Genomic DNA, 55,978 nt, shown 5'->3' with positions numbered 1-55,978 from the left:
TGGTTCCTGGACACCGTCGCGCGCCACGGGCGCACCTACATCGCCGTCACCGGGCCCGAGGGCATTGCGGGCGACTCGGAGGTGGAACGGATCCTGGCCACCGCCGACGACATCGCCGCCCGGAAGATCCTGCAGATGGTGGGCCTCGGCACCGACAGCACGGAGCACTCACCCGAGCGCGCCGCGTTGCGGGCCTACTGCCTCATGGCGAAGGGCGCCGTCCGCGAGTGGCTGCGGTCGGACACGCTCACCCGCGCCCAGGCGCACCTGCTGCTCACGGAGTCGCTGATCGCGATCGTCGGCGACGTGTTGCCGGCGGTCACCGGCGACCACAGCGGCACCGAGGGGCATACCGTTCAACCATGACACGCCGTGTCCTCAGCATGGACGACCTGCCCGCACCCGAGCCCTACCGGCTGCTCACCGCGTTGGTTGTGCCTCGCCCGATCGCGTGGGTTTCCACCCTGGACGCGCAAGGCCGCGCCAACCTCGCGCCGCACTCGTTCTTCACCGTCGCCTCCGGGGCGCCGCCGATCGTCCAGTTCACCTCGGTCGGGCGCAAGGACTCGCTGCGCAACATCGAGGCCACGGGTGAGTTCGTGGTGAATCTCGCCTCCCGCGCGCTGCTGGAACCGATGAACGCCACGTCGGCGACCGCGCCGCCGGAGGTCGACGAGTTCGAGCTGGCCGGACTCGAGAAGGAACGGTCGACCAAGGTGGCACCGTGGCGGGTGGCCGCCTCGCCTGCGGCGCTGGAGTGCGAACTGCACCAGGTGGTTCCCGTGGGCGACTCGTTCGTGGTGATGGGCCGGGTCGTCGTGGCGGCCGTCGACGAGTCGGTGCTCGACGACGACGGCCGACCCATGGAATGGCTGCTCGACCCGCTCGCCAGGCTCTCCGGATCGCGCTACGTCACCTACGGCCGGACGGTGAACCTCCCCCGCCCGAAGTAGCCGGCCACTCGGATCCGACAACCGGGTCGGTTTCTCGGCCACACCCGGTGCGCGGCAACAGGATCAGCGCGTGGCGACGACGTCCTTGGCCGCCTGCAGTACGGCCGGGGTGGAATCGAGGCGCCAGTCACGTTCCTTGTCGGCGTGGAAGAAGGCGACGTGGGTGACCGCCGGGAACTGCCGGGGCAGGCTGTCCCGCAGTCCGGTGAGCCACTGCGCCTTGGAGCCGCCGGTCACCGGCTGTCCGGAGACTCGCGGGTGCGCGGTGTCGGCCGAACCGACCTCGCAGATCCAGACCGGTTTGTCGCCGGCCGCCTGCTGCAACCGTGCGTACTGCGGGGCGAAGATGTCGGCGAAGCTCGCCCAGCGGTGCCGTGCATCGCCTGCGGCGGTGCCCCAATTGTAACCGTCGAGACCGACCGCATCGACGACGTCGGCGCCGGGGTAGATGGAGCGGACGTCGGTCGACGCGGCGTACACGTCGGTCGTCGGGTTGAAGATCCAGGTGGCCTTCACACCGTGAGCCCGCATCAGGGTGACGACGTGCCGCCAAGCCTGCTTGAACTCCGCAGGCGTGCCACCACGTGGCTGCTTCCCGTCGACGGTCGGCTGGAAGGCCTGCCAGTCGGCGTTCATCTCGGCCCAAGGTCGGATGGCTAACGCGCCGTCGTAGTTCTTGAGCCGCGCGGCCTGTTGCTTCAGCACGGTGTCGCCCGCACCGGAGGACCACCAGCGGTAGTTGCCCCAATCCTCCAGCGACCACGACACGAGCAGCGTGCGTCCACGTCCGAGGGTGTGATCGACCGGGTAGGGCCAGGTATCGCCCTTCCCGCGGAAGATCGACGCCATCCCGAGTCGACCGGTCTGCTGTTCGAGTGCGGCGAACTTGGCGGGTTCCTTGTCGGCACCGTCGACGTACGCGCCCCAGGTCACCCGTCCGGGCGGCGCGGTCGTGCTCCGCGCGCCGCCGGTCAGCGGCGCGGCCGCGGTTTCGGCCCGACGGAACGGTGACGGGAAGACGCCGGTGGCGAACAGTGCACCGACGACGACGGCGATCACCAGCAGCGGCCCCCAGGACCGAGCCCGGCTCACCGCTGTGCCGCGGCTCGCTGTCGAGCGAGCCGCTCCACCGGCACCGGTTGCACCGATCGGTGCCGACTGGGCAAACGCACCGACGGCCCGCGCCGCACCGGCAGCATGCGACGCAGTGCAGAGAACGCCGCGACGAACGCGAACGCGGCCATCGCGATGTAGAGGTTGTGCCAGCCGACATAGACGAAGGCGCCGCCGGCGAGGGCGGGTGTCGGAGTGACGTACATCAGATCACCATTTCTTCTCGGTGCGGGTCAGGGAGTCGAGGTAGGCCTTCGCGTGGACGGCCTGGAGGAACAGGTCATAGGGCAGCTCGTACATCAGGAACGCGGGCGTTTGACGACGGATCCCCTTGTCCGACAACGTGATGAACCGTTCGAGACAGAAGATGAGCGTGACGGCGAGCCAGAGCGGTTGGAGTCTGAAGTCGCTGAACGCGACCGACATCGTCACGTCCATCAGGTACAGCGCCGTGACGACCACGCCGATCATGGTGAGCAGTTGGCGCCCCCAGTAGGGGCGGGTGAGCGGGGTCCAGCCGTACTGGAAGCAGTTCTCGACCGCGCCGCGCTTCCACCGGTGCCGCTGCCGCCACAACTCGCCCCAGGTGGGCATCGCCTCGGTCGTCAACCGGCACTCCGGCGGAGCGAGCAGTTGATAACCGAGGTGCATGATCGCGAAGCTGAGTTCATTGTCCTCGGTGAGCACGGTGGTGTCGTAGACACCGCCGCGGCCGTCCCCGGCCGGTAGGTCGCCGTCCAGCCGGGCGCGGGCGATGCCTTGCAGGGTCGCGGCCCGGAACATCGCAGCGGTGCCGGTGACAACGAGGCATTTACCGCGCAGCCGGCGTACGTCGCGGGCGTACCGGGCGTACTCGTTGTCCTGCAGGTGCCGTAGGAGCCGGGCGTTGCCGTTCCAGACGAGGTCGCGCAGGGCATGCACCGGGTCGGTCGCCCCTTCGCGCCGCTCGGCTTCCTGCGCGCGGAATGTGCCACCGACGGCGCCGAGCGCCGGGTTCTCGGTGAGGTACCGCGCCGCATGCTCGAGGAAGTCGACCGCAAGCACGCTGTCGGCGTCCTGTACGAACACGAGGTCCTGCGCCGCGAGTGTCGGCAGCAGATCTGCGAGCACCTGGTTGAGCGCGCCGGCCTTCTTGTCCCGGTTACCGACGGTCTCCACGACTTCGACGCCGTAGCTCTGGGCGATCGCCACCGTGTCGTCGGTGCAGTTGTCGGCCACGACGGTCACGCTGGCCGGCCGGAGCGTCTGTGCGGCAAGCGCGTTGAGCGTGGCGCCGATGCCGGCCTGCTCGTTGTGGGCGGGCACGACGACGTGCACGACGGGCTCGCGGGACATTCGACGTGCTCCTCTCGCGGTGATCGACCTGACCGAGCCGCATCCCGTGGGCTCGCGTCATGGAAACGGGGTGCGACGTCGCACCCCGAGTGATGACATCGGCCGATCTGCGTGATCCGTTACCCGAACTGGGCTGTGTCTCTGGTCACCTCGCTCGGGTGATGGGCCCCGGACGCGGCTCGGCCCCGCCCACCGAAGTGGACGGGGCCGAGCCGTGTCTCAGGCGTGTTCGCGTAGGTCAGGCCTTGTCGCGGAACACCTGGATGACCGACGGACGCGGCTGGCCGGTGCCGTCGTACGGGAACAGGCTGACCGGGTTTGCCGGGGTGGCGCCGGTGACCTCGCCCGGGTGCTGGATCGAGCAGAACACCGTCTTGTCGTCGACGATCAGCGGACCCGCCGACTCGGCGCCGTGGGGCACGGTGTGGAACTGCTTGAGGTGACCGGCCTCCTTGCCGGAGACCGGCGTCATGAAGAACGCGTCGGCGTTGCCGAGGGCGTTGCCGTCGGTCGAGATCCACAGGTTGCCCTTGGAGTCGAAGGCGACGTTGTCCGGGCAGGAGATCGGGCTGACCTCCGACTTGTCGTAGCCGTTGAAGTAGGTCGTCGGGTCGGACGGGTCACCGCAGATCAGCACGAGCTTCCAGGTGAACGTGGTGCTCGTGTGGTCGCCTCGGTCCTCGGTGATCTCCATGACCTGGCCGTGCTTGTTGCTCGGCCGCGGGTTGGCCTCGTCGACCTGAGCAGCGGTGCGGCTGGTGTTGTTCGTCAGAGCGACGTAGATCTTGCCGTTGACCGGGTTCGGCTCGACGTCCTCCGGGCGGTCCATCTTGGTGGCGCCGGCCTTGTCGGCGGCCAGCCGGGTCCAGACCAGCACCTCCTCGACCGACATGCCGGCGATCTTCGACTTGCCGTTGACGACCAGCGGGAGCCACTGGCCGGTGCCGTCGCTGACGCCGTCCTGCATGCCGTCGCCGGTGAACTTCGCGACGTAGAGGTCGCCCTCCTCCAGCAGCGTCATGTTGTGCCGGCGGTCGCCTTCACGGTACTTACGGCGCGAGACGAACTTGTAGAGATAGTCGAAGCGCTCGTCGTCACCGGTGTAGGCCACGACGTGGCCGTTCTTCGCGATCTGGATGTTCGCGCCCTCGTGCTTCACCCGTCCCAGCGCCGTGTGCTTGCGCGGGGTCGAGGTGGGGTCGGTCGGGTCGATCTCGACGATGTAGCCGAACCGGTTGACCTCGTTGGGCTCGTTCGCGGTGGCGAAGCGGGGATCGACCGACTCCCAGTTGCGACCGCCGCCGGTGACGCCGTAGCGCTTGTAGGCCGCTTGCTGGTCAGCCGGGATCTGGGCGGCGTTGAAGTAGCCGTTCCAGTTCTCCTCACCCGACAGGATCGTGCCCCACGGCGTCTGACCGCCGGCGCAGTTGGCGAAGGTGCCCTTCACCTTGCGGCCGGTCGGGTCTGCCTTGGTGCGCACCAGCTTCGAACCGGCCGCCGGGCCGGTGAGCGCGAAGTCGGTGTTCGGCGTGATGCGACGGTTCTTGCGCGCGCCCATCTGGGCTTCCCACAGGGCGCCCTTGGCCGAGACCTCGACCACGGACATGCCGTGCGCCGCCATGACGATCTTCACCTGCTCCTTGGTGAGCGAGGAGGCACCGGTGTATCCGCGGAACATGAGGTCTTCGTTGGTGTACTCGTTGTTGACCACGAGCAGGCCACGGCTCGACTTGCCGTTGCGCACAAGTCCGACGTAGTCGCAGTTGTAACCGAACTGCTTCTCCTGCGCCGCGGCGGTCTGGTTGTCGAAGTCGAAGGCCGGAGCACCGGCGATGATCGGGTCGCCCCACTTGACCAGGGTCTTCCAGGTGAAGCCTTTCGGAGTGACAACCTTGTCGGTGGCATAGGGCACGGGCGCGGTCGACTCGAAGTCGTAGACGGGGCGACCGAACGCGGTGCCCCTGCCATGACCCTTTCCGTTACCGGGGTTTCCCTTGCCGGGGTCGGCGGCGGCTGCACCGGCGGTGGCGAGCGTGGTGCCGGCGACGGCGGTGGTGACGCCGATCGCCTTGAGCAGGGTGCGGCGGGACGATCCGCGCTTGGCGTCGCGCAGGATGTCACCGAAGTATTCGTTGTCGCTCTCGTTCGGCACCGGCTGGAAACAGGCGTCGCCACAGCGGTAGTGACAGGTCATCAGGTCGCGGCTGCCGTTGTGGGGGCGCTGCGGGGCCACCGGGATGAGCCGGCGGTGCTCGGGCTGTGCAGGGGTCAAGGTCGTCGCCTTCCGTGCAATTCGGGGTGCGTGTCGGCGAGGGGACGGGTCCTGTCGACACCGGCCGCCGCGGGGAAGACGGCCGGTGTCGACGCTAAGGCCGCCGCCCACATCGGCCGGTAGCGATCGGGTGAACGTCAGGTGATCGTTGAGTCAAGGGCAGGTCAAGGACCCAGTGCTGACACGATGAGGGCGTGTTCACCTTCAGTTCGCTCGACCTGCCGATCATCGTCGCGCCCATGGCCGGCGGCCCGTCCACCCCCGAACTCGTCGCCGCGGTGGCGGACGTCGGTGGCACCGGTTTCGTCCCCGCCGGGTATCTCGACGCGACCGCGATGACCGACAAGATCCGTGCGACCCGCAAGCTCACCGATCGGCCGTTCGGGGTGAACCTGTTCGTGCCGAACGACGACGAGGTCGACGGCACGGCGTTGGACGCGTATCGCGCGACATTGCAACCGGTGGCCGACAGGTTCGGGGTCGAGCTGCCGCAGCACCGCCACGACGATGAGGACTTCGCGGCGAAAATTGCAGCACTGCAACGCGATCCGGTGGCCTTCGTGTCGTTCACCTTCGGACTGCCCGACAGGTCGGTGATCGAGCCGCTGCAGTCCGCCGCGATCGCGGTCGGAGCCACCGTCACCTCCCTGGACGAGGCACGCGCCGCCGCCGCGGTCGGCTACGACTTCCTCGTCGTGCAGGGTCCGGAAGCCGGCGGCCACCGTGGCACCCACCACGCGTCGACCACGCCGGACGACACGCCCCTGCTCCCCCTGCTCGCGCAGGTCGTCGCCGAGATCGACCTACCGGTGATCGCGGCGGGTGGACTCATCGAGGCACCAGCGATCGCCGACGCACTGTCGCTGGCGGACGCCGTCCAACTGGGCACCGCCTACCTGCTCGCCACCGAGGCCGGCACCTCGGCGATCCATCGTGCCGCGTTGCAGGACCAGCGCTTCACCGAAACGGTCACCACCCGCTGCTTCACCGGGCGGCCGGCCCGCGCCCTGCGCAACACCTTCACGACCGAGTTCACCGACGCCCCGGCGGCGTATCCCGCCGTCCACCAGATCACACAGCCGCTGCGCAAGGCGGCCGCTGCCGCCGGCGACGCGCATTATGTGCACCTGTGGGCCGGAACTGGCTGGCGCGCAACGGTTTCGGCACCGGCTGCCGACATCACCAAGGCACTGTGGGCGCGCGTCGCGCCGTTGGTCTCAGCCGACTGATCTCGCCGCGGCCATCGTCGGCAAGCTCGTCGGCAAGCTCGTGGGCATGGCGTGGTCATAGCGGGGTCGCGGCGTCCGCGCCACTGATCGACGGGTCGCGTCGCTCCGGAAGCGGCGCGCAGCACCGGCAACGCATTTCGGTGCAAGCTAGGTAGATGAGCCTGCTGCGCACTGCCCTCTTAGCCAGCCTCGCCGTCGGCGCAACGGGATGTTCGTCGGAGCCTGCGGCACCGCGGATTCGTCGTCCACTACCGAGTCGGCGGGCGAGCGCAGCAAGCACAAGCCCCCGTCAACATGGCTGCCTGCGCCGACCCCGATTCGGCTGAGTGTCAGTCGTTCCCGAGATCGATCGGGCTCGGCTGAGAGCCACGCAGCGGCGGGTTCATCAGCGGCCGTCGCTCTCCCGAGACACCGTCCCGCGCGACGCCGATGACACGCAGGTAGACCGCCGTCAGATCCTCCACGAGTTCTTCGAAGGCGCCCTCCTCGTCGGGCACCTTCGAGCCGAACCGGCGGAACATCGCCACCACGACCTCCGCCACCACCGCAGGGGCGGCCGGGGGGTCGGCCGCGCCCGCGGCGGCCATCCGACGGACATACCGAGCCACCCGCCGAGTGGGTCGCTGGTCGATCTCCTCCCAGATCGCGGCGATCCGGTTGTCGACGCGGGCCAGGCTCTCGATCACCGGCAGCAGGCGCTCGTTCGCGGCGTACGCGGCGAGGAACGCGGCGCTGGAAGCGCGCCCTAGCTCGTAAGGGTCGTCCTCGTCGACACCCGGGATCTCGTGCGCTGCGAGGAACTCGTCCCGCACCCGCTCGGCGAGCGCCGCGAAGATCTCGGCCTTCGCGGCGAAGTAGGCGTAGAACGCACCCCGCGACACCTTTGCCCGGGCGGTGATCAGCGCGACGGTCGCCGCCGCATAGCCGACATCGGCGAAGATCTGCGCCGCAGCGTCGAGCAGCAATCGCCTGGTTTCGTTCTCCGACTCCGCGCGGATCGCGCGGGCCCGGGCCCAGGCCGGTGCCGACTCAGCCATCGGTGCCCGGAGCCAGCAGTTCGCCGAAGATCTGCTGACGCAGCTTGTACTTCTCGATCTTGTTGGTCGGGGCGCGAGGAATCTGGTCGACGACACGAATGTGCTTGGGGTGCATGTACTTCGGCATCGTCTCGAGGAAGGGATTGACGACCCCCATCACGCCCTTGCGCGTGACCTCGGCGCCGGTGCGCACCAACGACCCGCCACTCACGGTGAGCTCGCGGATCTGCTCGCGCGAGTAGCCGCGGTAGAGGTCCGCCGGGGTGCCCTCACCCTCCGCCAACTCATCAATGGTCACCGACCGCGGGGCGCCGCTCTCGGTCTGGCCAAAGCCGGCGGTGACCACCTCGATGCCGAATCGCTCGGCCACCTCTTGGTGCTGCAACGGTAGCGGCTGCATGTACACCTTGTTGAGGCTGTTGCTCCGATCTTCCTCGCGCTCAGGCGCATTCATCACCATGGTGGTCTCCCTCTCGGGTCAGGGGCGGGTGCCGAAGCTGGGGCGACCGAGCAGTTCGGGCAGCAGGCGGTAGGCGTCGTGCACCCAGTCGCACAGCAGCGGCCGGGTCTCGCGCGGGTCGATGATGTCTTGGACGCCGAAGTGGGCGGCGGTCCGGAACGGTGACCCGACCGCTTCGACGAGTCCGGCGAGACGGTCGAGTTCGGCGGTGGGGTCGGGCGCTGCGGCGATCTGTGCGCGGAAGGCGGCTTCGACTCCGCCGCGCGAAGGCAACGACCCCCAGTCGCTCGAGGGCCATGCCCACGAGCGAACAGACCTGTGCCGGTTCACGATTCCCGCGCCGCCGACGCCGTAGATGCGCCGGACGATGATCTCGGCCTGCGGGATGCGTGCCTGGTAGACCGCGGTGATCGCGCGGGCACCGTGCCGGATGACCGCGGCCTTCTCGGCGGCCGAGCCGATCGTCATCCCGGCCTGGTCGGTGAGGCTGATCAACGGCAGGTGGAAGGTCTCGCACAGGTCGACGAGCCGGGTGGCCGCAAGGGCGCCCTCGACCCCCATCGTCGCGCCGACGTGCGGATCGGTGGCGAGCACCCCGACGGGGTGACCGTCGAGCCGGGCGAGCCCGGTGAACACGCCCCGGCCGTACTCGGCATAGGGGAAGACGGAGCCCTCGTCGAAGATGGCATCGAGCAGCGTCCGCAGTTCGTAGAGCCGGCGCGGGTTGCGTGGCACGGCGCCGAGCAGCGCCTCGTCGCGACGATCGACCGGGTCGTGCCCCTCACGCACGGGCGGCAGTTCGAACACGCTCGAGGGCAGATAGGACAGGAAGTCGCGGATCACGTCGAAGGCGTCCTGCTCGGTGGCGACGATGCGCTCGATCGCGCCGTTGTCGCGGTGCACGGCCGCACCGCCGAGTTGCTCCTTGGTGAGCTTCTCCCCCGTGCCGCCCTCGACCACCGGCGGGCCGGCCGTGAACAACTGACCGACGCCGTCGACCATCACGGCCAGGTGCGACATCACCATGCGGGCGGCGCCGAGGCCGACGGTCGGGCCGAGCGCGGCCGACACGACCGGCGCGATCGAGAGGTTGTCGACCACCGCATCCCATCCCGGATTGACAGGAATGTAGGTGTATCCGGCATCGATCGCCATCTTCACCGAACCGCCGCCGCTCGCGCCGTCGAGCAGACGCACCACCGGCAACCGCATCTCGCGGGCGTAACGCTCGGCGAAGATCTGCTTGTCGTGGATTGCCGCGTCACCCGACCCACCGCGCAGGGTGAAGTCGTCGACACCGAGGAGCACCTTGCGTCCGTCGAGCCGGGCGGTGCCGGCGACGAAGTTGGACGGCGTGAACTGCTGGTCCTCGTCACGCAGCGCGCCGTCGACGAAACCGGACAACACACCGATCTCACGGAACGACCCTTCGTCGGCGAGAGCGCAAATGCGTTGCCGCGCATCGAGTTTGCCCTCGCCGTGCTGACGTGCCAGCTTCTGCTCGCCGCCCATCCGGTGTGCCGCGTCGCGGCGGCGCTCGATCTCGGCCACCTCCGGCGCCCAGTCGGGGTCGTCGTCGATCGCGGTGTTGATGTCGGCGTGGACGTCGTCGTGCTCGCCGGGCACGCCGTGCAACAGCAGGTCGCCCCCGGCGACGACCGACCCGACCGGTGCGACGACCGCGCTCACCGTCATCGCCTGCGGCGCGCGCACGACGTGCTCCATCTTCATCGCCTCGACCAGTGCCACAGGTTGATTGGTAGCGACCACCTGGCCCGGCTCCACCGCAAGCTGCACCACCACACCGGGGTTGGGCGCCCGCACCGCGACAGCGCTTTCCGCGAGGTCGGGTTCGACTGCGACGCTTGCCGATTCGGCCGCGTCATCTGGCACCACCGACCGCGGACGGCGATGGGCGACCAACTCGCCGAGGTGGTCCGGGATGAAGGCGGTCGTCCAGGGACGTTCGGTGAAGTCGTCGGCGGTCACGATGCCGTGCAACAGGTCGGCGTTGGTCTCGACCCCAGCGATCTCGAGGTCTTCGAGTGCCTGGCGGACGCGCGCGGTCGCCTGACGCAGGTCGGCACCGTGCGCGATCACCTTGGCCAGCAGCGAGTCGTAGCGCGGGTTGATCTCGTAGCCGGTGTAGCCGTAGCTGTCGACGCGGATGCCCGGCGCGCTCGGCAACTCCAGGCGTTGCAGCGTGCCGGCGGCAGGGACGACCGAACCATCGTCCGTGAGGGTCTCGGTGTTGACCCGCACCTGGATCGCGACACCGCGCACGGCGGGCGGCTCGGTGAGGCCGAGATCGGCCAACGAGCGTCCGTCGGCGATCGCCAGCTGGGTGCCGACGAGGTCGACGCCGGTCACTTCCTCGGTCACCGTGTGTTCGACCTGCAGACGCGGGTTGGCCTCCATGAACCAGAACTCGTCGCCCTGCACCAGGAACTCGAACGTGCCGAGGCCGCGATAGTTCACCCCCGCGGCCAATGTCGTTGCTGCGGCGATGATCTCGGCTTGCTGTTCGTCGTCGAGCCAGGGGCTGGGCGCGACCTCGACGAGCTTCTGGTGCCGGCGCTGGATGCTGCAGTCACGCTCCCCCAGCGCGGCGACCGCACCGGTGCCGTCGCCGACGATCTGCACCTCGAGGTGCCGCGGCTCGGTCACCAGCTTCTCGACGTAGACGTCACCGCGCCCGAACGCCTTCTGTGCCTCGCCGGACGCCTGCGCGTAGGCCTCGGCCAGCGCCGATGGGTCGGTGACGGACCGCATCCCGCGTCCACCTCCACCGGCGAGCGCCTTGATCATCACGGCACCGTGCTGCGCCGCGAAGTCCTGCGCCTGGGCCACGGAGGTCGCCTGTTCGGTGCCGGGCACGACCGGCACACCCCGGGCGATGGCGTAGTCGCGGGCCCGCGCCTTGTCACCGAACAGGTCGAGGGTCTCGGCGTCGGGTCCGATGAACGTGGGGCCGAGTTCGGCGCAGCGCCTGGCGAATTCGGGGTTCTCGCTGAGGAAGCCGTAGCCCGGGTGCACCATCGTGCAGTTGCGGTCGACCGCGGCGCCGGTGACGGCCTCGATGTCGAGGTAGGCCGCCGTTCCGGCGCCGGGAAGCTGCACGGCGTCGTCGGCCAGCAGAACGTGCCGCGAGGTCGCATCGTCGGCCGGGTGCACCGCGATCGCGCGGCCCCCCGCCTCGTGCACCGCCCGGATGATCCGTACGGCGATCTCACCGCGATTGGCCACGAGTACCGACAACATGCCTGCGAGCTCCTTCGAGGTGGGTGATGCAACTCACGGTACGCCGATTGACACTAGTGTCAATCGACGTCACGTCTTTTGGACACCCGGCCTCGCAGGCATACGAAAAGGCCCGGAATCACGTGGATTCCGGGCCTTCGTTGCTCCCCCGGTTGGACTCGAACCAACAACCTGCCGGTTAACAGCCGGCTGCTCTGCCAATTGAGCTACAGGGGAATGTGTCCCTTGTGAGGCGCGACGGAAACTGTAGCAAACAGCCGCCCGAACCTCCGAATCGACCGCACGGGTCGACCGCGCGGGCTCGTTGAGTCAGGGCGGCGGCAGTCCCACCTGGTCGCGCAGGTTGGCGCTGGCGCGAGCAACCGCCTGGGCGACCGCCGGGTCGGACAGCGAGGTGCGGCGTCCGAGCACCACCTGCTCGAACAGCTCACCGGTGCGCAGGTCCTTGCGGATCACCACGCGTCCCGACTGTCCCGCGCCGGTCGTCGGCAGCGCCGTCGTAAGCACGACCGAAGCCTGCACCCGCTCGTGGAACACCTCCGGCAGGCGGGTCTCGACCTCCTTGAAGGTGTATTGCGAACCACGTCCGCGGTCGACCCAGGTGATGCTCAGCGTCCAGGTGTCGGGGTTCCACTGGCCGGTGTCGACGTCCGACCACGGACGCCGCGACGTCACCTGTCCCTCGGGGTCGACGATCGCCAGCTCGGTCGTGCACGCCGCGAGCGTGCTGCCGGTGTTGTCGTCGACCGCGAAGGCGAGCACCTTCTCCCCGCGTGGCAGGTCGAGCGCGGCCACCAGGTCGGCGGGGGCCTTGGGGTCGCGTCCGAGAAAACGCATCACTTCTCCAGGTGTTCAGTCGCCGGCGACGAGGCGGGCGTGCTCGGCCTGCAGTTGCAGCAGGCGTGCGGACAGTTGGCGGGCCATCTCGGCGTCGCCCGAATGCTGACGCAACTGGGCCATGACGTCGTCGATGCTGCGGCGCATCGAGGCGTCGCGCACCCGTGCGATGAGCGAGGCGGCGAACCGCGGCTCGGGCAGGCCGGTGTTGCGGTCGATGCGGGTGGGCAGTTCGGTGACGCTCAGCCGAGCGACATAGCCGGCGATCTCGGCCGGCGCCGCGTCGCGCACCGCGTCGCTCCACGCCTTGAGCGAACGCGATCCGGGGTCGCCGACCTGCATGACCGCTTCGAAGATGCGGCTGTGTGCGAGTGCACCGAAGTCGTCAACCGTGAGCTGCATCAGTTGCGGGCCCGGCACGGCCGCCGGGTACTGCAACATGCACGACAGCAGCTGCATCTCCGCGACGACGATCGGGTCGCGCAGATCGGGTGTCGGGATGCCGGGGCGTTCGGGTTGGGGCTCGGGTTCCTCGATGCGGGCGGGCCTGTCGTCGACCTTCACCGCGGTGGCCTTGTGAACCTCGAGTTCGAGCTGGTCGAGCGGCACACCGAGCCAGCCGGCCACCTCGCGGGTGTAGGCGGGGCGCAGCGCGGTGTCGCGAATGCCCTTGATGATCGGCGCCACCGCGCGCATGCCCCGCACCCGCCCCTCGACCGACGCCAGGTCGAACCGGTCGAGGGTGGTGCGCACCGCGAACTCGAACATCGGCATCGCCGAATCGATGAGCTTCTCGACACCGGGCGCACCCTCGGCGAGGCGCAGCTCACAGGGGTCCATGCCGTCGGGCGCGACGGCGACGTACGACTGGGCGGCCCACTGCTGCTCCATGTCGAACGCCTTCATCGCCGCCTTCTGCCCGGCGGCGTCGCCGTCGAAGGTGAACACCACGCGTCCCGGTGCTTGGCCCTGCTCGTCACGGATCAGCCGACGGATCGACTTGATGTGGTCGCTGCCGAACGCGGTGCCGCAGGTGGCGACCGCGTGCGGCACACCGGCCAGATGACACGCCATGACGTCGGTGTATCCCTCGACGATGACCGCCTTGCGGTCTGCCGAGATCGACTTCTTGGCCAGGTCGAGCCCGTAGAGCACGTGCGTCTTCTTGTAGATCGGTGTCTCGGCGGTGTTGAGGTACTTCGCCTCGATGCGGTCGTCGTCGAAGATGCGCCGTGCGCCGAAGCCGATCGTGTCGCCGGTGATGTCGCGGATCGGCCACATCAGCCGTCCGCGGAACCGGTCGTAGAGCCCGCGGCGGCCGCGTCCGGCAAGACCTGCGGTGACGATCTCGTCGTCGCTGAAACCCTTGCTGCGCAACAGTTTTGTGAGCGCTTCGCCGCTTCGGGGCGAGTAGCCGACGCCGAAGTGGCGGCAGTCGGCGCCGTTGAAGTCGCGGGCCCGCATGAAGTCGCGGGCCACGCGTGCCTGGGCGTCGCCGCGCACCAGGAGCGCCTGCTGGTAGAACTCGTCGGCCACGCGGTGTGCCTCGATGAGCCGGGTGCGGCGCCCGATCGACTCCGGACGGGGGCCGCTGCCCTGCTCGTAATGCAACTCGACCTGGTATTTGGCGGCGAGACGCTCGACGGTCTCGGCGAACGTGAGGTGGTCGACCTCCATGACGAAGCTGATGACATCACCGCCCTTGCCGCAGCCGAAGCAGTTGTAGGCGCCGACGGCCGGACGCACGTAGAACGACGGCGTCTTCTCGTCGTGGAACGGGCACAGTCCCTTGAGCGAACCCGGGCCGGAGCGGCGCAGCGTGACGTGCTCACCGACGACCTCCTCGATGGAGGCCCGCTCCTTGACGAGGGCGATGTCGTCCTCCTTGATCAGGCCCGCCATCGCATTCCTTCCGGTCCTCCTCGCAAAGCGGAAGTCTACGTCGACGGCGTGGGGACGCCGAGGCGCCCTCCACAGCTCCGTCCCGAACCGGCCGCGCCCCGACCGACGGCCGGACCACGCCTGCCTGGACCGCGCGCGCCGCCGGTGGTTCTCAGCCGGCCGTCACCTGCGACCCGATGGCCTCGAAGGCGCGCACGGCGCCGGGTCGGTCACGCAATGCTTCGCTCAGCGACCGCAGCCGCGTCCGCGCATCGTCGTCGAGGGCGAGGAGCCTTCTGGCCGCGGCACGCAGCTGGCCCGAGGTGGCCGAGTTGGGGTCGAGTGCCTCCCCGAACCCCGCCTCTTCCACCGCGGCAGCACCGGCGAACTGGTCGGTGGACAGGGGCAACAGGACGAGCGGCACGCCCGAGCTGAGGGCTTCCGTCACGCTGTTGTTCCCGCCGTGGGAGACGGCGAGAACCGCCTGCTGGAGCAACCGCACCTGCGGCAGCTGCGGCCGCACCAGCCAGTCCGAGGGCAGTTCGCCCAGTTCGCCGGGAGCGCTCGATCCGCTGGCCAGGGCGACACGCACCGGCAGGGGGCGCAGAGCCTCGACAATGCGAGTGAGCACATCCGACCGGACCGACAGGAAGCTGCCCAGGCTCACGTAGACCACCGGACGGGTACTCGCCGCGAGCCACCGTTCCACCTCCTGCTCGGGTGCCTCCGTGCGCACGGCCGAGCCGAGGAAGACGTGCGGCGGGAGCAGGGCCGTCCGCGCTGCCGGGTGGATCTCGGCGGGATAGTTCAGCAGCAGCACGTCTCCGGTCTCGGCGAAGGCGTCGTCACTCAGCCGGGCCCCCGGGTCGAGCACCTGCAGCGCCTGGTTCCACTCGGCGGTGAAGCTGTCCCGGACCCGGTGGCACAGCCGCCGCAGGGCGACCAGGCCGTCAGGATCCGGCCTGATCGCAGCCGGGAAGGCGGGTGGGCAGCCATAGACCTCATCGCCCACTACCAGCGCCGACGGGTGGCCCAGAACCACATCGGCGTGCCGGGCTCCGGACGCGGTCAGCGCCAGCCGGGCACCGAAGGCCAGATGGTCGACGAGGATCGTCTCAGGACGCACCCGGTCCAGCACGTCCTGCACGGCACGCGCGACGCCCACCGGGTTCCACAACAGGTCGGCGCCACGAGCGCGCGCCTGGAACTCAAGCGTGGCCAGCGCTCCGCGCCGGGTGGCCGCGAAGAAGCCGCGCAGCGCGTCGTCCTCGCCCCTTGGCTGTGCCTCCGCGCGGATGATGCCCGGGTTGGAGCCACGCCCGAGCTGCAAGCCGACCCGTTCGAAGCCGAAGGCGGTGACGATGGCGTCCGTGGCCGGGCCGGTCGCGACGACGACGCGCTCGCCCGCATCACGCCACGCCGTCGCCAGGGTTGCGAGCGGATACAGGTGCGAGGCGTAATCGGGACTGATCACCAGCAGCGTCATGATGCCAACACCGCCGCCCGCCCCTGGCCCGTACGGTCCGTGGCCACCTGCCGATAGATGCCGGTCAGGGCTGCGGCCATCGTCGCGATGCCGAACCGGTCACGGACCGTGGCCTGGGCGGCCGCGGCGCGCTCGGCGGCCCCCGGCGCGACGGCCAGGTCGAGCGCGCCGATCACAGCCTCACCGAGACGGTCGCGCGATCCCGTCTCGGTCAGGACGCCGGTCACCCCGTCGGTCACGTAGGTCGCCGGTCCACCACTGCGCGGAGCCACCACGACCAGGCCGGTCGCCATCGCTTCGAGGATGGCGATCCCGAACTCCTCCTTCAGGCTGGCCGAGACGTACACGCCGCTGGGTGCGGCCAGACCCGGTCGGCCGTCACGGACGGCGCGCAGCCAGGTCGCGACCGTCGCGTTGGGCCGGTGACCGGGCAGCAACAGGCCGTGCGTGGCAGCCTCGTCCATGGGCAGCACGGCGTCGATGGCGGAAAGCTGTTGTTGCTCGTCGGTCGTCGGAGTCGTGACATCGCCGCCGACGATCAGCAGGTTGCAGCGCGCGCGCAACTCGGGGCGCGTGGCCCAGGCTTCCACCAGCGTGGCCATCCCCTTGACGGCGTTGAGCCGACCCACCGAGACGGCGATCGGCAGGCCCCGACGCTCGGGCGGCAACTGGCCCAGCAGGTGGTCAAGGTCGGCGAGCGCCCGGGCGGCCGCCGGGCCGTCCGGCTCCCTCGCTGCATCGATGCTCGCCAGGCTCAGTCCTTCGGGCACCACGGACACCCGGTCGCCCTCCGCCTCGATGTCCAGATTCATCAAGGCACGCATGTCGCCGGCGATGTCGGGGCGGGGGAAGAGCACCAGATGCGATGCCCCCGCCTGCAACTCGGAGAGCAGACGCTCGCGGAAGAGAAGGTGTTCGACGGCGTCGACGGCGCCGAAGTTCTCACGTGTGAGCGTGCCCTCGGCGTCCCGGACGGCCACCAGCGCGTTGGGATCCGGTGCCAGGGTGAAGACGACGGGCAAGCCGCTCTCAGCAGCGGCCTCGGCCGCCACCATGGTGGCGACATCGGCCATCCGGAGGTGGATCACGTCGACCCCACCGGCCACCCGCAACAGGCGACGCAATCCACGTGCCACCTCGACTCGTAGCGGCCAGGCCTGTGCGGCAGGCACATTCGGGCCCCGGAGCGGAACCGACAGGTAGTGGTGACCCGGCTCCCCCAGGCGGCTCAGGTCACCGACCCCCTCGCTCGCCCGACCGCGGGAGATCGTCAACACCCGCCGCACCCCCGGCCCTTGCAGCAGGGCGTCCCCGAGTTGGACGAGCAGGGTGGCGATACCGCCCGTGTCGCCCCGCCCGGCGTTCGTCAGGTCGCCGTCGATGTCGGCGTGCAGGAAGAGTTGGGCGACCGTCAGGCCCCCGCCCGGATCAGCGGCGACGGCCGGGACGAGCTCGAGGTCGTCGAGGGCGAGCCGGGCCACCGACGCCAGCGGTTCGGCCCCCTCGGCCATTGCGACGAGCATCCGTCGTGTGGCGGAGTCACCGTCGACCGAACCGCGGTCGCCGAGGGCGGCAACCGCCGCCGCCCGCACCCCGGGATCCTGTGACTGGTCCGCGGCGACGCGGCGCAGGACCCGGCTTGTGCCAGCACCCGGCACCAGGCCGAGGGTCTCGACCAACACCGCCCGGGCGGCCGGATCGTCGTGCCGACCCAGGGCGAGCTCGAGCGCCGACCTCACAGCTGCCGGACGCTGCCTCGACCAGCGCTGCAGCGTGCGCTGTGCGAGCATCCCGGCGAAGCCTCCGGCTGCCACCAACCCGGTCAGCCGGTCCACCGCGACCTTGACGAAGGGACCGCGGCCGAGGGCGCGGATGACGTGGTCCGGACCGCCGGCGGGCGGGTCCTGCAGCAGCCCGGCCAGCAAGCGCCCGCCGGCCCTGGTGGCCACCGAGCCGAGGGCGAGCGTGGCGATCGCGCCCGTCAGCTGGTCGCAGGGGTCGGCAATGGCACTCTCCAGCAGTGCGATCACCTCGGCCTCCGCAGCGGCGCCGCGTGCGGCATCGGTGCTGGCCGCACGGTCGAGGGCAGGGCCGTGGTGCATGGCCCCCAACACGGTGGAGGCCGTACGTACCGAGTCCAGGACTTGTCGCGTGGCATCCGCCCGAGGCTGCGCACTCCGCGTTCGTTTGTCCAAAGTTGGAGGAGCGGCATTGTGCAGGGACGCAGGGGACATAGCCGGAAGCGTAGAACGAAGCTGCGACGGAGCGAGCCTGTTTGTCCAAGGTTGAGCGGGCGCCGACGGTCCGCCCGGGGTCAGAGGTGGGTCCGCACCAGTTGTCGGGCACGGACGTCGGTGAGCGAGGCCACCTGGTCCACCACCACCCGCAACCGCGCGCCGTCGTCACCGGCGCTCGCGTGGTCCTGCGCGAAGATCGGGTCGAGCAACTCGGGACGGCGGCCGAAGAGCCCGACCAGAGCGGTCAACTCCTCCCGCTGCTCGCTCATCAACTCGTTGCGTTCCGCGGTGAACATCACGTAGCGCGCGGCGGTCGCCTTCAGCAGGGCGTTCTCCGCGAGCACCGCGTCGGGCACCACCAAGTTCGCGTCATAACGCAGCAACTGTCCGTCGCCGTAGCGCTCACGGGTCGCGCGTACCGCCTCCCGCACGAACCACCCGATGAGCCGGCTGGTCATGTCCTTCAGCGCGGCAGCGGCCGCCCGCCCGGTGGCGGCACCGGTCGGGAAGGCCTTGCTCTCCCGCAGTGCGACCGCGGATCTGCGCAATCGGTCCAGCGGCAGTCGTGGGGCGTACAGCGCCCGGGCCAGTTCCGCCAAGTCCTCCAACTCACCCGGATCGTGCAGCACCCTCAGGTCGATGAGCCCGGCGGTGACCCCGTCCTCCACGTCGTGGACGGAGTATGCGACATCATCCGCCCAGTCCATCACCTGCGCTTCCAGGCACCGCGCGCGGCGGTCGCCGAGCGGCGCGTCGGCGCGCACCCAGTCGAAGATCTCGCGGTCGTCGGCGTAACAACCGAACTTCGGCGTCCGCTCGGGGCCACCGCCTCGGCCCCAGGGATACTTCGACGCTGCGTCGAGGCTGGCACGGGTCAGGTTGAGGCCGACGGGGCGTCCGTCGGCGGTCGACCGCTTCGCCTCGATCCGGGTCAGCAGCCGGAAGGTCTGCGCGTTCCCCTCGAAGCCACCGATCGCATGCGCGACCGCGTCCAGCGCCTTCTCCCCGTTGTGGCCGTACGGCGGGTGCCCGAGATCGTGTGCGAGGCAGGCGGTGTCGACTACGTCCGCGTTGCAGCCGAGCGCCGCAGCGATCTCCCGACCGATCTGCGCGACCTCCAACGAATGCGTCAACCGGTTGCGGATGAAATCGTCGGAATCGGGTTGCAGCACTTGGGTCTTGGCCGACAATCGGCGCAGCGCCGCCGAGTGGAGCACGCGCGCACGGTCGCGGGCGAAGTCGTCGCGATCGGCGCTCTTCTGAGCGGGATCCTCGCCGACGAATCGTTCCCGGTCGCGGTCGCCGTACGCGTTCACCGTCCGCCTTCGGGGCGTCGTGCGAACCGACCACCGGCGGCGAGCGCCCGGAACGGCAGTCGCATCGCGTGCTCGGTGTAGCCACCGATCGCCAGGCCGGCGCCGCGTTCGAAGACGTTGCGCGACCAGACGTCGCCGGTGAGCACCTTCGACCACGCACACGCCAACAGGTAGGCGGGGATGAACGGTAGTCCGCCGAGCCGTTGGTACTGGAACGAATGCCATTCCTCGTGCCGGAACAACCATTCGCGCTGGGCGAGGATGTCGGGCCACTGGTGCTTGGTGATCGCGACGCTGCCGACCGTGAACGCTCCGGCGTCGGGAAAACCGAACCGGTAACCGTCGGCGAGCCACATGCCCCGCGGCCCCTTGCTCACCCGGCAGCCGCCGATGCGCGCGACGAGGAGCCCGAAGGCGGTCGATCCGTTGATCGCGTTCGCGCGGTTCTTGCGGGCGATGAGCGCCGGATCGTGTTCGCGGACAAAGGGATCCGCCATGAGGCTGAGGCTCATCGGTCGCTCACTGCGGCTCGCCGAACGAGTCGAGCGCGGCCGCCACGAACCCGGAGACCCACTCCCGCTGCTGCACCGCCCAGTGACCTGCGACGGGGTCGACCGGAAACAGGATCGAGGACTCGTCGGGGCTGGCCAGCGCGAGGTCACGACCCTGGTCGTCGGTCACGATGCGCCAGTCGGCGTCGCTGTTGCGGCGAAGGTGCTCCCCCAACGCCATGCCGATGGCGGTGAGCGTCGGGGTCGGATCCTCGCGTTGATCGGGCTCGGTCGCCAGCACCTGGTCGAGGTACTTCTCGTAGGCGTCCTGCAGCGTCTCCAGGAGTTCGGGGTCGATGCCGAGCCGCGCAGCATCGCCGAGCCAGCCGCGCAGCACGATGCGGGCCTGGGTGTCGAGTGGCTCGACCTGCGGCGCGCCCTCGTCGGGGGCGTTCACGCGCTCGCGCCGTACCTGACCTGCGCGCGGGCGCGCGCCTTGGCCGCCTCGGCCTCGCGGTTCTTGGGCGGCGCGGTGGTCACGAGCGCATCGATCAGGTGGCGGCTGATGTGAGCGATCTCGTCGACGGCGGCGTCGAACGCCTCCTGGTTGGCGGCCGACGGCTTGGTCGTGCCGGCAATCTTGCGCACGTACTGCAGCGCTGCGGCGTGCACCTCGTCGTCGGTGGCCGGCGGCTCGAAGTTGTTCAGCGGACGGATGTTGCGGCACATGTGTCCAGCGTGTCATACCACCCCTGGATGCGTCCCCTCCGCGCACCTTCGCGTCCTACGCTTGCGCCATGAGCCGCCGAAGCCGTCCGTTGGTGAGTGCCGAGCGCCTGAAGCAGGTGCTCGACGAGGGTGAACGCAACCCGCTGTTGCTCGACGTCCGCTGGCAGTTGAACGCGCCGTCGCAGCGTGCGGAGTACGACCGGGCGCACCTGCCCGGTGCGCAGTGGGTGGAGTTCGAGGAGGTGCTGACCGGCACCCCCGGTGCGGGAGGTCGGCACCCGATGCCCGACCCGGAGCCGTTCGAGCGCGCGATGCGCGCCGCCGGCGTGACCGACGACCGTCCGGTGGTGATCTACGACCAGGCGAATTCGCTTGCTGCGAGCCGGGCTTGGTGGTTGCTGAAGCACTTCGGCCACACCGACGTGCACGTGCTCGACGGCGGCATCGACGCCTGGGTGGCCGCCGGCTACCCGGTCACGGCGCAGGTCACGCCGGAGCCCGAAGGCGACTTCGTGGCCACCCCGGGGTGCACGACCTTGCTGGAGGCCGACCACGCGGCCGACCTCGCCTACCGGTCGGTGCTGCTCGACGCGCGTCCGGCCGACAGGTTCCGCGGCGAGAACGAGACGATCGACCCGGTCGCCGGGCACATTCCGGGCGCGGTCTCGATGCCCGCACTGACCAATGTCGACGAGTCGGGCAAGTTCCTGCCGCCCGACGACCTGGCGCTGCGGTTCACCGCGGCCGGTGTGCAGCCCGACACCGAGGTCGGTGTGTACTGCGGTTCCGGAGTGCAGGCGTCACACCTGGCGTTGGCGCTCGAGGCGAGCGGCATCAACCCGCGCACGGGTGTCTACGTCGGGTCGTGGTCGCACTGGATCACCGACCCCGAGCGGCCGATCGAGGTCTGATCCCGACGCCGTCGGGCGGCGTCAGCCGCCGGAGACGTCGAGCTCGGCCGCGGCAATGGTGGCCCGCTGCTGCGGCGAGAGTTCCTGGCTGTCCAACCAACCGTCCGGCAGGATGACCCGCCGCTCCGAACCCGCGCGCCCGCGCTGTCCCTCCGCAGCCTCCCCCGGCCACGGCTGGTCGAGATCCATGGTGGCGATCAGGTCATCGAGCGCGGCCAGGCTGTCGACCAGCGCGAGTCGGTGCCGGATGTCGGAGCCGGCCCGGAATCCCTTGAGGTACCACGCGATGTGCTTGCGGATGTCGCGGCAGGCCTTGGTCTCCGACTCGTAGAACTCCACGAGGTACTCGGTGTGGCGGCGCAGCGTCGTCGCGACGGTGCGCAGGCCTGGCTCGACGCGGTGGTCGGAGCCGGCGAAGGCGGCGGCCAGGTCGGTGAACAGCCACGGACGCCCCAGGCACCCGCGTCCGACGACCACCCCGTCGCAGCCGGTCTCGGCGACCATCCGCAGGGCGTCCTCGGCCGACCAGATGTCGCCGTTGCCGAGCACCGGCACGCTGGTGACGGTCTCCTTGAGCCGGCGGATCGCCGACCAGTCGGCGGTGCCGGAGTAGGCCTGGGCGGCGGTGCGCGCGTGCAGCGCGACGGCGGAGGCGCCCTCGCCCTCGGCGATCCGGCCGGCCTCGAGGTAGGTGAGGTGGTCGTCGTCGATGCCCTTGCGCATCTTGACCGTCACCGGGATGTCGGCCTTGCCGGCTTCACGCACCGCGTTCGACACGATGCCGCGGAACAGTTCGGTCTTCCACGGCAGCGCCGATCCGCCGCCCTTGCGGGTCACCTTGGGCACCGGGCACCCGAAGTTGAGGTCGATGTGGTCGCAGCGGTCTTCCTCCACGAGCATCCGGACGGCGGCCGCCGTGGTGGCCGGGTCGACGCTGTAGAGCTGGATCGACCGGGGCGACTCGTCGGGGTCGTGCTCGATGAGGCGCATCGTGATCGGGGTGCGCTCGACGAGCGCCCGCGAGGTGATCATCTCGCTGACGTACAGGCTGCCCGCGCCGCTCACACCCGCGGCGTCCGAACCCGCATCGCCGTACTGGCGGCACAGTCGCCGGAACGCACGGTTGGTTATGCCGGCCATCGGGGCCAGCACCACGGGGGTCTCGATGCGCTGGTTGCCGATCTGCAGGGCAGGCAGCACGGGCGCGGGGGCAGTCACAGTCATAACGCCATCCATCGTCTCAGGCCGATGCAAATCGGCGACCTCTCCCGTCCCGCAAACTCCCCCTCCCGCAAACGCTGCAGTACTCGTCAGTCGCTGCGTTTGCAACTGCAGCGACCAAGGAGTACTGCAGTGTTTGCGGGGTTCAGAGCCAGCCGTTGTTGTCGGCGATGGTCACGGCCTCGGCGCGGTTGCGGGCTCCGGTCTTGCCGATGGCCGACGACAGGTGGTTGCGGATGGTGCCTTCGGACAGGAACATCCGCTTGGCCACATCGCTGACCGTGCCTCCGGCGCGCGCTTCGCGCAGCACCTCCGACTCACGGGTGGTCAGCGGTGACTCACCGCTGACGAGGCTGTCTGCGGCGAGGCTCGGGTCGACCACCCGCAGCCCGACATGGACGCGTCGGATGGCGGCTGCGAGTTCGCGCGCGGGGGTGTCCTTGACGACGAATCCGGCTGCGCCGGCTTGCAGTCCGCGCCGCAGGTAGCCGGGACGACCGAAGGTCGTGACGATGAGCACCCGGACGTCGGGGATCGCCGCCGTGACGTCGGCCGTGGCGGTGATGCCGTCCTTGGCGGGCATCTCGACGTCCATCAGCACGACGTCGGGGCGGGTGCGACGGGCCACGTCGACCACGTCGTCACCCGAACCCACCTCGGCCACGACCTCCAGATCGGATTCGAAGGACAACAGGGCGGCCAGTCCCCCGCGCACCAGCGCCTGGTCGTCGGCCAGCATCACCTTGATCATGCGTTGCCCTCCGGGGCGGCCATGCTGACCCGCACCCCGTTGGACTGAACCAGGTTCACCTGCAATTGCAACCCGGCGATGCGCGCCCGCTCCCGCAACCCGACCAGCCCCTCGCCCGACGCGATGCCGTCGTGTCCGACACCGTTGTCCTGCACGCTGACCCGCTCCGACCCGATCGTGATCGCGCACGTCGTGGCGCCCGAGTGGCGCAGCACGTTCGTGACCGCCTCGCGCACCGTCCAGGCGAACGGCTCGCGCAACTCCTCCGGCACGTCCTCGACGCTCGAAGGCAGGGACGCCTGAATGCCCGCCGCGTTCAGTGCCGACCGGGCCCGGCTGAGTTCGCCCGCGAGCGAGATCTCGCGGAAGCCTTCGACCGCGCCGCGCACATCGGCGAGCGCCGAGCGCGACAGACGCTCGAGGTCGGCGACCTCTTGACGGGCGCGCGCAGGGTCGACGTCCATGAGTCGCCCGGCGAGTTCTGCCTTGATCGTGATGACGGTCAGGCTGTGACCGAGGATGTCGTGCAGATCGCGGGCCATCCGGTTGCGTTCGGCCTGCACCGCGAGTTGGGCGTTCTCGATGCGCGCGACACCGAGCGCCCGTTGCCGACGGGCCGCCGCCTGTGCTGCGAGCACTGCCACCGTCGCGAAGCCCAGGGCGATCAGCCCGCCGAAGTCGAAACTCCAGCCCGGCGCGACCACCATCGCGATCGTCAACCCGACCCCGGATGCGACGCAGATCGCGAGCGCCCATGGCCACCGAACGGTCCACAGCGCTGCGACAGCCGCGAAAACGACTGCGGTCAGACCGGATTCACCAACACCGAAGATCAAAATCAGGGCGAGGATCCACATCGCAGCGAAGGTGAGGGCTCCTCGCCGATCGAGACCGGGGTGTTCGGCGGTCGGCGTCTCGGCGAACACCGCGCTGCGGGCGATGAAGTGCGCCACGTAACAGCCGGCGAACGCCACGACGGCTGCAGCAAGGGCGTAGCGCAGCACGGGTCGATCGAGGTTCAGCGCGTCGAAGAACACCGGGACGAGCCAGATCAGCCAGACGCAACTCCAGAACAACCCGAGGACGCTGCCGACGCGTCGCGCGCGCTCCGAGCCGTCGGCGCAGTCGAACCGATCGACACGGTCGTTCATGCGGTCGTTCACCCGCTCGTTGGCGCCGACGGCCGACACCGGCAGTCCACGTCGACGCATCCCGTTCCTGGGTCCCACAATCATCGAGCCTGCCACTTCGACCCGCCGGATCACAGCGGCGGGCCGATGGTCGTGACAAATGTCAGGTCGGGCGCCCCGTACCCTCGTTGTCGTGCAGGACAAGCCTTCCGTTTCCGTGTCGCCGCTGCGGGCGAAGCTCGAACACCGCAGCAACCCGATGGTCGAGGCGCTCAGCCGGACCCCGCGGGTCGTTCCGATCGTGCTGTTCGCCGTGCTGGTCGTCGCCGGTCTGGTGCTGCGCGGCACCGTCGGCGGTGTGCTGCTCACCCTCGCTGCCGCCTTCGTCGGCTGGCTGGCGTTCCTGGTGTGGCGGCAGCTGACGCTGCCGGAGCGATTGTTCCGGTGTGCGGTGCTCGTGCTGATCGCCGCGTTGGCGATCGTGTCGTACGCATCGGACGGCTTGCTCGGCTGAGCCGGGGAGCCCAAACGGGCTCCCCGGTTGGGCCCGAAGTTGACAATCGTTCTCATCTCAATAGAGAATGATTCTCATGTTCTCCTCTCGTCGCACCCTGTCTGCCGCGCTGACCACGACCGCCATGCTCGCCCTCACCGCGTGCGGCAGTTCGGATGCGAGCGACGGGTCGTCGGGCGGTGCGTCGTCCGGCAAGCCCTCCCTGGAGGTCGTCGCGTCGTTCTACCCGCTGCAGTACGCCGCCGAGCGCGTCGGCGGCAGCCACGTCACGGTGTCCTCCCTGACCAAGCCGGGCGCCGAGCCGCACGACCTCGAACTCACCCCCAAGCAGGCCGGTCAGGTCGCGCAGTCGTCGCTGCTGATCTATCTCGCGGGGTTCCAGCCGTCCGTCGACGCGGCGGCCAAGGAGGCGCCGCAGCGCCTCGACGTCGCCTCGGTGGCCGACCTCAGCCTGCATGCCGACGAGGTGACCGCGGTCGACAGTGAGAGCGCCGACGACCACGATCACGACCACGGCTCGGAGCACGGGGCTGACCCGCACTTCTGGCTCGACCCGACGCGCTACGCGAAGGTGGTCACTGCGATCGGCGAGAAGTTCGCCGGCCAAGACCCCACCCACGCGTCCCAATACCGTTCATCTGCAGCGTCATTCGTCAAGGAGTTGACCGCTCTCGACGGATCGTTCTCCACCACGCTCGCCACCTGCAGCAACCGCAACCTGGTCACCAGCCACACCGCGTTCGGCTACCTGGCCCAGCGCTACAAGCTGCACCAGGTCGGTGTCACCGCCATCTCCCCCGACCAGGAGCCGACACCCGGCCGCCTCAAGGCCGTGACCGCGTACGTCAAGGCCAACAAGGTGACGACGATCTACACCGAGACCCTCGCCTCGCCGAAGGTCGCCGAGACCGTCGCCAAGAGCACCGGCGCGAAGGTCGCGGTGCTCGACCCGCTCGAAGGCATCAGCGACAAGTCGGCCGGCACCGACTACCTGTCGGTCATGCGATCCAACCTCAACACGCTGAAGCAGGGACAATCGTGTCAGTGACCACCCCACCAGCTCTCGACCTGCGCACCGCCGCCTTCGGGTACGGCGGTCGCGTCGTCGTCGAGCACCTCACCTTCGACGTGCCGGCCGGTCAGGTCGTGGCCGTCGTCGGTCCGAACGGGTCGGGCAAGTCGACCTTCGTGAAGGGTGTGCTCGGCCTCGCCGACCATCTCGCGGGTGACTTCTGCGTCTTCGGGCAGGCCCCGGGCACGCGGGCGACCCGACGGCGCATCGGGTACGTGCCGCAGCGGCACACCCTGTCGGCCTCGGTGCGCGCCACCGTCCGCGAGATCGTCGAGACCGGACGGCTGGCCCACCGTCCGTGGTACCGCCCGGCGGGTGCCGACGACCGAGCCGGGGTCGAGGCGGCCCTGGCGCAGGTGGGGCTCAGCGACCACATCAATGCCGAGGTGTCCGATCTGTCCGGTGGCCAGCAGCGCCGCGTGCTCATCGCCCGCGCGCTCGCGGGTCGCCCTGACATGCTGATCATGGACGAGCCCACCGCCGGGGTCGACGTCGCGAGCCAGGACGTGCTGGCCGAAGTGTTGCACCGACTGTCCGGCGAGGGCACGACGATGCTGATCGTCACCCACGAACTCTCCGCGCTGCGCGGCATCCTCGACCGAATCGTCGAGATCGCCCAGGGCAGAACCACTTTCGACGGCACCCCGGCCCAGTGGGCCGACCAGGAGCACACCCGCATCCTCGCCACCGCAGCCCACGACGGTCACTGCGGCCCGGCCGACGAACAGCGGGCCGCCTACGCGTCGGGCCCCTGGGACTGCGTCGAGCTGCCGACCAACGCACCCGAAGCCGCCGCAGGTCGCCGTGCTTGAGATGTTCCAACTCGACTTCATGCGCCAGGCCTTCGTCGCCGCGTTGCTCGTGGGCGCCGCGGCTCCGGCCGTCGGCGTGTTCCTCCTGCAGCGGCGCCTGTCCCTCATCGGCGACGGCCTCGGTCACGTGGCCCTCGCAGGTGTCGCGATCGGGGTGCTCACCGGGGCTGCGCCCACCTGGACGGCGTTGGTCGCGGCGGTGCTCGCGGCGTGCGTCATCGAGGCGATCCGGTTGCGCGGCAACACGAATGCCGACGTCGCCCTCGCGGTGATGTTCTACGGCGGTATCGCGCTCGGCGTCGTGCTGTTGGCGAAGGCTCCGGCCGATGAAGGCGCCTCGATCAACACCTACCTGTTCGGGTCGATCCTCACCACACAGGCCGACCAGTTGTGGCAGTTCGCGGTGCTCGCGCTCATCGCGTTGGCCACGACGACGGTGTTCCGCAAGCGTTTGTTCGCGGTGGCCAACGACGAGGAATTCGCCCGCGCCGCAGGCCTTCCGGTGATGCGCACCAACCTCATGCTGTCGGTGCTCACCTCGATGACGGTCGTGCTGTCGATGCGGGTGATCGGTCTGTTGCTGATCAGTGCCCTGATGATCCTGCCGAACGCCACCGGCCAGCTGCTCGGTCGCAGCTTCCGGGCCTCCACCATCTGGGCGGTCGTCGTCGGTGTGCTCTGCGGTGCGGTCGGGGTGGCCGGTTCGTACCAGCTCGACACCCCCTCGGGTGGCACGGTCGTGCTCACGTGCGTCGTCGTCTTCGTCGCGGTGTCGGTCGCGGCCTCGCTGCGCCGAGGAGCAGTGCTGCGCCGGGCTCGCCGCAGCAACCACCCGCACCAGCACTTCGACGGATGCGGGCACCCGGCGGTGCTGCACGCCGACCACGTCGACTACGTCCACGACGGTCACCGGCACGCCGCACACCTCGACCATTGGGACGAACACCCCGACGAGACGGCTACCGAAGCTCCCCGCGAGGAGGCGCACTCATGACCCGCAAACCGACCCGCCAGCAGACCGCCGTCGCCCAGGAGCTCGCGTCTCGCGAGGCGTTCACCTCGGCGCAGGAACTGCATGCCGCGCTGACCCGTAGCGGCGCCTCCGTCGGGTTGGCGACGGTCTACCGCACGCTGCAGTCGATGGTCGAGGGCGGCAAGGTCGACGCCCTTGTCTCACCCGACGGCGAAACCATCTACCGCAGTTGCGGCAGTAGCGGCCATCACCACCACCTCGTCTGCCGCGAGTGTGGGCGGACGGTGGAGCTCGAGGGGCCGGCCGTCGAGCGATGGGCCGACAAGGTCAGCGCCGAGCACGGCTTCCGCGACGTCGAGCACACCCTGGAGATCTTCGGGGTCTGCCGCGACCACTGAGTCGCGTCCAGGCTGCCGGTCAGGCAGTCTTTCGGTCAGACGGCCTTGCGGTGAGTCGATGTGGTGATCGGTTCATCGATCACCTCGGGTCTTCTCGCTCTGAAGGCACCAACGCCGACGGTGTACTGCGAACCGCGGTTGCATCTGAACGGCGTAGCCCAAACCGCGGATTGGGACAGCCGGCGTAGCCCAAACCGCGGATTGGTCGTGCCAGCTAGTGCAAACCGAGGGTCATAGAGCGCGGTCTGCACTACCTGGGTCCGCCCAACCGCGGTTTGCACTACGCCGACGACCGCCGGCGCCCTCCCCAGCCGGCCAGTGTCCGCAGCCCCATCCACAGTCACGCCGGCTCCTCCACCGCACCAGCGCACTCGAGGCATTGGGTATCGCGATGACAAGTGTTCCGAAGAAGGTCGGCCGAGCCTGGCGCGCACCGCTCGCCGAGCAAATCGCCGCCACGCAGGGCGGTGTTGTCCATCGCTCACAGCTGCGATCCCAACGCATCGGCCGCGACGACGTCCGAGCCGAGGTTGCGGCAGGTCGCTGGCAGACCCATGGCAAGCACACCGTCGCGGTGCTTGCCGTTCCAACTGAGCCGATTGCTGCCTACTGGACTGCAGTATGGGAAAGCGGATCCGGTGCACTCCTCGATGGACCGGCCGCCCTGATTGCTGCTGGCATGACGGGGTTCGAGCCTCGCCGGATCGACGTCGCGCTGCTCAACGGTCGCAAGGGATATCAACGTGCAGGTGTCCGGATCCGCCGCCGTCGCGAGCTCGTCCGAGACCCCACCGCCGGCGGCCCACCCCGTGTGCCCGTCTCCATCGCCACCATTCACGCCGCGCAGTGGGCTGTCTCCGATCGCCAGGCTGCGTTGCTCCTGTGCCTGCCGATCCAGCAGCGCCTCCTGACACCGAATTCCCTCGCTCAGGCCTGGCACGACATGGGACCATCGCCGCGACGCGAAGTCATTGCCTCGATCATCGCCGACGTCAGCGCAGGAGCACATTCCCTCGGCGAACTCGACTTCGGCGGGCACTGCCTCGCCTTCGGCATCCCCGAGCCAGCGCGCCAGGTGGTTCGCGACGGTGCCGACGGTCGCGCTTACCTCGACGCCGGGTGGGACGACATCGGCCTCGTCGTCGAGATCGATGGTGGGCACCATCAACTGGCGCTGAGTCCGATCGACGACGCGCTTCGCCAGAACGACGAGACCATTCGCGGGAGCAAAGTCCTCCGCATCCCGGTCGTCGGGCTCCGAGTTGCGCCCGATCGCTTCATGAAGCAGGTGGCCTCCGCGTACTGGATGTTGTGGACGGCGACCAACGGTGTCGCGCACGCGCACACTGCAGCGGCGACATTGTGCAATCCGCGGTTTGGAAGGACGCCGTAGTGCAGACCGCGGTTTGGAAGCACGCCGTAGCGCAACCTGCGGGCTATGGAACGCGGTTTGCACTACACGCGGCACCCAAATCCGCAGTTTGCACAACCCCGTCATCAAAGTGGCAGGCGCCGCGATCACCGACACGAACTCGCGTCAGACGCGCGTTACTCCGGAGTTCAGGCCGATACGCCCGAGTAAGTCGCGCCTGACGCGACTTGGTGCGGGGCGGCGTCCGCCGGTCAGCTCGAGGCCGCGGCGTCGACGGCCCCACCGAAGCGGCGATCACGGTCGGCGTAGATCTGCACGGCGCGCCAGAGGTCCTGGCGGGTGAAGTCGGGCCACAGCGTGTCGAGGAAGACCATCTCGGCGTAGGCCGACTGCCACAACAGGAAGTTGCTGGTGCGCTGCTCGCCCGAGGAACGCACGAACAGGTCGACGTCGGGCATGTCGGGCCAGGTGAGATTGCGCGCGATCATCTTCTCGTCGATCGACGACGGCTTGATCTTGCCCTTCTTCACCTGCTCGGCGATGCGCTGACAAGCCTGCGCGATCTCGGCCCGACCGCCGTAGTTGACGCACATCTGCAGCGTCATCCCGGTGTTGTTCGCCGTGATCTCCTCGGCCCGCTTGAGCTCCTTGAGCACCGACAGCCACAACCGCGGACGCTGCCCCGACCACCGGCAGCGCACGTTCCAGGAGTGCAGGAGGTCGACTCGGCGACGGATCACGTCACGGTTGAAGCCCATCAGGAAGCGCACCTCGTCGGGTGAACGCCGCCAGTTCTCGGTCGAGAACATGTAGGCCGAGAGGTTCGGGATGCCCATCTCGATGCACCCGGCGATGACGTCGATGAGCTGCGCCTCGCCGGCCTCGTGCCCCTTGGTGCGCGGCAGACCGCGCTGGTTGGCCCAGCGTCCGTTCCCGTCCATCACCATCGCGACGTGCTGCGGCACCAGTTCCTTCGGGATGGCCGGCGGAACGAGCCCCTCGACATGCAGCGGCGGGGCCTCGGGAATGGTCACTGACGGGCTCCTTCGGTGGACGGGGTGCGGTCGACCAGACGCAACGATCTCACGCCACGCTCCAGGTGCCATTGCACATAGGCGGCGACGAGGCCGGTGGCCTCGGTGCGGACTTCCGGGGCGCTGGCGTCGGCGACGGCCCAGTCGGCCGACAACAGTGCGCCGAGCAGTTCGAAGGTCTGCGGACGAGGGGCTCCCGAACCGGGCGTTCGGCACGACGAGCAGACCGCTCCCCCACTGGCCAGGTTGAACGCACGATGGGGTCCTTCGGCGCCGCACCCGGCGCACTTGTCGAAGGTGGGCGCCCAACCCGCGATGGCGACGGCGCGCAACAGGTAGCTGTCGAGCACCAGACCCGGCTCGTGTGACGAATTCGCCAGTGCGGCAAGACCACCCGCCAGCAGGTTGAACTGCTGCACCTGCACCTCACGTTCGTCGCAGAGGCGCTCGGCGGTCTCCAGCATGGCCGCCGCCGCGGTGTAGGCGGAGTAGTCCTGAGTGATGTTGTCGCCGTACGGCGCGAGCAGTTCGGCCTGGGTGACGGTGTCGAGGTTGCGCCCCTCGTAGCACTGCACCTGCACGATCATCGCGGGCTCGAGCCGCGACCCGAACTTCGACTTGGTGCGCCGCACCCCCTTGGCGACGGCGCGCACCTTGCCGCGACCGCGCAGCAACATCGTGACGATGCGATCGTGCTCGCCCAGCTTGTGGGTGCGCAGCACGATGGCGACGTCGTTGTAGGTGGGCATAACTCCTTCCATTGTCCCCCAACCGCCGCAGCGGCTGCGGCACCGACCCCTAGGATCGAGGCCATGCACAGCAGCTCGCACGACGTCGTCATCGTCGGTGGGGGCCACAACGGCCTCACCGCAGCCGCCTACCTCGCCAAGGCGGGCAAGTCCGTTCTCCTGCTGGAGCGTCAGGACGACCTCGGTGGCGCCACCGTGTCGGCGGACGCGTTCGACGGGATGGGTGCTCGGCTGTCGCGCTACTCCTACCTGGTGAGCCTGATGCCGCGCCGCATCATCGACGATCTCGGGCTCTCGCTGCGGCTCGCGCGGCGTCGTTACTCGTCCTACACGCCGATGCCCGGCGGCGATCGCGGGCTCTTGGTCGATCATCAGGACGCCGCCGCGACCCAGGCGTCGTTCAAGGCCGTCGGCGCCGGGGCCGACTTCGACCGGTGGGGTGAGTTCTACGGGCGCACAACGAAACTCGCCGAGGCGATCTGGCCCACGATGACCGAGCCGTTGCGGCGACGCGGCGAGATCGACCGGCTCGTCGGCGACCCGGCGCTGGCCCGCGACTTCCTCGACCGTCCGCTCGGTGAGGTCATCGAGTCGACCTTCGCTGACGACCTCGTGCGCGGCGTCGTGCTCACCGACGGCCTCATCTCGACGTACGCCTCGGCGCACCAGACCGATCTGCGGCACAACATCTGCTTCCTCTACCACGTGATCGGCGGAGGCACCGGCGACTGGGACGTTCCGATCGGCGGCATGGGCCAGGTGGCAACCCAATTGGCCGACATCGCACGCGCCGCGGGCGCCACGCTGACCACCGGTGCCACCGTGACCGGCGTCGAGCAGGGTGCCGTCACCTGGCACGACACCGCCGGCGTAGAGCACCGCGCGACCGCCGACACCGTGCTGTGGGCAGCGGCGCCGGAGGTGCTCGACCAACTCGCCGGCGGCACCCGCGGTGAGCGGGTCGAGGGTGCCCAGGTGAAGGTCAACCTGCTGTTGTCACGCCTGCCCCGGTTGCGGGAGACCTCCGTGGCTCCCCAGGCCGCCTTCGGCGGCACGTTCCACATCAACGAGCTCTACAGCCAGCTCGAAAATGCCTACACCGCAGCCGAATCGGGCACCGTCCCCGACCCGATGCCGGCCGAGATCTACTGCCACTCGATCACCGACCCGTCGATCCTGTCGCCCGAGCTGCAGGCGTCCGGCGCGCAGACGCTCACCGTCTTCACCCTGCAGACCCCTGACCGGCTGCTCGACGACGCCGACGGCGCCGCCATGCGCGACGACCTGCAGCGCCGCGTGCTCGATTCGCTGAGTTCGGTGCTCGCCGAACCGATCGAGGACGTCGTGATGCGCGACCGTGCGGGCAACCCGTGTGTCGAGACCAAGACCACGCGTGACCTGCAGGACGTGCTCGCGATGCCCGGCGGCAACATCTTCCACGCGCCGCTCACCTGGCCCTGGGTCGACGACGACGCACCCTTGGAGACGGCGGCGCAGCGCTGGGGCGTCGCGACGGCGTACGACGGAGTGCTGCTGGCAGGCGCCGGCTCGCAGCGCGGTGGCGGTGTGAGCGGCCTGGGTGGGTTCGCGGCAGCACAAGCCGTGCTGGAGGGCTGAGCCGCTCTTCGCCCCGGGCGCCGGTCAGACCGACTCGAGGGCGCCATCGATTCGCCTCGCGATCGAACAAATGTACTGGCCGTGAATCTGTGATCGGCGTATCATCGAACACATGTCCTATGCATTGCAGGGTTCACTGCTCGACCAGGTCGAACAGGTCGGACTGCGCTCCCTCGCCGGCGCCGTCCGCCGCACGCCGCTTTCCCGGGGAGCGTGGGTGGATCTGCGGCCGGGCTGGCTGACCGGTGCCGATGAACTCTTCGCCCGACTGATGCCCGGCGGCAGTGGCGGCGTCGACTGGCGGGGCGAGCGACGGATGATGTACGACCGCGAGGTCGACACGCCGCGCCTCCTGCGGTTCTACTCCGCCACCGAACGCTGGCCCGATCCCGTTCTGCAGCAGGCGCGTTCGGCCCTCTCCACCTACTACGCCGACGAGCTCGGCGAGCCGTTCACCACTGCGGGCATGTGCCTCTATCGCGACGGACGCGACTCGGTCGCCTGGCACGGCGACCGCGAGGGGCGCGCGTCGACACACGACACGATGGTCGCGATCGTGTCCATCGGTTCACCGCGCGCGCTGATGATGCGCCCGGCAGGTGGGGGCGAGTCGATCCGGTTCACCCTCGGGCACGGCGATCTGGTCGTGATGGGTGGCTCGCATCAGCGGACGTGGGAGCATGCGATTCCCAAGAGCAGCAAGCCCGTCGGCCCACGGATCAGCGTGCAGTTCCGCCCGCACGGCATTCGCTGACGGGTTCGCCGGCCGTCCGGCCACCCACAGCTGGGCGCCGGCTAGGCGCGAGCGAGCCGGCTCACGAACCCGCCGCGATCGCCGCCACGACGACCAGCAGGATCAACACCAGGAAGAACGCACCGATCCCGTACAGGCAGCCCTTGCCCTTCGCCTTCTGCTTCTCGTGGCCGATGCTGCCCGTCGTGAACTGGTGCAACGGCGCCCGGTAGAAGACCGGAACCTGTTGTCCCGGAATGATGTTCAGCGCCATCTCGGCCTGCCCGTACTTGCGCATCCACTGGGCGTAGATCTCCAGGTGGTGCTGACCGGGCGGCAGCGGGTAGGTGTTCGATCCGTACGACGCCGGGTAAGGACGCCCGTCGATCACCACGTTCGGCGTGAGCATGTTCGACGTCGCCGCGCTGCCCTGAATGGTCAGGTGCAGATACCCGGGAGGGCCGGGCTGCTGGGACTGCTGGCCGCCGTACAGCGGCTGACCACCCTGCCAACCCGGCTGCGGCCCACCCTGCGGGTACCCGGCCTGACCCTGCGGGTAACCAGGCTGACCCTGCGGGTAACCGGGCCCGCCCTGCGGATACCCGGGCTGACCGCCGTAGGGCGGCTGCCCACTCACAGCGCGGCGTCCAGCGCCTGCCGGGTGATGTCGGCAAGCTGCCCGACCTCGTCGTCGGTCATGACGAACGCCGGCGAGAACTGCACGCCGCCCGCACCGACCGCCCGGGTCGCGACACCGAGTTCACGCATCTTCGCCACCACCGGGGCGGCCTTGGCGACCTCGTGCAACTGCACCGCGGCGACAGCACCGGTGCCGCAGCGCACCTCGGAGACCAGGTCGTGGTCGGCCAGCGGCGACAGCGCGGAGGCGAGGCTGCCTTCGAGGCGAGCGGCCTCGTCCAGCAGGTTCTCCTGCTCGAGGATGTCGAGGTTGGCGTTGGCGACGGCGGCCGCGACGGCGTGCCCGGAGTAGGTGTAACCGTGGCGCAGCCAGCGTCCGGCGTCCTGGTCGAAGAACGGCTCGGCGACGCGCGGAGCCACCAGCACTGCACCCATCGGGATGTATCCGGAGGTGAGGCCCTTGGCCGTGGTGACGAAGTCGGGCTCGAGACCGAACTTCGCGGACGCGAACCAAGCACCACCGATTCGTCCGTAACCGGTGACGACCTCGTCGGCGACGAAGAGGATGTCGTGCTCGGTGCAGATCTTGCGCACCGCCATCAGGTAGTCCTCGGGTGGCGGGTAGACGCCACCGGCACCCATGACCGGCTCGGCGAAGAAGGCCGCGACGTTCTCCGGGCCGAGGCGCTCGATCGTGGCGCGCAGATCTTCGGCGTCGTCCCAGGCGACGTGCGCCTGGTCTTCGACGAGCGTGCCGTAGCCCTCGATGTTGCCCTGGATGCCGCCGAGCGAGGTGCCGGCGTAGTGCATGCCGTGGTAGGCCTTCGAGCGGCCGATGATGTAGCGCTTGGACTCCTGGCCCTGCTCGAACCAGTAGCGGCGCGCGATCTTCGCGGCCGTCTCGACCGAGTCGGAGCCACCGGAGGTGAGGAAGGTCTTCGACCCCGGCACCGGTGCGATGCCGGCAAGGCGCTCGGCCAGCTCGATCACCGGCGGATTGGCGTAGTCGCCGAAGGTGCTGTAGGCCGCGAGGGTCTGCGCCTGGTCGGCGGCAGCCTGCGCCAGTTCCTTGCGACCGTGGCCGACGTTGGCGAACCACAGACCGGCGGTGGCGTCGAGGTACTGCTTGCCCGACGCGTCCCAGACGTGCACGCCCTCACCGCGCGCGATGACGAACTCGCCGTTCTTCTCGACCGCTCCCATGTCGGAGAACGGGTGCCACAACGCGCCCATCGGCGCACCTCCTGCAGATCGGGGACTGTGGAGCCGCGAGTCCGGTGGAGCCGGGGCTCCCCGCCACCCTAGCCGGGCAGCGGAAATCCGGTTGCGGTGTCCCCCACCGTGGATACGGTCGAGGCATGAGACAGCCGACGAACGACCAGTTCCGCGCCGAGATCGACCGCCAGTCCGCGTTGTTCCGCACCGCACTCACCGGCTGTGACGAGGCCGCTCGGGTGCCCGCCTGCCCCGACTGGGCGGCGACCGACCTGCTCGCCCACCTCACCGAGGTGCAGGCCTTCTGGGCCCATATCGTCGCCACCCCGATCACCGAGGGCTCCCAGCTCGACAGCTACGACGACCCGACCCCCGCCGACACCTATGCCGCGCGGCTCACCGAGTTCGACGCGGCACACCGTTCACTGGGCACCGCCGTCGGCGCCGCGACCCCGGGTGACGCCCGGTGGATGTGGGCCTCCGACCAGGGGCTGCACACCGTCGGCTACATCACCAGGCGGCAGGCACACGAGGCGTTGATCCACCGGGTCGACGCGGAACAGGCGGCCGCACAACCCGTGACGGACGCCGACCCCCACCTGGCCGCGGACGGCGTCGACGAGATGGTCACGGTCATGCTGGGCGGGCACCCCGAGTGGGCGAGCTTCGCCGGCGACGGACGCGTGGTGCGTCTTGCGGCCACCGACACCGGCGACGAGTGGCTGGTCGAGCTCGGACGCCTCGCCGGCACGCATCCGCGATCCGGCGAACAGTTCGAGGAGGCCGGCCTCAGGCCGGTCACCGGCGGCGAGCCGATCGCCACGATCAGCGCTCCCGCGTGGCCACTCGACCTGTGGTTGTGGAACCGCACGGACGCCGCATCGGTGGAGCGCACCGGCGATGCCGATGCGCTCCGTCACGTCGACGATGCCCTCGCCGAAGGGTTGAACTGATCAGTCCGCGTCGCGGGTCGCCCGGTTGACGGCCGACAGGATCGCGGTGAGCGACGCCTTGACGATCGAGCTGTGCACACCGACGCCCCAGAGCACGCGCTCACCGATGGCGGCCTCGACGAACGACGCCGCCTTCGCGTCGCCACCGGCCGACATCGCGTGCTCGGCGTAGTCGAGCACGCGCACGTCGATGCCCAGGGTCGACAGCGCGTCGACGAACGCCGCGATCGGGCCGTTGCCCCAGCCCTCGATGGTGATCTGGCGACCGTGATCCAGCAGTTCGGCGGTGATGTGGTCCTTGCCCTCCGAACCCGACTCGACCGTGTGGCCGATCGGGCGGAAGCGTCCCCAGCCCTCCGACTCGGCGTCCTTGCTCGGCAGGTACTCGTCGCTGAACAGCTCCCACATCTGAGCCGGCGACACCTCGCCGCCCTCGGAGTCGGTGCGCTTCTGCACGACCCCGCTGAACTCGATCTGCAGTCGCTTGGGCAGGTCGAGGCCGTACTCCGACTTCAGGATGTAGGCGGAACCGCCCTTGCCCGACTGCGAGTTCACCCGGACGACCGCCTCGTAGGTGCGGCCGATGTCGTGCGGGTCGATCGGCAGGTAGGGCACGCCCCAGACCAGCGAGTTGAGTTCCTTGCCGGTGTCGGCGACCTGGCGGTCCATGTCCTCGAAACCCTTCTTGATGGCGTCCTGGTGGGAGCCGGAGAAGGCGGTGTAGACCAGGTCGCCGCCCCACGGGTGGCGCTCGGGCACGCGCAACTGGTTGCAGTGCTCGACGGTGCGGCGGATGTCGTCCATGTTCGAGAAGTCGATCTCGGGGTCGACGCCCTGGCTGAAGAGGTTCATGCCGAGGGTGACGAGGCAGACGTTGCCGGTGCGCTCACCGTTGCCGAACAGGCAGCCCTCGATGCGGTCGGCGCCGGCCAGGTAGCCGAGCTCGGCTGCCGCGACACCCTCGCCGCGGTCGTTGTGCGGGTGCAGCGACACCACCAGCGACTCGCGCCGCTCGAGGTGCCGGATCATCCACTCGATCGAGTCGGCGTAGACGTTCGGCGTGGCCATCTCGACGGTGGCCGGCAGGTTGATGATCATCTTGTGGTCGGGCGTCGGGTCGATGACGTCGATGACCTCGTTACAGACCCGGACGGCGAACTCCAGCTCGGTGCCGGTGTACGACTCGGGCGAGTACTCGTAGAAGACCTTCGTCTCCGGGATGGTCTCCTCCAGCTTCTTGCACAGCCGCGCGCCCTGCAGCGCGATGTCGACGATGCCGTCCTGGTCGAGACCGAAGACGACCCGGCGTTGCAGCACCGAGGTGGAGTTGTAGAAGTGCACGATCGCCGTCTTGGCGCCCTTGATGGCGTCGAAGGTGCGCTCGACGAGGTGGTCGCGGCACTGGGTCAGCACCTGGATGGTGACGTCGTCGGGGATGTGGCCGCCCTCGATGAGCTCGCGGCAGAAGTCGTAGTCGGTCTGGCTGGCCGATGGGAAGCCGACCTCGATCTCCTTGTAGCCCATGCGAACCAGCAGCTTGAACATGCGCATCTTGCGCTCGGAGTTCATCGGGTCGATCAGGGCTTGGTTGCCGTCGCGCAGGTCGACCGCGCACCACCGCGGTGCCTTCGTGATGACCTTGTCGGGCCAGGTGCGGTCGGGCAGGTCGACCTTGATCTGCTGATCGAACGGGAGGTACTTGGCGGTGGGCATTCCGGAGGGCTGCTGCGGGAAAATCATCGTTGCTCCTGGGACTGAATTCTTGGATTCGGCCCGGACATCACGAGACTCCGCGGCGAGGAAGGCCGACGATCAGGCCTCGCCGCGGCAGCCAAGGAGGAGGCTCATCCGCACGTCGTCACTCTAACCCGGCCGATCCCGGCTCGCCACGGGGTGGGCCCGATGTCCGCATCCCGGGACGTTTCCGGACGATCCCGGACACTTCCGGGCCGTCCTCGACGCCTCCCGACGCTCCCCGACCTTCTCGGATCCGGGGTCCGGTTTGCCACACTGACCCGGTGACCGACATCTGGGTGGAGAGCTCGCGCTCCCGACGCGTGCGCCTCTGGGCCGAGTCGATCCTGCTCGTCCTGCTCGGCTTCACCTCCCTGGTGGTCGGTCTCACCAACCCCTGGCCGGCGGTGGCGGCCGCCGTCGTGATGTTCGCGGCCGTGCTGCTGCGGCACTGGCGGCCGAAGCTCGCCGCCGGCCTCGCGCTCGTCGCCGGGCTGATGCAACTCACCCAGTGGACGGCGTTCAACCCGGTGGCCGACCTCGGGTTCGCTCCGATCTGCTATCAGCTTGCGGTACAACGAGATTCGTCGGCGCGCCGGCTAGGCCTACTGCTCGCTGGGCTCGCCACCGCCTGCGTGGCGATCGTGATGCCGCTGCGCGCGCCCGGCCCACGCACCGCCGCCGACCTGGTGGCCACCGGCGCCGCGCTCGGCGCGATGGGCGCGGTCGTGGCCTTCGGTGGGTGGGCCGGCGGTTTCATGCGGTTCCAGTCGCGGCGTGCGGTCGAGGAGCAGGTGGCCGGACAGCTTGCCGAGGCCGACCGCCGGCGCCTGATGGATGCGTACGAGCAGGCCCAGACCCGCAACCGGATAGCCGCCGACATGCACGATGTCGTCGCGCACTCGTGGGCGGTCGTCGCCGCGCAGGCCGACGGCGCGCGATACAGCCTGCGCACCTCCCCCGACCGTGCCGAGCAGGCCCTGGAGGTCATCGGCGAGACCGCCCGCGGGGCGATCACCGACCTGCGCCGCATCCTCACCCAACTGCGCCATGCGGAGTCGGACGAAGGCACGATCGGACCCGAGCAACAGCAGGTGGTGCTCGACCGGATGAGCGCCAGCGGGATGGATCTGCGGTTCACCGAGACCGGCGAGCGCCCCACGTCCTCGCTGCTCACCCTGACCGCTCATCGCCTGCTCGCCGAGTCGTTGACCAACGCGTTGAAGCACGGTGACCTCTCCCGGCCCGTGACCGCAATCCTGCTGTGGGACAAAGGTTTCACCCTCGACATCCGGAACGCGATCGGCGCGACACCCGGGTCGGGCACCGGCCACGGCATTCTCGGCATGACCGAGCGCGCCGACCTCGCCGGAGGTCAGGTCACCTCCCGCCGCGAGGGCGACCAGTGGGTGGTGCGGGCGACCGTGCCCCAGCCAGGTCAACAGGCAGGCCAGCAGACAGGCCAGCAGACGCAGCGACCCCAGCAACAGGAGCAGGCATGATCCGCGTGGCGCTCGTCGACGACCAGGCGATGTTCCGAGCGGGCATCGCAATGGTGATCGACAGCCAACCCGATCTCACCGTGGTCGCCCAGGCCGGCGACGGAGCCGACGCCGAGGCGATGGTGCGTGAGCACCGTCCCGATGTCGTGTTGATGGATGTGCGGATGCCCCGCGTCGATGGGGTCGCCGCCACCCGTCGCCTGGTCGACGCCTTCGGGGACGAGTGCCCGAAGGTGTTGGTGCTGACCACCTTCGACCTCGACGAGTCGGCCGCGGGTGCGATCGAGGCCGGCGCCAGCGGGTTCGTGCTCAAGGACACCCGTCCGGAGTTGTTGCTGGAGACCATCCGGGCCGTCGCCGACGGCTCGCAGGTGATGGCGGCGGGCGCCACCCGACGGCTGTTCGAGACCTTCCGGTCGCGCTCGGTCCGCAGCACCGGCCCGGAGTACGACGCGCTCACCCCGCGCGAGCGCGAGATCCTGGTGCGCGCGGCGCAGGGCATGTCCAACGGCGAGATCGCCGCGGCCGAATTCCTTTCGGAGGCAACGGTGAAGACGCACGTGTCGCGCATCCTGACGAAGTTGCAACTGCGCGATCGGGTGCAACTCGTCGTCTACGCCTACGAGCACGATCTCGTCTGACGAGGCGCCCGAGTCAGCCCCGGGTGGCAGCCCCGCGTACATCTGAGGATGTACACAGGATCGATCTGCGGCCCGATGTGCCCGCGGGCCCGGCCGACCAGGCTGGTCGGTATGAACCTGCACACCGCGAACCCGAACCTCGACGCCTCGGCCACGCACGCCGTCGTGACCTTCCGAGACGTCACCAAACACTACGGCGACCCGGCGGCACCCGTCCGCGCACTCGAGGGCATCACCGTCGACATCCACCGCGGTGAGTTCACCGCGATCATGGGCCCGTCGGGTTCGGGTAAGTCGACCTTCATGAACATCGCCGCGGGTCTCGACGACCCGGCGTCCGGCGAGTGCCATATCGCCGGGCAGCCGGTGCACCGCATGGACGACCATCAACGAACTCTGTTGCGCCGCAGCGCCGTCGGCTTCGTCTTCCAGTCGTTCAACCTGGTGCCGACCTTGTCGGCCGCCGAGAACGTGGTGTTGCCGTTCCAGTTGGCCGGACGCACCGTCGATGCGGAGACCCGCCGTTGGATCGATCACCTGATGTCCACCCTCGGGTTGGCCGAACGCGCCGCGCACCGTCCGGCGCAGTTGTCCGGCGGCCAGCAGCAACGGGTCGCGATCGCACGGGCACTCGCCTCGCGACCGCAGATCGTGTTCGCCGACGAGCCCACCGGCAACCTCGACACCCGCACCTCGCCGGAGGTGCTGTCGTTGCTGCGCACGGCGGCCTCGGAGTACGGCCAGACGATCGCGATGGTCAGTCACGACCCGGTGGCCGCGTCGTACGCCGACCGCATCCTGATCATCAGCGACGGACGGCTGGTCGGCGACCACGGCCGCCTGTCCCCCAGCCAGATCTCCGAGCTGCTCATCGGCACCGAGGTCGGTGCGGCATGAGCGCCCGCATCAGCAACCGGTCGCTGGTGATGGGCAGTCTGCGCGAGCGCAGCACCATCACCCTCGTCGCCGGCCTGTCCGGCTTCTACGCCGCAGCGCTCATGATGGGCGCCTCGATCCTGCAGACGCTCTCCGCGGGCGACGGCAGCTCGGTCGGTGTTTACCTCAGCATCGTGGCCGGCGTCTTCATCGGCATCGCGTTGTACGTCGCGGCCGTCGTGATCACCGGATGTGTGGCAACGGTCATCGCCGGACGGCTCCGGCAGATCGCCACCCTGCGCCTGATCGGCGCCGACAGCCGCACCCTTCGCCGCGATGTCTGCCGCTCGTGCGGCATCGCGGGCCTGGTCGGCGGCGCGATCGGCATCCTCGTCGGCACGCTCACCGCCGATATCGCCCGCATCTGGTTGGTGCACCGCGCCACACTGCCGGCGCGGGCCTACGCCTCGGTCGACGTCCGCAGCATGTTTGCGTTGGTCGCCGTGGTCGGATGCGCGGCGTTGGCCGGCTACGTTGGTTCGCGAAAAGTGTTGGAGGTCAACCCTGCCCAGGCCATGACCGGAGTGCTCGACGCGCACGGCACCAAGCGAGCCGGACGGGTGCGGGCTGCCTTCACGGTGCTGCTGCTCGTGCCAGGAGTCGCCCTGCTCGCGCTCGCGATGAAGCTGCGCGAGCATGACTCCCAAGCGGGGTTCTTCGTGGCCTTCCTCGGGTCGGTGCTCGCCGGGAGCGCGGTGCTGATCGGTGCCTCGTTCATCGTGCCGCGTCTCGTCGCCCTCGTCGGACACCTGCTCGGCAACGATCCTGCTGCACAGGTGGCCCGCCGCAACGCCACCGCCGATCCGATGCGCACCACCCGCGCCACCGTGGGTCTGGTGGTCGGCGTGACGCTGGTGACGACCTTCGCCTCGGGCATGAAGGCGTTGCAGGACTCCGTCGCCGGATGGGATCTCTCCCCCGCCGACGAACGTCACGCGCAGCAGGTGCTGTCGACCTTCAGCACGGTGCTCATCTGCATCGTCGTGATTTCCTCGGTCATCGCCGCGGTCGGGTTCGTCAGCACGATGTCGCTGCTGGTGATCCAGCGACGCCGCGAGATCGGGCTGCTGCGTGCGCTCGGGTTCACCACCCGCCAGGTCGCGACCATGGTCACCAAGGAGGCCGTCGCACTCGGCGCCACCGCGGTGCTCTTCGGATTGCTGCTCGGGGTGACGTTCGGCTCGGTCGGCGCGCAGTCGCTCGTGGGATCGGTGAACGACGGGTTCGTCTGGGGCCTGCCCGCGCCCGTGCTCGCCGCGATCGTGCTCTGCGCCGTCGCACTGGTGCTGGTCGCAGCCCTGCCGCCGGCCCGCCGAGCGTTGCGGATCACGCCGGTGCAGGCGCTGCGCGTCGAGGCCTGATCCACGGCAGCAGACGTCGCGGCGGTTCGTCCGGTACGGGGGTCCGGACGAACCGCTGCTGGCTGCTTGTCGGTGGTCAGGCGCACGATGGAGACATGAACACGACAGCCTGCACGATCGTCCCGCCGCACATCCTGCGTGCCCTGGCACGCTCATCCGACGAACGGGTGGCACAGGCGGCCGAGCACACGCTGCGCACTCGCCTCACGGTCGAGGGCAAGCGGGCCGCGCAGGCGAGGCGGCCGCGTCCGGGTGACCGATCTGCCCCGGGCGGCAGCGGTTTCCTGCCCCGCGATCTGCAAGCGCGTGCCGAGCGCACGCTCGATCTGCCGCCGACGGCGACGACCACTCCGAATCCGCAGCGTTCGATCCACGACGCGCAGCAGGGCACGAAGCTGCCCGGGGTGCTCGAGCGCTCCGAGGGCGAGCCCGCCGTCGCCGACGAATCGGTGAACGAGGCCTACGACGGGCTCGGCGCCACCTGGTCGCTGTATTACGACGTGTTCGGCCGCAACTCCCTCGACGACAACGGGCTGCCGCTGGTCGCGAGCGTGCACTACGACAAGAAGTTCGACAACGCCTACTGGGACGGCGAACAGATGGTGTTCGGCGACGGTGACGGCGTCTACTTCAGCTCGTTCACCGACAGCATCGACGTCATCGGACACGAGCTGACCCACGGCCTCACCCAGTACACCGCCGGATTCGTCTACGTCGGCCAGTCCGGTGCGCTCAACGAGTCGATGTCCGATGTGTTCGGGTCGATGGTGAAGCAGCGCTCGCTGGGTCAGTCTGCGGCTCAAGCAGATTGGCTCATCGGGCAGGGCCTGTTCACGGCGCGGGTGCACGGCGAAGCGCTGCGTTCGATGAAGGCACCGGGCACCGCCTACGACGACCCGAACATCGGCAAAGACCCGCAGCCGGCCACGATGGACGGCTACCAGCAACTGCCGCACGACGACTCCGGCGACAACGGCGGCGTGCACATCAACTCCGGCATCCCCAACCACGCGTTCTACCTCGCTGCGGCGGCTCTCGGCGCAAACAGCTGGGAGACGGTCGGGCCGGTCTGGTACGACACCCTCACCCGGGGCGGCCTGCCCAAGGACGCCGACTTCGCCGGGTTCGCGGCCGCGACGATCAAGGCCGCCGAGACTCGCTACGGAGCCGATTCCGAGCAGGAACGTGCCGTCCGGACGGCGTGGGAACAGGTGAAGGTCGTCGTCAGCGCTTGATGTCCGGCAACCGGCGAATCGCGAAGTAGCGGTCGTTGATCTCCTCGATGCCGAACTTGCCGATCGGGATCTCGTCGAGCACGAGGTCTTCGTCGAGGCCCCAGGCGGCGATGGTGGCGGCTTCCTCACGCACCTTCTCACCGTCGCGCAGCACGACGAAGGTCTGGGTGATCTCCATCCGGTTGTCGCGGCCGGGCTTGGCCTCGAACCACCGCTGGTATTCGTGCCGGCCCATCGAGGCGGTCGAGGCGAGCTTCTTTTCGACGGCCTCCTCGGGCACGCCGCCGTACGACCGGCTCATCAGGATCGGGGCACCCGGCGCGAGCACGTCGGCCATTCGCTGCCAAAACCGGTCGCGGGCGCGGCCGCCGAGGAAGTAGATGACGTTGAAGAGCAACGCGCCGCCACACTGCGCCGGCAACCAGGTCTGGCCGATGGTGTCGGGCAGAACCGTTGTGCGCGAACGAAGTTCGGGGTGCTCTGCGATACGTGACATGAGCAGGGAGCGCATGATCGGGTCGGGCTCGACCGACAGGATCTCGGCGTCGGGGTACTTCTCCCCCAAGGTCACGGTGACCAGGCCGCTGCCCGAACCGATGTCGATGAGCGGCAACTGCGCCATGAACGCCGCCTGCTCCCACGGGATGTCCCGCACATAGTCCGAGTCGTCGATCGGCAACCGCAATGTGTCACCGAACTCGGCCCACACCAAACTCTCGTCGGCCATCTGTTCTAGAACCCCAACTTCGACAATTGATTCGGGTCGGTCTGCCAGTCCTTGGCGACCTTGACGTGCAGATCGAGGAACACCCGCTGTCCGAGCAGCCTCTCGATGCCGGCTCGCGACTTGGTGCCGACCTCGCGCAGTCGAGACCCGCCACGGCCGATGATGATCGCCTTCTGCGACGGACGCTCGACGAACACGTTGACGCGCACGTCCATCAACGGCTTGCCTTCGGGTCGTCCCTCGCGCGGGGTCATCTCCTCCACGACCACGGCCAGGCTGTGCGGCAACTCGTCGCGCACTCCCTCCAACGCGGCCTCGCGCACGAGTTCGGCGATCATCACCAGCTCGGGCTCGTCGGTCAGCACGTCGTCCGGGTACAGCTTCGGCGACTTCGGCAGGTGCGAGGTGAGCACCTCGGCCACCGTGTCGACCTGGGTGCCGTCGACCGCCGAGCAGGGCACGATGTCGTCCCAGTCGCCGAGCTGATCCATCGCGACGAGGTGCTCGGTGAGCCGGTCGCGACTCACCGAGTCGATCTTGGTGGCGATCGCGACGACCGGCTTGCGGCGGCCGCGGCGCAGCTCGGCGAGTTCGTTGGTGATGAACTGGTCGCCCGGCCCGATCTTCTGGTCGGCCGGCAGGCAGAACCCGATGACATCGACGTCCATCAGCGTTTCGCGCACGACGTCGTTGAGCCGCTGGCCGAGCAGCGTGCGCGGTTTGTGCAGCCCGGGGGTGTCGACGAGGATCAGCTGCGACTCGTCGGTGGTGCGGATGCCCCGAATCGTGTGCCGCGTCGTCTGCGGCTTGTTCGAGGTGATCGCCACCTTCTGCCCGACCAACGCGTTCGTCAGGGTCGACTTGCCCGCGTTGGGTCGTCCGACCAGACAGGCGAATCCGGCTCGGAACTCACTCATGGGCAACTCCTCGTGTCGACTCCCGCTGCCTGAGTATGTCCGAGACGTCGGACGACGTGTCGTCCGACTCCGCCGACTCGGGCGACTCGGCGGACTCGGGCGACTCGGCCGACTCGGGCGTCGGCGGCTGCCGATCGACCGAGACCGTCGCGATCTGGTGCCGGCGTCCCGCCATCCGCTCGGCCCGCAGCGTGAGGCCCTCGATCTGCACCGTCGCACCGACGAGCGGCACCCTGCCGAGCAGTTTGGTGAGCAGGCCGCCGACGGTGTCGACGTCGTCCTCGGTGATCGACACCTCGAACAACTCGGCGAAGTCGTCGATCGCCATCCGGGCCGGCACCCGGGTCGTGCCGTCGTCGAGCAGCTGCACTCCCGGTGTCGCACGGTCGAATTCGTCGTCGATCTCGCCTACGACCTCCTCGACGATGTCCTCCAGTGTCACCAGACCGGCGGTGCCGCCGTACTCGTCGATGACGATCGCGAAGTGGCGGCGCTCGGCCTGCATCTCGCGCAACAACACGTCGGCCGGCTTGCTGTCGGGCACGAACACGGCCTCCCGCATGTGCTCGGTGACGAGGTCGTCGCGATGGTCGTCGCGGGTGCTGACGAGCCGGGCGGCGACGTCCTTGAAGTAGAGCGCGCCCTCGACCTCGTCGGGGTTGCCGTCGACGACCGGGATGCGGGAGAAGCCCGACCGGGTGAACAGCGACATCGCCTGCCGCAGCGTCTTGCTGCGATCGATGCAGACCATATCGGTGCGCGGCACCATCACCTCGCGGGCGATGGTGTCACCGAGCTCGAAGACCGAGTGGATCATCCTTCGCTCTTCGGCCTCGATGAGGTCGGATTCGCCTGCCAGGTCGACGAATTCGCGCAGCTCGGCCTCGGAGTCGAACGGTCCGTCGCGGTAGCCGCGCCCGGGCGTCACCGCGTTGCCGACGGCCACCAGCAGGTGCGCCAACGGGCCGAACAGGTTGCCCATCCAGCGCACGATCGGCGCGAACGCGAGCGCGAAGCCGCCGGCATGCTGGCGGCCGAGGGTGCGCGGCGAGACACCGACGATCACGAACGAGGCGACCGCCAGCACCGCGATGGAGATCAGCAGCGTGCGCCAGAACTCCCCACTCAGCCGGTCGACCGCCAACGTCACCATGACCGCGGCCGACATCTCGGCGACGACGCGCAGGAAGTTGAGCACCATCAGTGCGGCGCTCGGGTCGTCGGCCAGGTCGGCGAGCGCGGTCGCACCGCGTCGACCGTCGGCCACGAACTCCTCGACCTGGTGTCGACCGACCCGCGACAGCGCGCTGTCGACCGCGGCGAGGGTCGCTCCGATGACGATCGCCACGAAGGCGGCGATCAGTAACGGGATCATCGACCGGTCACTCTCCGGTGGGCGGCGTGATCCGCACGGTGGCCGGACGGCGGGCCAGGAAGGTGAGCAGGAGCGTGCGCTGCAGGCCGAACATCTCCTTGCGCTCTTCCGGTTCGGCGTGGTCGAACCCGAGCAGGTGCAGGATGCCGTGCACGGTGAGCAGCAACAGCTCCTCCGCGGGCGTGTGCCCGGCTTCGGCGGCCTGCTTCGCCGCGACGGTCGGGCACAACACGATGTCGCCGAGGATGCCTTCCTCCGGGTCGACCCCCTCGCGTCCGGGGCGCAACTCGTCCATCGGGAAGCTCATGACGTCGGTCGGGCCCGGCAGGTCCATCCACTTGACGTGCAACACCTCCATCGCGGCCTCGTCGATGACGGCGATCGTGAGGTCGGCCTCCGGGTGCACGCGCATATCCTGCATCACCCAGGCGGCGCAGTCGTGCAATTCCTCGAGGTCGACCTCGACGTCGGTCTCGTTGGCGAGGTCGATGCTCACGAGTCGGTGCCCTGTCGCGAGTCGCGCACCGGACGCGTGCGCCGCCGTGCGTCGAAGTGGTCGTACGCCTGGACGATGTCGCTGACCAGCCGGTGCCGGACGACGTCCTGGGCACTCAGGTGGGCGAAGTGCACGTCGTCGATGTCGCCGAGGATGTCCTGCACGATGCGCAGACCCGAGGTGGTGCCGCCGGGCAGGTCGACCTGGGTGACGTCGCCGGTGACGACCATCTTCGAGCCGAACCCGAGCCGGGTGAGGAACATCTTCATCTGCTCGGCCGAGGTGTTCTGCGCCTCGTCGAGGATGATGAATGCGCCGTTGAGGGTGCGGCCACGCATGTAGGCCAACGGGGCCACCTCGACGGTGCCCGACGCCATCAGCCGCGGGATCGACTCCGGGTCGACCATGTCGTGCAACGCGTCGTAGAGCGGCCGCAGGTAGGGGTCGATCTTCTCGTTCAGCGACCCGGGCAGGAAGCCCAGCCGCTCACCGGCCTCGACCGCCGGACGGGTGAGGATGATGCGGTCGACCTGCTTGGCCTGCAGCGCGGCGACGGCCTTCGCCATCGCCAGGTAGGTCTTGCCGGTGCCGGCCGGGCCGATGCCGAACACGATGGTGTTCTCGTCGATCGCGTCGACGTACTGCTTCTGCCCCAGCGTCTTCGGCCGGACGGTGCGCCCTCGGCTGCTGACGATGTTCATCGTGAGCACGTCGGCGGGGCGTTCGCGGGTCTTCTGGCGCAGCATTCCGATCGACCGCTCGACCGCGTCGCGGTTGAGCGGGTGGCCGGCGTCGGCGATCGTGATCAGTTCGTCGAGCAGGTCTTCGACGAGCGCCATGTCGCCCGGGTCGCCTTGCAGGTGAACGTCATTGCCGCGAACCGCGATGACCAACTTCGGAAAGGCACGCTCGATCGTGGTGAGCAGTTCGTCGCGCGGTCCGAGCAGAGCGACCATCGGCACGTCCGGCGGAATCTGCACGGTGTGAGAGGTCTGGACGGTGTGCTGCGGGTTGCCTGAGCTGTCTGTCATCGTGTGGTCCATTCTACGGGCGCGAGCCGGGCGACTCACCCGAATAACTCCGGCGGTCTCCAGCGCGCGCAACCGTCGGTTCAGTCGTCGGCCGCGGGCTGTTGCGTCCATCGGGTGGCGGCCATCACCACCGAGATCGCGGCCGGGCCGGCGCTGGAGGCACGCAGCACGTGCCGCCCGAGGCGCACCACCCGGGCGCCCACGTCGCGCAGGGCGTCGAGTTCGGCGGGGCTGATGCCGCCCTCCGGGCCGACGACCAGCACGACCTCGCCGGCGGCGCTCAGGTCGAGCCCGGCGAGCGCCTCGTCGGCGTCCTCGTGGAGCACGAGCAACGCAACGTTTGCGTTTGCGTTTGCGTCTGCGTCTGCGAGGCTGGCGAGCCGCTTGCGGTCGAGCAGTTCGGCGACGACCGGCACGGTCGCCCGGCGCGACTGTTTGGCCGCCGCGCGCACCACTTGTTCCCACTTGCGCCGTGCCTTCGCCCCGCGCTCGCCGCGCCACTGCACGATGCTGCGCTCGGCCTGCCACGGCACGATCCGGTCGACCCCGAGCTCGGTGGCGGCCTCGATCGCCTGGTCGTCGCGGTCGCCCTTCGCCAACGCCTGCACCAGCGTGACCCGGGGCCGACCGGGGTGCTCATGACGCACCGCGACGATGCGCACCTCCAACCGGTCGGCGGCCGCCGCGACCGTCTCGCACTCGGCGACGACGCCGCTGCCGTCGGCCAGCAGCACCGGTTCGCCCGGCTCGATCCGTTTCACGGTCGCGGCGTGCCGGCCTTCGGCGCCGTCGACGACGATCGTCTGACCAGGGGTTGCCCCGGTCAGACGTCCGGCGTCGAGCAGGAAGAGCGCTGCGGTCACTTCGGTTCGGTCACTTGAAAGCGTCGCGCAGCTTGCCGAACAGTCCCTTGTCGGCGCGCTGGAAGTTGCCTTCCGGTCGCTCCTCGCCGCGAGCGGTCGCCAGCTGCCGCAGCAGGTCGCGCTGTTCGTCGGTGAGGTTGCTCGGCGTCCGCACGTTGGCGTGCACCAACAGGTCGCCGCGCTGCGAGGAGCGCAGGTGGGTGACGCCGAGCCCCTTGAGCGTGACGACGTCACCGGCCTGAGTGCCCGCCTTGATCTCGACGTCCCGCACACCGTCGAGCGTCTCCAGGGGCAGGTTCGCACCCAGCGCGGCTGCGGTCATCGGCAGTTCGACCGAGCAGTGCAGGTCGTCGCCGCGCCGCTGGAAGGTCTGGTGCTTACGCACCCGCACCTCCACGTACAGGTCGCCGTTGGGGCCACCACCGGGGCCCACCTCGCCCTCGCCGGTCAGCTGGATGCGGGTGCCGGTGTCGACGCCGGCCGGCACCTTGATCTTCAGCGTGCGGCGGTCACGGCGGCGTCCCTCGCCGGCGCAGTCGACGCACGGCGACTCGATGATCTCGCCGTAGCCGTTGCAGGCGCCGCAGGCGCGGGTGGTCATCACCTGGCCGAGGAACGAGCGCTGCACCTGCTGCACCTGGCCCGAGCCGTGACAGATGTCGCAGGTACGCCGTCCGGTGCCCGGTCGGGCGCCGTCGCCGTGGCAGGTCTCGCACAGCACGGCGGTGTCGAAGACGAGCTCCTCGGCCCCGCCGAACACGGCCGTCGACAGGTCGATCTGCAGGGGCACGAGCGCGTCCTGACCGTGCTGCACGCGCGACCGCGGGCCGGCCTGCGCTCCAGCACCGGCGCCGAAGAAGGCGTCCATGATGTCGGTGAAGCTGAAGTTGCCGCCGAAGCCGGTCTGACCGCCGCCGAACGGGTCGGAGCCCATGTCGTACTGCTGACGCTTGTTCGGATCGGACAGCACCTCGTAGGCCTGCGAGATCTTCTTGAACTCGGCCTCGGCCTCCGGGCCGGGGTTGACGTCGGGGTGCAGCTTGCGAGCCTGCCGTCGGTAGGCCCGCTTGATCTCCTCGGCGGGGGCATCCCTGGACACGCCGAGGTCGGCGTAGTAGTCGTTCACGAAGTTCCTTTACTGCTCGAGAATTTCCGAGACGTAGCGGGCGACCGCACGAACGGCGGCCATGGTGGTCGGGTAGTCCATCCGGGTCGGTCCGAGCACCCCGATGCCGCCCGCGGTGTACTGCGCGCTGACGACCGACGCCGCACGCAGCCCGTCGACGGCGTTCTCACCGCCGATCCGCACCGCGACGACATCGCCGCTGTCGGGCGCCATCTGCTGGAACAACCGCAACAGCACGACATGTTCCTCCAGCGCGTCGAGCACCGGTCCGATGGTGTCGGGGAAATCCAGCCCGGAGCGGACGAGGTGTGCGGTGCCGGCCATCGCGACCCGCTCCTCGCGTTCTTCGGCGAGGAAGTCGGCGATGAGTTCGGCGCCGGGCACGAGCTCGGTCTGCGCGTCGGTCTGTGCGTCGGTCTGCGTTTGTCGGGCAACCCATGCGGCGATGCCGTCGGTGGCCTGGGCCCGGGTCTTGCCTTCGGCGAGTTCGTTGACCACGGCCCGCAGCGCGGGCAGATCGTCGTCACTGTGCGCGAGCGCCAGAATGCGTTGCTCGACCCGACCGGTCGACATGATCAGCACCACCATCAGGCGCTGCTCGGTGAGCGACACCAGTTCGACGTGGCGCACGGTGGCCGCCCCGATCGACGGGTACTGCATCACCGCCACCTGGTGGGTGAGCGACGACAGCAACCGGACCGTGCGGTCGACGACATCGTCGAGGTCAACGGCCTGCTGCAGGAAGGTCTCGATCGCCACCCGCTCCGAGCGCGACAGCGGCTTCATGTGACCGAGCCGGTCGACGAACCTGCGGTAACCCGCGTCGGTGGGCACACGTCCGGCGGAGGTGTGCGGGGCGCTGATGAGCCCCTCCTCCTCCAGCGCTGCCATGTCGTTGCGGATCGTCGCGGCGCTCACACCGAGACGGTGCCGTTCGAGCAGGGCCTTGGAACCCACCGGCTCGGAGGTCGCGACATAGTCCTGCACGATCGCGCGCAACACGTCGAGTCGACGTTCCTCACTCATGGCGGTCCTCCTCCCGGCGATGGGTTCTCGGGCCGGCACTCACTGGCACTCAGTCGGCCCGAGTGCCAATTCTACGACCCGCGCGAGGGTGGGCGTGTCAGGTGCGGTGGTGAGCTGCGCCGCCCTCTACCGTGTGCGCCGTGACTGATCGATACGGCTCCGATGTCCTGTCCGGCGACTGGCGTGCACCCAAGCGTGGGCGCTCGCAGGATGTGCCCGCCGAGCGCGACGTGGTGGTCGAGGAGGTCGAGACCGGGTTCGTCGGCGCCGTCGTGCGGGTCGAGAAGGCAGGCGGAATGCACGTCGTGCACCTCGAGGACCGCCGCGGCAAGGTGCGTGCGTTCCCGCTCGGACCGGGTTTCCTCATCGACGGTCGTCCGGTGAACCTCACTCCCCCTCGTCCGGCGGACGCCGCGGCGCTCGCCGCCGCACGCGCCGCCACCACCCGTACGGCGAGCGGGTCGGTCGCCGTTGCCGACCAGCGCGCCAAGGTCGCCCTCGGGTCGCGGATCTTCGTCGAGGGCCGCCACGACGCCGAACTCGTCGAGAAGGTGTGGGGCCACGACCTGCGGGTCGAGGGCGTGGTGGTCGAAATGTTGGACGGCGTCGACGACCTCTCGGCGGTCATCAAGGACTTCGCGCCGGGCCCCGGCCGGCGCATTGGCATCCTGGTCGACCACCTCGTGCCCGGCACGAAGGAGCAACGGATCGTCGATGCGGCCCGCGCCCTGCCGCAGTCGCGCGACCACGTGCTGATCCTCGGCCACCCGTACGTCGACGTGTGGCAGAGCGTGCGCCCGCAGAAGCTGGGGTGGACCAAGTGGCCGGTGATTCCGCGCGGCACCTCGTGGAAGCACGGCATCCTCGCCGAACTCGGCTGGCCCCACCGCACCCAGGCCGACGTCGCTCAGGGCTGGAAGCGCATCCTCGGCACCGTCGACAACTACGCCGACCTGCAGCCGGAGTTGCTCGGCCGGGTCGAGGAACTCATCGACTTCGTCACTGCGCCGAGCTCGTGAGGGCGGGCCACGAACAAGTAGGTTCTGGGGCATGACCTCCCGCCCGGCCGCTTCGCTACACGCCGACCTGGTGGCGGTCGTGGTCTCCGTCGGCGCTGCGAGTGCTTCCGCCGACCAGGGGCCGATGGTGCTCGCCGCCGGCGATCCGCTGCACCTGCCGGCGGGGCCGCTGCGCACCGACCACCACTCGCTGCAGAACGGCGCGCGCGCGTTCGTCGCGGAGCAGACCGGCCACACTCTCGGCTTCGTCGAGCAGCTCTACACGTTCGCCGACCTCGGCCGCGACGGCTCCGCCGGACGCGCTGTGTCGATTTCCTACCTCGGCCTCACCCGTGCCACCGCCGATGCGGGATGGCGCGACGTCTATGCCCTCCTGCCGTGGGAGGACCGCCGTTCCGAGATCTCGATCGCGTTGTGCCGCAGCCTTGTTCGCGAGCTCTCCAGCGGGTCGGGCGACGCGACCGAGCGGATCGAACATCTCTTCGGTGATGGCGACCTGCCCTGGCGGCCCGAGTTGGCGCTGCAGCGGTACGAGCTGCTCTGGGAGGCCGGGCTCGTCGCCGAGTCACCTACCGCGTCCGCCGGGGTGGAGGAACTCACCGGCGAGCGGATGCACTCCGACCACCGCCGCATCCTCGCCACCGGCCTGTCCCGGCTGCGCTCGACGATTCAGTACCGCCCGTTGGTGTTCGAGCTGATGCCGCCCACCTTCACCCTGGGCGAACTACAGGCCGTCGTCGAAGCGCTCGTCGGGACGGGACTGCACAAGCAGAACTTCCGGCGTTCGGTCGAGCAGCAGGCGCTGGTCGAACCCACCGACGACACCTCGCGGGCCACTGGCGGACGACCGGCCCGGCTCTACCGCTTCCGCCGCGAGGCCATCGCGGCGCGCGGGCAGGTCGGCACCAAGGTGCCGATCCCCCGCTCGCGCTGACTTTCCCCACTCCGCAAACGCTGCAGTACTCGCCAGTCGCTGCGGCTGCACGCAGCATCTGGACGCAGCCGCAACGTTTGCAGGAAGTGGTGTTATGCTCACTTCAAGTATTTACTCAATATGAGCAAATCGAAGGAGCCGACGATGTCGACAGCCACCTACGAGAAGGTCCGCCACCTCATCCCCGAGGTCGAGTGGGCGGTCTTCGAGCCGGAGATCGAGGCGATCCAAGCGCTCAAGCGCGAGCACGACGCCGTGATCCTGGCGCACAACTACATGACGCCCGAGGTGTTCCACGGCGTCGCGGACATCGTCGGCGACTCACTCGCCCTCGCCCGGGAGGCCCAGCACGTCACGGCCGGCACGATCGTGCTCGCCGGCGTGCACTTCATGGCCGAGACGGCGAAGCTGCTCAACCCCGCCAAGCGGGTGCTGCTGCCCGACCTGCGCTCGGGCTGCTCGCTCGCCGAGAGCATCACCCCGGACGACATCGCCGAGTTGCGCCGCCAACACCCCGGCGTGCCGGTGGTCACCTACGTCAACACCAGCGCCGCGGTGAAGGCAGCCAGCGACATCTGCTGCACCTCCGGCAACGCCGTCGAGATCATCGAGTCGCTCGGGGTCGACCGGGTCATCATGATCCCCGACCAGTACCTCGCCCGGAACATCGCCGCCCGCACCGGCGTCGAGGTGATCACCCACCCGGGTGCGTGCGAGGTGCACGAGCGCTTCACGCCCGCCGACATCGACGACATCCGCTCGGGCAACCCGGGGGTGACGGTCATCGCCCACCCCGAGTGCCCACCGAATGTCGTTGCCGCATCGGACTTCTCGGGCTCCACCGCCCAGATGATCGACTTCGTCGGCCAGGTGTCCCGGGCGGGCGTGCCCGACGCCGGCGGACGCCGCAAGGTCGCCCTCATCACCGAATGCTCGATGAGCGACAACGTGGCCGGCGAGCACCCCGACGTCGACTTCGTGCGCCCGTGCAACCTGTGCCCGCACATGAAGCGCAACACCCTCACCGCGATCCGTCGCTCGCTCGAACTCGGCCAGCACGAGATCACTCTCGACCCCACCCTCGAAGCACCCGCGCGCCGCGCCATCGAGCGCATGCTCGCGGTCAAGTAGGAGCACACCATGAACAAGCCGGTCATCATCGGCTCGGGCCTCGCGGGCCTCACCGCGGCCTGGGCCCTGGCCCCCACCGAGTGCGTCCTGGTCACGCCGGGCACGCTCACCGACAACGCCGCGAGCATGTGGGCGCAGGGCGGCATCGCCGCGGCGCTGGCCGACGACGACTCCCCCACCCTGCACGCGGCAGACACCGTGCGCGCCGGCGCTTTCGTGGGCGACACCCGCACGATCCGCCGCATCACCGATGCCGCACCCGATGTCGTCGCGCTGCTCGCCGACCTCGGTGTGCCGTTCGACCACACCGACGACGGACGCCTCGACCTCGCCCTCGAGGGCGGCCACAGCCGCAGCCGGGTGGCGCACGCCGGCGACTCCTCCGGCGCTGCGATCACCCGGACGATGGCCGCCGCGGTCCGCGACCTGCCGAGCGTGCACACCCTGGAACGGCACGCGGCGCGCCGCCTGCTCACCGGCGCGGACGGCGCGATCAGCGGCGTGGAGGTCATCGCCCCCGACGGTTGCGCCCTGGTGCTCGAGACGGACGCCGTGGTGCTGGCGACCGGAGGCATGGGTGCGCTCTGGCCGTGCACGACCAACCCGGCCACCGCGCTCGGTCAGGGCGTTGCGATGGCCGCGCGTGTCGGCGCCCGCACCGATGACCTGCACCTCGTGCAGTTCCACCCGACCGCGCTCGACGTGCCCGCCTTCCCCAACCCGCTGCTGACCGAGGCGCTACGCGGCGCGGGAGCGATCCTGACCGCCGACGGTGAACGGTTCGTGCACGAACTCCAGCCGCGCGACGTCGTTGCCGCCGCGGTCTGGGAGCAGTTGCAGGCGGGTCGATCGGTTCGCCTCGACTGCCGCGAGATTCCCTGCGTCGCAACTCGTTTCGCCGCTGTTGCGGAGCTGTGCGCGGCGCACGGGTTCGACATCGTCCGCGACCTGCTGCCCGTGCGACCCGCCCTGCACTACTCGATGGGCGGCGTCAGTGTCGATGCGCACGCTCGCACCTCGGTGCCCGGTCTCTGGGCCGTCGGTGAGGTGTCGCGCACCGGCCTGCACGGAGCCAATCGCCTGGCCTCCAACTCGTTGCTCGAAGCGGTGGTGACCGGCCGCGCGGCGGCCGACTCGATCCGAGGAGCCGACACCCGTTGGACCCCGCAGGTGCTGCCGGTCGACCCTGCCAC

Annotated in this window: 53 protein-coding genes and 1 tRNA gene (2 of these 54 running past the window's edge); 22 read left to right on the top strand and 32 right to left on the bottom strand. The window is 69.4% G+C overall.

Annotated elements, in window-relative coordinates:
• On the top strand, window positions 1-366 hold the 3' portion of the coding sequence (locus tag DFJ65_RS09195) for a TetR/AcrR family transcriptional regulator (RefSeq protein WP_211308407.1). It extends 288 nt beyond the left edge of the window; 366 of the gene's 654 nt are visible here — the last part of the coding sequence; the start codon falls outside the window, past its left edge; its stop codon occupies window positions 364-366.
• Window positions 363-953 (top strand): flavin reductase family protein, encoded by a 591-nt coding sequence (locus DFJ65_RS09190; RefSeq protein WP_115922768.1) that lies wholly within the window; start codon window positions 363-365, stop codon window positions 951-953. The genes DFJ65_RS09195 and DFJ65_RS09190 overlap by 4 nt, the downstream gene beginning before the upstream one ends.
• A gap of 63 nt (window positions 954-1,016) precedes the next feature.
• Here DFJ65_RS09190 and DFJ65_RS09185 read toward each other — a convergent pair whose 3' ends face one another.
• From DFJ65_RS09185 to DFJ65_RS09170, 4 genes are all read right to left on the bottom strand, one after another.
• Window positions 1,017-2,045 (bottom strand): glycoside hydrolase family 26 protein, encoded by a 1,029-nt coding sequence (locus DFJ65_RS09185; RefSeq protein ID WP_115922767.1) that lies wholly within the window; start codon window positions 2,043-2,045, stop codon window positions 1,017-1,019.
• A complete protein-coding gene (locus tag DFJ65_RS09180) occupies window positions 2,042-2,272 on the bottom strand; it encodes a hypothetical protein (RefSeq protein ID WP_115922766.1) in 231 nt (76 codons plus the stop codon). The genes DFJ65_RS09185 and DFJ65_RS09180 overlap by 4 nt, the downstream gene beginning before the upstream one ends.
• 4 nt (window positions 2,273-2,276) lie before the next feature.
• Window positions 2,277-3,401, bottom strand: a complete 1,125-nt coding sequence (locus DFJ65_RS09175; protein WP_115922765.1) for a glycosyltransferase family 2 protein — start codon at window positions 3,399-3,401, stop codon at window positions 2,277-2,279.
• A 238-nt stretch (window positions 3,402-3,639) separates the two neighbouring features.
• Window positions 3,640-5,595: a PhoX family protein gene (locus DFJ65_RS09170; RefSeq protein WP_115924220.1), complete on the bottom strand. Its 1,956-nt coding sequence runs from the start codon at window positions 5,593-5,595 to the stop codon at window positions 3,640-3,642.
• A 272-nt stretch (window positions 5,596-5,867) separates the two neighbouring features.
• Here DFJ65_RS09170 and DFJ65_RS09165 point away from each other — a divergent pair, with 272 nt between their 5' ends.
• The gene (locus DFJ65_RS09165; protein WP_245950149.1) at window positions 5,868-6,902 is read left to right on the top strand and encodes an NAD(P)H-dependent flavin oxidoreductase; all 1,035 of its coding nucleotides are present in this window, start codon (window positions 5,868-5,870) and stop codon (window positions 6,900-6,902) included.
• Window positions 6,903-7,231: 329 nt separating this feature from the next.
• On the opposite strand, the gene DFJ65_RS09160 is transcribed toward DFJ65_RS09165, so the two are convergent.
• The 12 genes from DFJ65_RS09160 to DFJ65_RS09110 all read right to left on the bottom strand — a co-directional run bounded on the left by DFJ65_RS09160 (window position 7,232) and on the right by DFJ65_RS09110 (window position 20,637).
• Window positions 7,232-7,939: a TetR/AcrR family transcriptional regulator gene (locus DFJ65_RS09160; protein ID WP_115922764.1), complete on the bottom strand. Its 708-nt coding sequence runs from the start codon at window positions 7,937-7,939 to the stop codon at window positions 7,232-7,234.
• Window positions 7,932-8,393 carry a hypothetical protein gene (locus tag DFJ65_RS09155; protein WP_147301363.1) on the bottom strand — a complete coding sequence of 154 codons (462 nt, stop codon included), beginning with the start codon at window positions 8,391-8,393 and terminating at the stop codon, window positions 7,932-7,934. The genes DFJ65_RS09160 and DFJ65_RS09155 overlap by 8 nt, the downstream gene beginning before the upstream one ends.
• Before the next feature lie 24 nt (window positions 8,394-8,417).
• Window positions 8,418-11,660 (bottom strand): carboxyl transferase domain-containing protein, encoded by a 3,243-nt coding sequence (locus DFJ65_RS09150; RefSeq protein ID WP_115922762.1) that lies wholly within the window; start codon window positions 11,658-11,660, stop codon window positions 8,418-8,420.
• A gap of 143 nt (window positions 11,661-11,803) precedes the next feature.
• Window positions 11,804-11,876 (bottom strand) — tRNA-Asn (locus DFJ65_RS09145).
• A 93-nt stretch (window positions 11,877-11,969) separates the two neighbouring features.
• Window positions 11,970-12,497 carry a hypothetical protein gene (locus tag DFJ65_RS09140; RefSeq protein WP_115922761.1) on the bottom strand — a complete coding sequence of 176 codons (528 nt, stop codon included), beginning with the start codon at window positions 12,495-12,497 and terminating at the stop codon, window positions 11,970-11,972.
• Window positions 12,498-12,512: 15 nt separating this feature from the next.
• Window positions 12,513-14,399, bottom strand: a complete 1,887-nt coding sequence (gene dnaG, locus DFJ65_RS09135) for a DNA primase (protein WP_115922760.1) — start codon at window positions 14,397-14,399, stop codon at window positions 12,513-12,515.
• Between the two features lie 151 nt (window positions 14,400-14,550).
• Window positions 14,551-15,864, bottom strand: coding sequence for a nucleotide disphospho-sugar-binding domain-containing protein (locus tag DFJ65_RS09130; protein ID WP_115922759.1), 1,314 nt, complete (start codon window positions 15,862-15,864; stop codon window positions 14,551-14,553).
• On the bottom strand, window positions 15,861-17,966 hold the full coding sequence (locus DFJ65_RS09125) for a glycosyltransferase (RefSeq protein ID WP_115922758.1): 2,106 nt from the start codon (window positions 17,964-17,966) through the stop codon (window positions 15,861-15,863). The genes DFJ65_RS09130 and DFJ65_RS09125 overlap by 4 nt, the downstream gene beginning before the upstream one ends.
• Window positions 17,967-18,178: 212 nt before the next feature.
• Window positions 18,179-19,417 carry a deoxyguanosinetriphosphate triphosphohydrolase gene (locus tag DFJ65_RS09120; RefSeq protein ID WP_245950148.1) on the bottom strand — a complete coding sequence of 413 codons (1,239 nt, stop codon included), beginning with the start codon at window positions 19,415-19,417 and terminating at the stop codon, window positions 18,179-18,181.
• Window positions 19,414-19,914, bottom strand: coding sequence for a hypothetical protein (locus DFJ65_RS18070; protein ID WP_245950146.1), 501 nt, complete (start codon window positions 19,912-19,914; stop codon window positions 19,414-19,416). The genes DFJ65_RS09120 and DFJ65_RS18070 overlap by 4 nt, the downstream gene beginning before the upstream one ends.
• A 22-nt stretch (window positions 19,915-19,936) precedes the next feature.
• Window positions 19,937-20,365 (bottom strand): DUF3806 domain-containing protein, encoded by a 429-nt coding sequence (locus DFJ65_RS09115; protein ID WP_115922756.1) that lies wholly within the window; start codon window positions 20,363-20,365, stop codon window positions 19,937-19,939.
• Window positions 20,362-20,637 carry a DUF2277 domain-containing protein gene (locus DFJ65_RS09110; protein WP_115922755.1) on the bottom strand — a complete coding sequence of 92 codons (276 nt, stop codon included), beginning with the start codon at window positions 20,635-20,637 and terminating at the stop codon, window positions 20,362-20,364. The genes DFJ65_RS09115 and DFJ65_RS09110 overlap by 4 nt, the downstream gene beginning before the upstream one ends.
• Window positions 20,638-20,705: 68 nt before the next feature.
• Between DFJ65_RS09110 and DFJ65_RS09105 the strand changes: the two genes are divergently transcribed.
• Window positions 20,706-21,548, top strand: coding sequence for a sulfurtransferase (locus DFJ65_RS09105; protein WP_115922754.1), 843 nt, complete (start codon window positions 20,706-20,708; stop codon window positions 21,546-21,548).
• Between the two features lie 21 nt (window positions 21,549-21,569).
• Here DFJ65_RS09105 and dusB read toward each other — a convergent pair whose 3' ends face one another.
• From dusB to DFJ65_RS09090, 3 genes are all read right to left on the bottom strand, one after another.
• Entirely contained in the window at window positions 21,570-22,772 is a 1,203-nt protein-coding gene (dusB, locus tag DFJ65_RS09100) for a tRNA dihydrouridine synthase DusB (RefSeq protein ID WP_245950144.1), read from the bottom strand.
• Window positions 22,773-22,914: 142 nt separating this feature from the next.
• Window positions 22,915-23,520, bottom strand: coding sequence for a response regulator transcription factor (locus DFJ65_RS09095; RefSeq protein ID WP_115922752.1), 606 nt, complete (start codon window positions 23,518-23,520; stop codon window positions 22,915-22,917).
• Window positions 23,517-24,731: a sensor histidine kinase gene (locus tag DFJ65_RS09090; protein ID WP_170144046.1), complete on the bottom strand. Its 1,215-nt coding sequence runs from the start codon at window positions 24,729-24,731 to the stop codon at window positions 23,517-23,519. Before DFJ65_RS09090 ends, DFJ65_RS09095 begins: the two co-directional genes overlap by 4 nt.
• A gap of 112 nt (window positions 24,732-24,843) precedes the next feature.
• On the opposite strand from DFJ65_RS09090, the gene DFJ65_RS09085 reads away from it, so the two are divergent.
• From DFJ65_RS09085 to DFJ65_RS09060, 6 genes are all read left to right on the top strand, one after another.
• Window positions 24,844-25,164 (top strand): DUF6703 family protein, encoded by a 321-nt coding sequence (locus DFJ65_RS09085; RefSeq protein ID WP_245950142.1) that lies wholly within the window; start codon window positions 24,844-24,846, stop codon window positions 25,162-25,164.
• A 76-nt stretch (window positions 25,165-25,240) separates the two neighbouring features.
• Complete coding sequence (locus tag DFJ65_RS09080) at window positions 25,241-26,212, top strand: metal ABC transporter substrate-binding protein (RefSeq protein WP_342767508.1); 972 nt, start codon at window positions 25,241-25,243, stop codon at window positions 26,210-26,212.
• Window positions 26,209-27,048: a metal ABC transporter ATP-binding protein gene (locus DFJ65_RS09075; RefSeq protein ID WP_115922749.1), complete on the top strand. Its 840-nt coding sequence runs from the start codon at window positions 26,209-26,211 to the stop codon at window positions 27,046-27,048. Before DFJ65_RS09080 ends, DFJ65_RS09075 begins: the two co-directional genes overlap by 4 nt.
• A gap of 1 nt (window position 27,049) precedes the next feature.
• Window positions 27,050-28,042 (top strand): metal ABC transporter permease, encoded by a 993-nt coding sequence (locus DFJ65_RS09070; RefSeq protein WP_342767535.1) that lies wholly within the window; start codon window positions 27,050-27,052, stop codon window positions 28,040-28,042.
• Window positions 28,039-28,419, top strand: coding sequence for a Fur family transcriptional regulator (locus DFJ65_RS09065; RefSeq protein WP_115922747.1), 381 nt, complete (start codon window positions 28,039-28,041; stop codon window positions 28,417-28,419). Before DFJ65_RS09070 ends, DFJ65_RS09065 begins: the two co-directional genes overlap by 4 nt.
• Before the next feature lie 379 nt (window positions 28,420-28,798).
• The gene (locus DFJ65_RS09060; protein WP_211308406.1) at window positions 28,799-29,812 is read left to right on the top strand and encodes a PDDEXK family nuclease; all 1,014 of its coding nucleotides are present in this window, start codon (window positions 28,799-28,801) and stop codon (window positions 29,810-29,812) included.
• Between the two features lie 230 nt (window positions 29,813-30,042).
• Here DFJ65_RS09060 and DFJ65_RS09055 read toward each other — a convergent pair whose 3' ends face one another.
• Both DFJ65_RS09055 and recO read right to left on the bottom strand, forming a co-directional pair.
• Window positions 30,043-30,819, bottom strand: coding sequence for an isoprenyl transferase (locus tag DFJ65_RS09055; RefSeq protein WP_425453024.1), 777 nt, complete (start codon window positions 30,817-30,819; stop codon window positions 30,043-30,045).
• Window positions 30,820-30,821: 2 nt separating this feature from the next.
• Window positions 30,822-31,574, bottom strand: coding sequence for a DNA repair protein RecO (gene recO / locus DFJ65_RS09050; RefSeq protein WP_115922746.1), 753 nt, complete (start codon window positions 31,572-31,574; stop codon window positions 30,822-30,824).
• Between the two features lie 63 nt (window positions 31,575-31,637).
• Here recO and DFJ65_RS09045 point away from each other — a divergent pair, with 63 nt between their 5' ends.
• Both DFJ65_RS09045 and DFJ65_RS09040 read left to right on the top strand, forming a co-directional pair.
• Window positions 31,638-33,191 carry a phytoene desaturase family protein gene (locus DFJ65_RS09045; RefSeq protein ID WP_115922745.1) on the top strand — a complete coding sequence of 518 codons (1,554 nt, stop codon included), beginning with the start codon at window positions 31,638-31,640 and terminating at the stop codon, window positions 33,189-33,191.
• Window positions 33,192-33,303: 112 nt separating this feature from the next.
• Window positions 33,304-33,945, top strand: a complete 642-nt coding sequence (locus DFJ65_RS09040) for an alpha-ketoglutarate-dependent dioxygenase AlkB (protein ID WP_115922744.1) — start codon at window positions 33,304-33,306, stop codon at window positions 33,943-33,945.
• A gap of 61 nt (window positions 33,946-34,006) precedes the next feature.
• Here DFJ65_RS09040 and DFJ65_RS17785 read toward each other — a convergent pair whose 3' ends face one another.
• Both DFJ65_RS17785 and DFJ65_RS09030 read right to left on the bottom strand, forming a co-directional pair.
• The gene (locus tag DFJ65_RS17785) at window positions 34,007-34,561 is read right to left on the bottom strand and encodes a hypothetical protein (RefSeq protein WP_211308405.1); all 555 of its coding nucleotides are present in this window, start codon (window positions 34,559-34,561) and stop codon (window positions 34,007-34,009) included.
• The gene (locus DFJ65_RS09030) at window positions 34,558-35,796 is read right to left on the bottom strand and encodes an aminotransferase family protein (protein WP_115922743.1); all 1,239 of its coding nucleotides are present in this window, start codon (window positions 35,794-35,796) and stop codon (window positions 34,558-34,560) included. Before DFJ65_RS09030 ends, DFJ65_RS17785 begins: the two co-directional genes overlap by 4 nt.
• A 125-nt stretch (window positions 35,797-35,921) precedes the next feature.
• On the opposite strand from DFJ65_RS09030, the gene DFJ65_RS09025 reads away from it, so the two are divergent.
• Entirely contained in the window at window positions 35,922-36,731 is an 810-nt protein-coding gene (locus tag DFJ65_RS09025; RefSeq protein ID WP_115922742.1) for a maleylpyruvate isomerase N-terminal domain-containing protein, read from the top strand.
• Here the strand turns inward: DFJ65_RS09025 and leuA are convergent, their stop codons facing one another.
• Window positions 36,732-38,471, bottom strand: a complete 1,740-nt coding sequence (gene leuA, locus DFJ65_RS09020) for a 2-isopropylmalate synthase (protein WP_115922741.1) — start codon at window positions 38,469-38,471, stop codon at window positions 36,732-36,734. It abuts the gene before it with no gap.
• Window positions 38,472-38,749: 278 nt separating this feature from the next.
• On the opposite strand from leuA, the gene DFJ65_RS09015 reads away from it, so the two are divergent.
• The 5 genes from DFJ65_RS09015 (at window position 38,750) to DFJ65_RS08995 (ending at window position 44,140) form a co-directional block, all read left to right on the top strand.
• Entirely contained in the window at window positions 38,750-39,967 is a 1,218-nt protein-coding gene (locus tag DFJ65_RS09015) for a sensor histidine kinase (protein WP_115922740.1), read from the top strand.
• Complete coding sequence (locus DFJ65_RS09010; protein WP_115922739.1) at window positions 39,964-40,608, top strand: response regulator; 645 nt, start codon at window positions 39,964-39,966, stop codon at window positions 40,606-40,608. The genes DFJ65_RS09015 and DFJ65_RS09010 overlap by 4 nt, the downstream gene beginning before the upstream one ends.
• A 111-nt stretch (window positions 40,609-40,719) precedes the next feature.
• A complete protein-coding gene (locus tag DFJ65_RS09005) occupies window positions 40,720-41,505 on the top strand; it encodes an ABC transporter ATP-binding protein (RefSeq protein ID WP_115922738.1) in 786 nt (261 codons plus the stop codon).
• On the top strand, window positions 41,502-42,905 hold the full coding sequence (locus DFJ65_RS09000; RefSeq protein ID WP_115922737.1) for an ABC transporter permease: 1,404 nt from the start codon (window positions 41,502-41,504) through the stop codon (window positions 42,903-42,905). The genes DFJ65_RS09005 and DFJ65_RS09000 overlap by 4 nt, the downstream gene beginning before the upstream one ends.
• Window positions 42,906-43,000: 95 nt before the next feature.
• Window positions 43,001-44,140 (top strand): M4 family metallopeptidase, encoded by a 1,140-nt coding sequence (locus DFJ65_RS08995; protein ID WP_115922736.1) that lies wholly within the window; start codon window positions 43,001-43,003, stop codon window positions 44,138-44,140.
• Here the strand turns inward: DFJ65_RS08995 and DFJ65_RS08990 are convergent.
• The 8 genes from DFJ65_RS08990 to hrcA all read right to left on the bottom strand — a co-directional run bounded on the left by DFJ65_RS08990 (window position 44,130) and on the right by hrcA (window position 51,701).
• Window positions 44,130-44,867: a class I SAM-dependent methyltransferase gene (locus DFJ65_RS08990; protein ID WP_115922735.1), complete on the bottom strand. Its 738-nt coding sequence runs from the start codon at window positions 44,865-44,867 to the stop codon at window positions 44,130-44,132. The genes DFJ65_RS08995 and DFJ65_RS08990 overlap by 11 nt on opposite strands.
• 5 nt (window positions 44,868-44,872) lie before the next feature.
• Entirely contained in the window at window positions 44,873-45,784 is a 912-nt protein-coding gene (gene era / locus DFJ65_RS08985; RefSeq protein ID WP_115922734.1) for a GTPase Era, read from the bottom strand.
• On the bottom strand, window positions 45,777-47,159 hold the full coding sequence (locus DFJ65_RS08980) for a hemolysin family protein (RefSeq protein WP_115922733.1): 1,383 nt from the start codon (window positions 47,157-47,159) through the stop codon (window positions 45,777-45,779). The genes era and DFJ65_RS08980 overlap by 8 nt, the downstream gene beginning before the upstream one ends.
• Window positions 47,160-47,166: 7 nt before the next feature.
• The gene (ybeY, locus tag DFJ65_RS08975; RefSeq protein ID WP_115922732.1) at window positions 47,167-47,655 is read right to left on the bottom strand and encodes an rRNA maturation RNase YbeY; all 489 of its coding nucleotides are present in this window, start codon (window positions 47,653-47,655) and stop codon (window positions 47,167-47,169) included.
• Window positions 47,652-48,686: a PhoH family protein gene (locus DFJ65_RS08970; RefSeq protein ID WP_115924216.1), complete on the bottom strand. Its 1,035-nt coding sequence runs from the start codon at window positions 48,684-48,686 to the stop codon at window positions 47,652-47,654. Before DFJ65_RS08970 ends, ybeY begins: the two co-directional genes overlap by 4 nt.
• A gap of 80 nt (window positions 48,687-48,766) precedes the next feature.
• Window positions 48,767-49,549: a 16S rRNA (uracil(1498)-N(3))-methyltransferase gene (locus DFJ65_RS08965; RefSeq protein WP_115922731.1), complete on the bottom strand. Its 783-nt coding sequence runs from the start codon at window positions 49,547-49,549 to the stop codon at window positions 48,767-48,769.
• A gap of 10 nt (window positions 49,550-49,559) precedes the next feature.
• On the bottom strand, window positions 49,560-50,675 hold the full coding sequence (dnaJ, locus tag DFJ65_RS08960) for a molecular chaperone DnaJ (RefSeq protein ID WP_115922730.1): 1,116 nt from the start codon (window positions 50,673-50,675) through the stop codon (window positions 49,560-49,562).
• A gap of 9 nt (window positions 50,676-50,684) precedes the next feature.
• Window positions 50,685-51,701, bottom strand: a complete 1,017-nt coding sequence (gene hrcA / locus DFJ65_RS08955) for a heat-inducible transcriptional repressor HrcA (RefSeq protein WP_115922729.1) — start codon at window positions 51,699-51,701, stop codon at window positions 50,685-50,687.
• Window positions 51,702-51,841: 140 nt separating this feature from the next.
• Between hrcA and DFJ65_RS08950 the strand changes: the two genes are divergently transcribed.
• From DFJ65_RS08950 to DFJ65_RS08935, 4 genes are all read left to right on the top strand, one after another.
• Window positions 51,842-52,720, top strand: coding sequence for a DUF3097 domain-containing protein (locus DFJ65_RS08950; RefSeq protein WP_115922728.1), 879 nt, complete (start codon window positions 51,842-51,844; stop codon window positions 52,718-52,720).
• Window positions 52,721-52,751: 31 nt separating this feature from the next.
• Window positions 52,752-53,654, top strand: a complete 903-nt coding sequence (locus DFJ65_RS08945) for an NUDIX hydrolase (RefSeq protein ID WP_115922727.1) — start codon at window positions 52,752-52,754, stop codon at window positions 53,652-53,654.
• Between the two features lie 144 nt (window positions 53,655-53,798).
• Entirely contained in the window at window positions 53,799-54,785 is a 987-nt protein-coding gene (nadA, locus tag DFJ65_RS08940; protein WP_170144045.1) for a quinolinate synthase NadA, read from the top strand.
• Between the two features lie 9 nt (window positions 54,786-54,794).
• Window positions 54,795-55,978, top strand: partial view of an L-aspartate oxidase gene (locus DFJ65_RS08935; RefSeq protein ID WP_115922725.1) — the 5' portion only. The gene runs 259 nt beyond the window's last position; the window shows 1,184 of its 1,443 coding nt (coding positions 1-1,184); it begins with the start codon at window positions 54,795-54,797; its stop codon lies beyond the right edge, outside the window.

The sequence above is a fragment of the Calidifontibacter indicus genome (genome assembly GCF_003386865.1).
In the GTDB taxonomy this organism is placed as follows: domain Bacteria; phylum Actinomycetota; class Actinomycetes; order Actinomycetales; family Dermatophilaceae; genus Yimella; species Yimella indica.
This window is presented reverse-complemented; position numbering and strand designations above follow the sequence as displayed.

What these genes read in the sequence shown, in the direction of transcription:
- DFJ65_RS09190 (WP_115922768.1), top strand. Translation starts at nt 363, where the DNA reads ATGACACGCCGTGTCCTCAGCATGGACGACCTGCCCGCACCCGAGCCC.
- DFJ65_RS09180 (WP_115922766.1), bottom strand. Translation starts at nt 2,272, where the DNA reads ATGTACGTCACTCCGACACCCGCCCTCGCCGGCGGCGCCTTCGTCTAT.
- DFJ65_RS09175 (WP_115922765.1), bottom strand. Translation starts at nt 3,401, where the DNA reads ATGTCCCGCGAGCCCGTCGTGCACGTCGTCGTGCCCGCCCACAACGAG.
- DFJ65_RS09170 (WP_115924220.1), bottom strand. Translation starts at nt 5,595, where the DNA reads ATGACCTGTCACTACCGCTGTGGCGACGCCTGTTTCCAGCCGGTGCCG.
- DFJ65_RS09160 (WP_115922764.1), bottom strand. Translation starts at nt 7,939, where the DNA reads ATGGCTGAGTCGGCACCGGCCTGGGCCCGGGCCCGCGCGATCCGCGCG.
- DFJ65_RS09155 (WP_147301363.1), bottom strand. Translation starts at nt 8,393, where the DNA reads ATGAATGCGCCTGAGCGCGAGGAAGATCGGAGCAACAGCCTCAACAAG.
- DFJ65_RS09150 (WP_115922762.1), bottom strand. Translation starts at nt 11,660, where the DNA reads ATGTTGTCGGTACTCGTGGCCAATCGCGGTGAGATCGCCGTACGGATC.
- DFJ65_RS09140 (WP_115922761.1), bottom strand. Translation starts at nt 12,497, where the DNA reads ATGCGTTTTCTCGGACGCGACCCCAAGGCCCCCGCCGACCTGGTGGCC.
- dnaG (WP_115922760.1), bottom strand. Translation starts at nt 14,399, where the DNA reads ATGGCGGGCCTGATCAAGGAGGACGACATCGCCCTCGTCAAGGAGCGG.
- DFJ65_RS09130 (WP_115922759.1), bottom strand. Translation starts at nt 15,864, where the DNA reads ATGACGCTGCTGGTGATCAGTCCCGATTACGCCTCGCACCTGTATCCG.
- DFJ65_RS09125 (WP_115922758.1), bottom strand. Translation starts at nt 17,966, where the DNA reads ATGCACCACGGCCCTGCCCTCGACCGTGCGGCCAGCACCGATGCCGCA.
- DFJ65_RS18070 (WP_245950146.1), bottom strand. Translation starts at nt 19,914, where the DNA reads ATGGCGGATCCCTTTGTCCGCGAACACGATCCGGCGCTCATCGCCCGC.
- DFJ65_RS09110 (WP_115922755.1), bottom strand. Translation starts at nt 20,637, where the DNA reads ATGTGCCGCAACATCCGTCCGCTGAACAACTTCGAGCCGCCGGCCACC.
- DFJ65_RS09105 (WP_115922754.1), top strand. Translation starts at nt 20,706, where the DNA reads ATGAGCCGCCGAAGCCGTCCGTTGGTGAGTGCCGAGCGCCTGAAGCAG.
- dusB (WP_245950144.1), bottom strand. Translation starts at nt 22,772, where the DNA reads ATGACTGTGACTGCCCCCGCGCCCGTGCTGCCTGCCCTGCAGATCGGC.
- DFJ65_RS09095 (WP_115922752.1), bottom strand. Translation starts at nt 23,520, where the DNA reads ATGATCAAGGTGATGCTGGCCGACGACCAGGCGCTGGTGCGCGGGGGA.
- DFJ65_RS09090 (WP_170144046.1), bottom strand. Translation starts at nt 24,731, where the DNA reads ATGCGTCGACGTGGACTGCCGGTGTCGGCCGTCGGCGCCAACGAGCGG.
- DFJ65_RS09080 (WP_342767508.1), top strand. Translation starts at nt 25,241, where the DNA reads ATGTTCTCCTCTCGTCGCACCCTGTCTGCCGCGCTGACCACGACCGCC.
- DFJ65_RS09070 (WP_342767535.1), top strand. Translation starts at nt 27,050, where the DNA reads ATGTTCCAACTCGACTTCATGCGCCAGGCCTTCGTCGCCGCGTTGCTC.
- DFJ65_RS09065 (WP_115922747.1), top strand. Translation starts at nt 28,039, where the DNA reads ATGACCCGCAAACCGACCCGCCAGCAGACCGCCGTCGCCCAGGAGCTC.
- recO (WP_115922746.1), bottom strand. Translation starts at nt 31,574, where the DNA reads ATGCCCACCTACAACGACGTCGCCATCGTGCTGCGCACCCACAAGCTG.
- DFJ65_RS09045 (WP_115922745.1), top strand. Translation starts at nt 31,638, where the DNA reads ATGCACAGCAGCTCGCACGACGTCGTCATCGTCGGTGGGGGCCACAAC.
- DFJ65_RS09040 (WP_115922744.1), top strand. Translation starts at nt 33,304, where the DNA reads ATGTCCTATGCATTGCAGGGTTCACTGCTCGACCAGGTCGAACAGGTC.
- DFJ65_RS09030 (WP_115922743.1), bottom strand. Translation starts at nt 35,796, where the DNA reads ATGGGCGCGTTGTGGCACCCGTTCTCCGACATGGGAGCGGTCGAGAAG.
- DFJ65_RS09025 (WP_115922742.1), top strand. Translation starts at nt 35,922, where the DNA reads ATGAGACAGCCGACGAACGACCAGTTCCGCGCCGAGATCGACCGCCAG.
- leuA (WP_115922741.1), bottom strand. Translation starts at nt 38,471, where the DNA reads ATGATTTTCCCGCAGCAGCCCTCCGGAATGCCCACCGCCAAGTACCTC.
- DFJ65_RS09010 (WP_115922739.1), top strand. Translation starts at nt 39,964, where the DNA reads ATGATCCGCGTGGCGCTCGTCGACGACCAGGCGATGTTCCGAGCGGGC.
- DFJ65_RS09005 (WP_115922738.1), top strand. Translation starts at nt 40,720, where the DNA reads ATGAACCTGCACACCGCGAACCCGAACCTCGACGCCTCGGCCACGCAC.
- DFJ65_RS09000 (WP_115922737.1), top strand. Translation starts at nt 41,502, where the DNA reads ATGAGCGCCCGCATCAGCAACCGGTCGCTGGTGATGGGCAGTCTGCGC.
- DFJ65_RS08995 (WP_115922736.1), top strand. Translation starts at nt 43,001, where the DNA reads ATGAACACGACAGCCTGCACGATCGTCCCGCCGCACATCCTGCGTGCC.
- DFJ65_RS08990 (WP_115922735.1), bottom strand. Translation starts at nt 44,867, where the DNA reads ATGGCCGACGAGAGTTTGGTGTGGGCCGAGTTCGGTGACACATTGCGG.
- era (WP_115922734.1), bottom strand. Translation starts at nt 45,784, where the DNA reads ATGAGTGAGTTCCGAGCCGGATTCGCCTGTCTGGTCGGACGACCCAAC.
- DFJ65_RS08980 (WP_115922733.1), bottom strand. Translation starts at nt 47,159, where the DNA reads ATGATCCCGTTACTGATCGCCGCCTTCGTGGCGATCGTCATCGGAGCG.
- DFJ65_RS08970 (WP_115924216.1), bottom strand. Translation starts at nt 48,686, where the DNA reads ATGACAGACAGCTCAGGCAACCCGCAGCACACCGTCCAGACCTCTCAC.
- hrcA (WP_115922729.1), bottom strand. Translation starts at nt 51,701, where the DNA reads ATGAGTGAGGAACGTCGACTCGACGTGTTGCGCGCGATCGTGCAGGAC.
- DFJ65_RS08945 (WP_115922727.1), top strand. Translation starts at nt 52,752, where the DNA reads ATGACCTCCCGCCCGGCCGCTTCGCTACACGCCGACCTGGTGGCGGTC.
- nadA (WP_170144045.1), top strand. Translation starts at nt 53,799, where the DNA reads ATGTCGACAGCCACCTACGAGAAGGTCCGCCACCTCATCCCCGAGGTC.